This window comes from Candidatus Rokuibacteriota bacterium, from assembly GCA_030647435.1.
Lineage (GTDB): Bacteria > Methylomirabilota > Methylomirabilia > Rokubacteriales > CSP1-6 > AR37.
Genome location: JAUSJX010000032.1, coordinates 1 through 42,464 on the forward strand (window position 1 = coordinate 1; position 42,464 = coordinate 42,464).

Annotated in this window: 45 protein-coding genes; 14 read left to right on the top strand and 31 right to left on the bottom strand. The window is 68.0% G+C overall.

Annotated features, from left to right (window positions below; genetic code table 11):
- Window positions 1-992: metallopeptidase TldD-related protein (locus Q7W02_06290; protein MDO8475795.1), on the bottom strand; the 992-nt coding region annotated here is incomplete at its 3' end.
- Between the two features lie 162 nt (window positions 993-1,154).
- Window positions 1,155-1,955, bottom strand: coding sequence for a cobalamin-binding protein (locus Q7W02_06295; protein ID MDO8475796.1), 801 nt, complete (start codon window positions 1,953-1,955; stop codon window positions 1,155-1,157).
- 27 nt (window positions 1,956-1,982) lie between these two features.
- Here Q7W02_06295 and Q7W02_06300 point away from each other — a divergent pair, with 27 nt between their 5' ends.
- Both Q7W02_06300 and Q7W02_06305 read left to right on the top strand, forming a co-directional pair.
- Window positions 1,983-3,125, top strand: coding sequence for a glycosyl hydrolase (locus Q7W02_06300; GenBank protein ID MDO8475797.1), 1,143 nt, complete (start codon window positions 1,983-1,985; stop codon window positions 3,123-3,125).
- A complete protein-coding gene (locus Q7W02_06305; protein ID MDO8475798.1) occupies window positions 3,125-3,436 on the top strand; it encodes a MoaD/ThiS family protein in 312 nt (103 codons plus the stop codon). The genes Q7W02_06300 and Q7W02_06305 overlap by 1 nt, the downstream gene beginning before the upstream one ends.
- Before the next feature lie 327 nt (window positions 3,437-3,763).
- Here Q7W02_06305 and Q7W02_06310 read toward each other — a convergent pair whose 3' ends face one another.
- From Q7W02_06310 to Q7W02_06340, 7 genes are all read right to left on the bottom strand, one after another.
- On the bottom strand, window positions 3,764-5,098 hold the full coding sequence (locus Q7W02_06310) for an amidohydrolase (GenBank protein ID MDO8475799.1): 1,335 nt from the start codon (window positions 5,096-5,098) through the stop codon (window positions 3,764-3,766).
- Window positions 5,085-6,257 (bottom strand): glycine oxidase ThiO, encoded by a 1,173-nt coding sequence (gene thiO, locus Q7W02_06315; protein ID MDO8475800.1) that lies wholly within the window; start codon window positions 6,255-6,257, stop codon window positions 5,085-5,087. The genes Q7W02_06310 and thiO overlap by 14 nt, the downstream gene beginning before the upstream one ends.
- Window positions 6,257-6,886, bottom strand: a complete 630-nt coding sequence (thiE, locus tag Q7W02_06320; protein ID MDO8475801.1) for a thiamine phosphate synthase — start codon at window positions 6,884-6,886, stop codon at window positions 6,257-6,259. Before thiE ends, thiO begins: the two co-directional genes overlap by 1 nt.
- Entirely contained in the window at window positions 6,871-7,656 is a 786-nt protein-coding gene (locus Q7W02_06325) for a thiazole synthase (GenBank protein MDO8475802.1), read from the bottom strand. Before Q7W02_06325 ends, thiE begins: the two co-directional genes overlap by 16 nt.
- Before the next feature lie 147 nt (window positions 7,657-7,803).
- On the bottom strand, window positions 7,804-8,004 hold the full coding sequence (gene thiS / locus Q7W02_06330) for a sulfur carrier protein ThiS (protein MDO8475803.1): 201 nt from the start codon (window positions 8,002-8,004) through the stop codon (window positions 7,804-7,806).
- A 27-nt stretch (window positions 8,005-8,031) separates the two neighbouring features.
- The gene (locus Q7W02_06335; protein MDO8475804.1) at window positions 8,032-10,098 is read right to left on the bottom strand and encodes a thioredoxin domain-containing protein; all 2,067 of its coding nucleotides are present in this window, start codon (window positions 10,096-10,098) and stop codon (window positions 8,032-8,034) included.
- A gap of 16 nt (window positions 10,099-10,114) precedes the next feature.
- The gene (locus tag Q7W02_06340; protein ID MDO8475805.1) at window positions 10,115-11,128 is read right to left on the bottom strand and encodes an aminomethyltransferase family protein; all 1,014 of its coding nucleotides are present in this window, start codon (window positions 11,126-11,128) and stop codon (window positions 10,115-10,117) included.
- A 26-nt stretch (window positions 11,129-11,154) separates the two neighbouring features.
- On the opposite strand from Q7W02_06340, the gene Q7W02_06345 reads away from it, so the two are divergent.
- The 3 genes from Q7W02_06345 to mutT all read left to right on the top strand — a co-directional run bounded on the left by Q7W02_06345 (window position 11,155) and on the right by mutT (window position 13,100).
- Entirely contained in the window at window positions 11,155-11,820 is a 666-nt protein-coding gene (locus Q7W02_06345) for an A/G-specific adenine glycosylase (GenBank protein MDO8475806.1), read from the top strand.
- Complete coding sequence (locus tag Q7W02_06350; GenBank protein MDO8475807.1) at window positions 11,807-12,553, top strand: glucose 1-dehydrogenase; 747 nt, start codon at window positions 11,807-11,809, stop codon at window positions 12,551-12,553. Before Q7W02_06345 ends, Q7W02_06350 begins: the two co-directional genes overlap by 14 nt.
- A 160-nt stretch (window positions 12,554-12,713) precedes the next feature.
- Window positions 12,714-13,100 (top strand): 8-oxo-dGTP diphosphatase MutT, encoded by a 387-nt coding sequence (gene mutT / locus Q7W02_06355; GenBank protein ID MDO8475808.1) that lies wholly within the window; start codon window positions 12,714-12,716, stop codon window positions 13,098-13,100.
- On the opposite strand, the gene Q7W02_06360 is transcribed toward mutT, so the two are convergent.
- The 7 genes from Q7W02_06360 to Q7W02_06390 all read right to left on the bottom strand — a co-directional run bounded on the left by Q7W02_06360 (window position 13,087) and on the right by Q7W02_06390 (window position 18,306).
- Window positions 13,087-15,024 (bottom strand): TRAP transporter fused permease subunit, encoded by a 1,938-nt coding sequence (locus Q7W02_06360; protein MDO8475809.1) that lies wholly within the window; start codon window positions 15,022-15,024, stop codon window positions 13,087-13,089. The genes mutT and Q7W02_06360 overlap by 14 nt on opposite strands.
- A complete protein-coding gene (locus Q7W02_06365) occupies window positions 14,967-15,266 on the bottom strand; it encodes a hypothetical protein (GenBank protein ID MDO8475810.1) in 300 nt (99 codons plus the stop codon). Before Q7W02_06365 ends, Q7W02_06360 begins: the two co-directional genes overlap by 58 nt.
- Before the next feature lie 533 nt (window positions 15,267-15,799).
- Window positions 15,800-16,072: a hypothetical protein gene (locus Q7W02_06370; protein MDO8475811.1), complete on the bottom strand. Its 273-nt coding sequence runs from the start codon at window positions 16,070-16,072 to the stop codon at window positions 15,800-15,802.
- Window positions 16,073-16,735: 663 nt separating this feature from the next.
- Entirely contained in the window at window positions 16,736-17,167 is a 432-nt protein-coding gene (locus tag Q7W02_06375) for a hypothetical protein (protein ID MDO8475812.1), read from the bottom strand.
- The gene (locus Q7W02_06380; protein MDO8475813.1) at window positions 17,164-17,715 is read right to left on the bottom strand and encodes a hypothetical protein; all 552 of its coding nucleotides are present in this window, start codon (window positions 17,713-17,715) and stop codon (window positions 17,164-17,166) included. The genes Q7W02_06375 and Q7W02_06380 overlap by 4 nt, the downstream gene beginning before the upstream one ends.
- A gap of 33 nt (window positions 17,716-17,748) precedes the next feature.
- Entirely contained in the window at window positions 17,749-18,063 is a 315-nt protein-coding gene (locus Q7W02_06385; GenBank protein ID MDO8475814.1) for a hypothetical protein, read from the bottom strand.
- A gap of 42 nt (window positions 18,064-18,105) precedes the next feature.
- Window positions 18,106-18,306, bottom strand: a complete 201-nt coding sequence (locus Q7W02_06390) for a helix-turn-helix transcriptional regulator (GenBank protein MDO8475815.1) — start codon at window positions 18,304-18,306, stop codon at window positions 18,106-18,108.
- 417 nt (window positions 18,307-18,723) lie between these two features.
- Between Q7W02_06390 and Q7W02_06395 the strand changes: the two genes are divergently transcribed.
- The gene (locus Q7W02_06395) at window positions 18,724-19,095 is read left to right on the top strand and encodes a hypothetical protein (protein ID MDO8475816.1); all 372 of its coding nucleotides are present in this window, start codon (window positions 18,724-18,726) and stop codon (window positions 19,093-19,095) included.
- On the top strand, window positions 19,092-19,532 hold the full coding sequence (locus Q7W02_06400) for a hypothetical protein (GenBank protein MDO8475817.1): 441 nt from the start codon (window positions 19,092-19,094) through the stop codon (window positions 19,530-19,532). Before Q7W02_06395 ends, Q7W02_06400 begins: the two co-directional genes overlap by 4 nt.
- A 213-nt stretch (window positions 19,533-19,745) precedes the next feature.
- Here Q7W02_06400 and Q7W02_06405 read toward each other — a convergent pair whose 3' ends face one another.
- The 6 genes from Q7W02_06405 to Q7W02_06430 form a co-directional block, all read right to left on the bottom strand.
- Window positions 19,746-20,756, bottom strand: a complete 1,011-nt coding sequence (locus tag Q7W02_06405; GenBank protein ID MDO8475818.1) for a TAXI family TRAP transporter solute-binding subunit — start codon at window positions 20,754-20,756, stop codon at window positions 19,746-19,748.
- A 77-nt stretch (window positions 20,757-20,833) separates the two neighbouring features.
- The gene (locus tag Q7W02_06410) at window positions 20,834-21,571 is read right to left on the bottom strand and encodes an aspartate/glutamate racemase family protein (GenBank protein ID MDO8475819.1); all 738 of its coding nucleotides are present in this window, start codon (window positions 21,569-21,571) and stop codon (window positions 20,834-20,836) included.
- 27 nt (window positions 21,572-21,598) lie between these two features.
- Window positions 21,599-22,432 (bottom strand): tetratricopeptide repeat protein, encoded by an 834-nt coding sequence (locus Q7W02_06415; protein MDO8475820.1) that lies wholly within the window; start codon window positions 22,430-22,432, stop codon window positions 21,599-21,601.
- Window positions 22,432-23,391 (bottom strand): ferritin-like domain-containing protein, encoded by a 960-nt coding sequence (locus Q7W02_06420; protein ID MDO8475821.1) that lies wholly within the window; start codon window positions 23,389-23,391, stop codon window positions 22,432-22,434. Before Q7W02_06420 ends, Q7W02_06415 begins: the two co-directional genes overlap by 1 nt.
- A 58-nt stretch (window positions 23,392-23,449) precedes the next feature.
- Window positions 23,450-23,998 carry a peptide deformylase gene (gene def / locus Q7W02_06425; GenBank protein ID MDO8475822.1) on the bottom strand — a complete coding sequence of 183 codons (549 nt, stop codon included), beginning with the start codon at window positions 23,996-23,998 and terminating at the stop codon, window positions 23,450-23,452.
- Window positions 23,999-24,037: 39 nt separating this feature from the next.
- A complete protein-coding gene (locus tag Q7W02_06430; protein MDO8475823.1) occupies window positions 24,038-25,165 on the bottom strand; it encodes a response regulator in 1,128 nt (375 codons plus the stop codon).
- Between the two features lie 174 nt (window positions 25,166-25,339).
- Here Q7W02_06430 and Q7W02_06435 point away from each other — a divergent pair, with 174 nt between their 5' ends.
- From Q7W02_06435 to Q7W02_06445, 3 genes are read left to right on the top strand one after another with little or no spacing between them, the layout of a single operon-like run.
- Complete coding sequence (locus Q7W02_06435) at window positions 25,340-26,941, top strand: ATP-binding protein (protein MDO8475824.1); 1,602 nt, start codon at window positions 25,340-25,342, stop codon at window positions 26,939-26,941.
- Complete coding sequence (locus Q7W02_06440; protein ID MDO8475825.1) at window positions 26,938-27,312, top strand: response regulator; 375 nt, start codon at window positions 26,938-26,940, stop codon at window positions 27,310-27,312. The genes Q7W02_06435 and Q7W02_06440 overlap by 4 nt, the downstream gene beginning before the upstream one ends.
- Before the next feature lie 25 nt (window positions 27,313-27,337).
- Window positions 27,338-27,772: a desulfoferrodoxin family protein gene (locus Q7W02_06445; GenBank protein MDO8475826.1), complete on the top strand. Its 435-nt coding sequence runs from the start codon at window positions 27,338-27,340 to the stop codon at window positions 27,770-27,772.
- Between the two features lie 219 nt (window positions 27,773-27,991).
- Here Q7W02_06445 and Q7W02_06450 read toward each other — a convergent pair whose 3' ends face one another.
- Genes Q7W02_06450 through metH form a run of 6 tightly spaced genes read right to left on the bottom strand, consistent with a single transcriptional unit; the run spans window position 27,992 to window position 35,425 of the window.
- Entirely contained in the window at window positions 27,992-28,693 is a 702-nt protein-coding gene (locus tag Q7W02_06450) for a carboxypeptidase regulatory-like domain-containing protein (GenBank protein ID MDO8475827.1), read from the bottom strand.
- Between the two features lie 23 nt (window positions 28,694-28,716).
- Window positions 28,717-29,292, bottom strand: coding sequence for a TIGR00730 family Rossman fold protein (locus Q7W02_06455; protein ID MDO8475828.1), 576 nt, complete (start codon window positions 29,290-29,292; stop codon window positions 28,717-28,719).
- Window positions 29,289-30,407 carry a chromate efflux transporter gene (gene chrA / locus Q7W02_06460; protein ID MDO8475829.1) on the bottom strand — a complete coding sequence of 373 codons (1,119 nt, stop codon included), beginning with the start codon at window positions 30,405-30,407 and terminating at the stop codon, window positions 29,289-29,291. Before chrA ends, Q7W02_06455 begins: the two co-directional genes overlap by 4 nt.
- Window positions 30,404-31,351, bottom strand: coding sequence for a tRNA epoxyqueuosine(34) reductase QueG (gene queG, locus Q7W02_06465; protein ID MDO8475830.1), 948 nt, complete (start codon window positions 31,349-31,351; stop codon window positions 30,404-30,406). Before queG ends, chrA begins: the two co-directional genes overlap by 4 nt.
- Window positions 31,348-31,977: a methyltransferase domain-containing protein gene (locus tag Q7W02_06470; protein MDO8475831.1), complete on the bottom strand. Its 630-nt coding sequence runs from the start codon at window positions 31,975-31,977 to the stop codon at window positions 31,348-31,350. The genes queG and Q7W02_06470 overlap by 4 nt, the downstream gene beginning before the upstream one ends.
- A gap of 1 nt (window position 31,978) precedes the next feature.
- The gene (gene metH, locus Q7W02_06475) at window positions 31,979-35,425 is read right to left on the bottom strand and encodes a methionine synthase (GenBank protein MDO8475832.1); all 3,447 of its coding nucleotides are present in this window, start codon (window positions 35,423-35,425) and stop codon (window positions 31,979-31,981) included.
- A 105-nt stretch (window positions 35,426-35,530) separates the two neighbouring features.
- Here metH and Q7W02_06480 point away from each other — a divergent pair, with 105 nt between their 5' ends.
- From Q7W02_06480 to Q7W02_06490, 3 genes are all read left to right on the top strand, one after another.
- On the top strand, window positions 35,531-35,995 hold the full coding sequence (locus Q7W02_06480) for a hypothetical protein (GenBank protein ID MDO8475833.1): 465 nt from the start codon (window positions 35,531-35,533) through the stop codon (window positions 35,993-35,995).
- 334 nt (window positions 35,996-36,329) lie between these two features.
- Window positions 36,330-37,718, top strand: coding sequence for a radical SAM protein (locus tag Q7W02_06485; GenBank protein MDO8475834.1), 1,389 nt, complete (start codon window positions 36,330-36,332; stop codon window positions 37,716-37,718).
- A gap of 158 nt (window positions 37,719-37,876) precedes the next feature.
- Window positions 37,877-38,302, top strand: a complete 426-nt coding sequence (locus tag Q7W02_06490; protein MDO8475835.1) for a transposase — start codon at window positions 37,877-37,879, stop codon at window positions 38,300-38,302.
- Window positions 38,303-39,027: 725 nt separating this feature from the next.
- Here Q7W02_06490 and Q7W02_06495 read toward each other — a convergent pair.
- Both Q7W02_06495 and Q7W02_06500 read right to left on the bottom strand, forming a co-directional pair.
- On the bottom strand, window positions 39,028-39,210 hold the full coding sequence (locus Q7W02_06495) for a hypothetical protein (protein ID MDO8475836.1): 183 nt from the start codon (window positions 39,208-39,210) through the stop codon (window positions 39,028-39,030).
- A gap of 79 nt (window positions 39,211-39,289) precedes the next feature.
- Window positions 39,290-39,868, bottom strand: coding sequence for a YceI family protein (locus tag Q7W02_06500; GenBank protein ID MDO8475837.1), 579 nt, complete (start codon window positions 39,866-39,868; stop codon window positions 39,290-39,292).
- A 322-nt stretch (window positions 39,869-40,190) separates the two neighbouring features.
- Here Q7W02_06500 and Q7W02_06505 point away from each other — a divergent pair, with 322 nt between their 5' ends.
- Window positions 40,191-40,940, top strand: a complete 750-nt coding sequence (locus Q7W02_06505; protein ID MDO8475838.1) for an SDR family NAD(P)-dependent oxidoreductase — start codon at window positions 40,191-40,193, stop codon at window positions 40,938-40,940.
- 846 nt (window positions 40,941-41,786) lie between these two features.
- Here Q7W02_06505 and Q7W02_06510 read toward each other — a convergent pair.
- Entirely contained in the window at window positions 41,787-42,251 is a 465-nt protein-coding gene (locus Q7W02_06510; protein MDO8475839.1) for a hypothetical protein, read from the bottom strand.
- Window positions 42,252-42,464 lie beyond the last annotated feature (213 nt).

Below are 42,464 nucleotides of genomic sequence, written 5' to 3' on the forward strand. Positions count from 1 at the left end.
CCCTTCTCGATGAGGACGTTCCGCCGCGTCGGGATACCCTCGTCGTCCACGTTGAGCGAGCCGCGCCGGTTGGCGATGGTGCCGTCGTCGATCACGGTGACGAGATCTGAGGCGACCTTCTGGCCCATGCGCCCCGAGAAGGCCGAAGTCTGCTTGCGGTTGAAGTCGCCTTCGAGCCCATGCCCCACTGCCTCGTGGAGGAGGATCCCCGGCCAGCCCGGGCCGAGCACCACGGTCATCTCGCCCGCCGGCGCCTCGACAGCGTGGAGCTTGATCGTCGCCTGCCTGACCGCCTCGGAGGTGTAGCGGCGCCAGCGGTCCGCTTCCCCGCGGTCCGCTTCAAGGAAGAAATCAAACGCCACGCGCCCGCCGCCGCCGTAGGTGCCGATCTCGCGCTTGCCGTTCTCCTCGACGATCACGGTGACGTTCAGCCGCGTCAGCGGGCGCACGTCGCCCACCGTCCAGCCCGAGGGCGTCGCGATCAATACGACCACGTCCTCGCTGCCGAGACTCGCGATGACCTGCTTGACGCGCGGGTCGAAGGCGCGGGCCGCCGCGTCCATCTTGAGGAGCAGCGCGACCTTCCGGTCCAGCGCGGCGTTGACGGGAGGCTCGGCGAGCGTGTAGAGGTCGTGCGGGCGGCCCGGCCCGACGGCCACGGCGGTCGACGCGGAGGTCTGATCCGCGATTGCGCGCGCCTGCCGGGCGGCTTCTTCGAGGTTGGGAAGCGCGAGATCGTCGGTGTGGGCGTAGCCGGTGCGCTCGCCCGACTGGGCGCGGATGCCGGCGCCCTGGCTGACGTGGCGCGAAGCCTTCTTGACCGCGCCCTCTTCGAGGGTCAGCTCCTCGCTGACGCGGTACTCGAGGAAGAGGTCTGCGTGGTCGACGCGGCCGGCCAGGTGGGATCCCAAAAGCCGTTCGAGGGCCGAGGACGTGAGACCGAACCTGTCCTCGAAGAACCGCTCCGGCCGCGCGAGCTTATTAGTTGTCATGAGGGACGCGAAAGGTACTCATCCTAGCATCGGCCTCCAAGGGGCCTTCCATCTTTAATGACACCATTGCCACGTCACCAAATTCTCTATCAGGATGTGAACCGGAGCTACAGTTCCAGCTACTTAGGCCGTGGGAGCGAAGGCTACAGTTGAGGAGCTACACTAAGCCCCCAGCCCCTGCTGGATGATCTCGTGGATAAGCCTGAGCCCCGCCAGCACCGATGGCCCTGGAGATAGGATATCAGCCCCGTCCACCTCATGGATACGGCCTTCCTTGACGGCGCTCACCGCCTCCCACCCGGGGCGTTTCCGGATCGCCTCCAGGTCCACCGGCTTGCCGCACCATGAGGCGAGGATGATCTGGGGGTTCCGCCGGGCGACCTCGCCGGGATCCACCACCCGGTCCTTGGCCGAGACCTTGTCCCGCAGCTCGGGGAAGATGTCGCGCCCGCCGGCGATCTCGATGACCTCCGAAACCCACCTGATCCCCGCGATCAGCGGGTCGTGCCACTCCTCGAAGTAGACGCGCGGCCTGTCGGGCCACACGCTCGAGAACTCCCGCACCTGCCGGATCTCGTCGCGCATGTCCTGGACGAGATCGCGCGCGGGCTTCTCGAGCCCCAGGAGCCCGCCCACCATGATGATGGTGGCGAGGATCTCGTCCACCGAGCGCGGGTTGGAGCAGAAGACGGGCAGCCCGGCGCGGATCAGCTCGGCGCTGATGTCCGCCTGGAGATCCGAGAAGGCCAGCACGACGTCGGGCTCGAGCTCCAGGATCTTGTCGGCTCGGAAGCTCGTGAAGCCACCGATTTTCGGCTTCTCCCGCGCCTCGGGCGGCCTCTGCGCCGTGCCGGGCACGCCGACGACGCGCTCCCCTGCACCAAGCGCGTAGCAGATCTCCACGTGCTCGGAGGAGAGACACACGATGCGCTGAGGGAAGCCGGCCGACCCCTTGCCGTACATGGCAACTTACGATATCAAAGAAGGCCTATGGCTGGGTCCAAGCGTTCCAAGCGCCGCACACTGCTGATGGTCGGCACCCGCAAGGGCGCCTTCTTCTTCCACGGCGACCCGGCGCGCCGGACCTGGCGGCTCGACGGCCCGCACCTCCTCGGCTGCATCGTCCACCACCTGGTGCTGGATCCCCGCGACAGCCAAACGATGCTGATGGCCACCCGCACGGGTCATCTCGGGCCGGTGATCATGCGCTCGACCGACCGCGGCCGCACGTGGACGGAAGCATCGCTGCCGCCGGCCTTCGCCAAGGCGCCCGAGGGTCACACCGGGCGCGCCGTGGATCACACCTTCTGGCTCTCGCCGGGGCTTCCTTCTCAGCCGGGCGTCTGGTGGGCCGGCACCTCACCGCACGGGCTCTTCCGCTCCGAGGACGGCGGCGTCACGTGGAGCGGCATCGAGGGCTTCAACCGCAACTTGGTGGCGCGCATCGGCACGATCGGACAGGACACGCCGGACGGCGCGGTGACTCACTCGATTTTGGTGGACCCGCGCGACCCGAAGCATCTCTATGTCGGCCTCTCAGGGGGCGGCTCCTTCGAGAGCCTCGATGGCGGGGCGTCGTGGCGCGCGCTCAACAGCGGGGTCGCCGCCACCTTCCTGCCCGACAAAGACCCCGAGATCGGGCAGGACCCGCACATCATGGCCCTTCACCCGCTCAAGCCCGACCGGCTCTACCAGCAGAACCACTGCGGCATCTACCGCCTCGACCGGCCCGGAGACGTCTGGACGCGCATCGGCATGAACATGCCGAAGACGGTGGGCGATATCGGATTCCCGCTCGTGCTGCATCCCCGCGACCCCGACACGCTCTGGGTCATCCCCATGGACGGGACGACCGTCTGGCCGCGGACGAGCCCCGGCGGCAAGCCCGCCGTCTACCGCTCGCGGAACGCGGGCAAAAGCTGGGAGCGACAGGCCGCCGGCCTACCCACACGCGATGCCTGGCTCACTATCAAGCGCCAGGCCTTCGACGACGACGGCGGCGAGCCGCTCGGGCTCTACTTCGGGACCACGAGCGGCGAGATCTGGATGAGCACGGACGAAGGGAAGCGCTGGCGCTGTCTGGCCCGCCACCTGCCCGAGATCTACTCCGTCCAGGCGGCGGCGCTCGGCTGATGCGCGTCTTCATCGCCTCGCCCCTTTACTCTTACACGGGCGGGCGCGGCGAGGTCGAGGGCACGGGCGCCACGGTCGCCGAGATGCTTGCCGATCTGGACCGGCGCTTTCCCGGCATTCGCCGCCGGATCGTGGACGAGCAGGACCAGGTCCGCCAGCACATGCGGATCTACATCGGCACCGAGCCCGCCGCAACCCTCGACCAGCCGATCCCAGAGGACCAGGAGATCCACATCCTCCAGGCGCTCAGCGGCGGGCGGCGCCGGTCCCCTGAAGCGGCTTCTTCGGCGTCACTCGCCGCCTCACGATGAATCGTCGATCTCCGGCGGCCTGGACCTCGAACCGCGGCGGGGTTCCGCGGGGCCACGGGGCATATCCCGAGCCGCGCAGCCACCGGCCAATCTTCTCGTCGACCAGCTCGCGGCATTCGGCACCCCAAAACGAGTCCTTGGCGACGTTCAGCTCAACCGCCAAAACACCCCTACCCTCCTGCAGCTCCACCGTTACGGTGTGCCAATCCGGCTTGAAGTACCGGTCGCGGTCCTCCGCAGGTACCTTGAAGCCGTAGCCGGCGCCTGACCTCCGGTGGACTCCGTTATTCCAAGCCGTCCAGATCATGCTCGCCCCCTCAAGAGTCATTACTTCCCGCCGTCGAAGCGCTCCGTCTTGGCGATGCCGCGCTGGAAAGTCAGGTAGGCCTCCTTGGTCATGCGCGGCTTGAACTCGCGGATGATCTCCTTGGCCGCCTTGGCGTCGTCCCAGAGCATGTCCACGGCCATGAGGGCCAGCTGCTTCGCCGGCTCGATGTAGGCAAGCTTGGGATCCGCGATCGCGAAGTCGGCGCCGTGCCCGCTGCCGGAGGCGCCGCCCATGTATGGATGCAGCGTCGGCATCACGTGCGAGATGTCGCCCATGTCGGTGGAGCCGCTGCGGTGCCCCGTTTCGGTCACCTGGTCGGCGCCCAGGAGCGCCGCCGCATTGGCCTTGAAGTGCTGTGCCATCCCGGCGTGGTTGAAGAGCGGCAAATAGCCTGGCAGTGTCTCGATCTCGACCTGGGCGCCCAGCGCGAGCGCGCCGGCCTTGAGCGCGCGGTCCACGCGCACGTTGGCGTCCAGGATCGCCTCGACGGTCTTGCCCCGCACGTAGGTCTCGATGCGCACGTCGGCCGGGATGACGTTCACCTGGCTCCCGCCATGCGTGATGATCGGATGCACGCGGATCGAGTCCTCGTCCTTGAAGGTCTCGCGGATGGCGTTGATGGCGGCGAGGCCGATCTGGGCGGCGTAGAGCGCGTTGATTCCGAGGTGGGGCGCCCCGCCGGCGTGAGAGGCGCGGCCGATGTAGCGCACGGTCTTGACGATGCAGCCGTTGTTCGAGGCGGCGATGCCGGCCTTCTTGACCTCCTTCACCGGCGTCGTGTGGATCATCATGGCCATGTCCACGTCGTCGAAGTGGCCGAGGCGCAGCAGCTCCGGCTTGCCGCCCAGGAACTCGAGCTTCCCCGCCCTCGCCTGCTCGACACGCCACGCGACGTCGCCGTACTCCTCGGCAGGCACGGCGAAGAAGACGACGCGCCCCGCCAGATGCTCGAAGGCCTTGGCGCCCACCAGCCCCATCGCGGCTCCTAGGAGCCCGGCGATTTGCGCGTTGTGGCCGCAGGCATGGGCCGCGCCCGTCTGCGGATCAGCCACCGGGTGTCCTGCCACCACGAGCCCGTCCAGCTCGCCCAGCAGCGCGAAGGTCGGCCCGTCCGTCTTGCCGCGTGCCACGCCGCGCACGCCCGTGAGGGCAAGCCCGCCCTTGGGCTCGAGCCCGATCTCCCGCATGGTCTCCTCGACCAGCCGCGCGGTCTTGAACTCCTTGAAGCCCAGCTCCGGGTTCTTCCTGATCGTCTCGCCGACCTTGACGATCTTCTCGCTCTGACGGTCGATGGTCTCGCAGACGGCGCGCTTAATGTCATCACGGGTGGGCATGGGGGCTCCTGTCGAGTAGTGGGTCTGGCCCGTCGAGTAGTGGGTCTGGCCCGTCGAGTAGTCGGTCTGGAAGGAAGGGCTTGATCAAATCCGAGATGCCGCCGCCCAGGATCGCCTGCGTCATGAGCGCGGCGGTGGCCGGCGCCAGCAGGATGCCGTTGCGGTAGTGGCCACTCGCGACATACAACCCCTCGAGCCCTGGCCAGGGGCCCAGCACGGGCATATCGTCGGGCGTGCCGGGCCTGAAGCCGCACCAGGTGCGCGTGACGGGCCGGCGCCGCAGTTCCGGCACGACCGCGATGGCGCCATTGACCAGATGCGCCAGGCCTTCCGCGGTGATGGCGCGCTCGAAGCCGACGTGCTCCACCGTGGCGCCGATCAGCAGCTCGCCCGACGGGCGCGGCGTGAGATACCCCTGATGGCCGTGTACGGCGTGGCGGAGGAGCGGCGGGACGTTGCTGACCGCCATCATTTGGCCGCGCACGGGCGCGACAGGCAGATTGAGACCGAGAGTTGCGGCAAGCGGGCCCGACCAGGCGCCGGCCGCCAGCAGCACGCACTCGGCCCCGACACGCTCCCCCGCCGCCACCACGCCCGTGACCCGGCCGCCTTCGGCGGTGAGCTGCGTCACTTCGACGCCCGTGCGGATCTCGACTCCCCGGCCCGCGGCCGCGGTGGCATACGCCGTGACGAGGCGCTGGTTATTCACCCAGTGGTCGCCGCGCACGAAGAGCGCCGCGGGAATCTCCGGCGAAAGCCACGGCTCCATGTCGCGGAGCTCCGTGCCCTCGACGACCCGCATCCCCATCTCCTTGGCGAGCGGAAAGCGCGTCTGCTCCTGCGCTCCGACCAGCTCCTCGCGGCCGAAGATGGGGTAGAGCGTGCCCGTCGTCATGTGCTCGACGTCCACGCCCGTGACATCGCGGAGCTCGCGAGCGATGTCGGGGTAGCGCGCCCAGCTGTCCAGCGCAAGCTTCTGGAAAGGACCGGAGCGTTTGGTCTCGCCGACGGGAGCGAGCAGGCCGGCGGCGGCGCTCGAGGCCTCGGCGCCCGGCGTGGCGCGCTCGAAGAGCGTCACCCGACAGCCGGCTTTGGCTAGATCGTAGGCGGTCGCGCAGCCGATGATCCCGCCGCCGACGACGATGACGGATGGCGGCATCAGGCTCGTCCCAGCGCGTCGAGGAACGCCTTGACGGCATCGGCGGGGCGCGCCGTCGCCAAGATGGCCGCGATGACGGCGACGCCCGAGGCGCCGGCCCGGACTACCTCGGCCACGCGCGCGGGCGTGACTCCGCCCACGGCAAAGACTGGCAGGCGCACGGCGGAGGCGACGCGCTCGAGGGCTGACAGCCCCTGCGGCGGCCCGTACTCACGCTTGGAGGGCGTGTCGTACGCAGGCCCGAAGAGGAGAAAATCGGCGCCTTCAGGCTCTGCCGCGCGCGCCTCGGCCAGAGAGTGGACGGACGCGCCGATCAGGAAGCCGGGAGGGCTGATGGCGCGAAGCGCGGACACGGGGAGCGAGGTGCCCGCGCGCTGGACGCCGTCGGCGCCGACGCCGAGGGCCACGTCGGCGCGGTCATTGACGAGGAGCTTCGCCCCGTGGCGCCGGGTCGACTCTCGCAGCGCGCTCGCCATCGAAAGAAGATCCCGCGCGGCCAGGTCCTTCTCCCTCAGCTGAACGGCCTTGAGCCCTGCGCCAAGGCATGCCTCGACGGCCTCCTCCAGCGTTCCCGCCACCTGCGACCGATCGGTCACGAGGCAGAGCGAGAAGCCTAGCTGGTCGACCAATCCGGCACGCCCTCGATGGGAGAAGAGGCCGTGGCGTAGAGCTTCTTGCCGATGCGGCCCGCCTTGAAGGCGAGGCGCCCGGCCTCGATAGCCAGCTTCATGGCAGTGGCCATGGCGACGGTGTCCGTGGCGCCGGCGATGGCGGTGTTCATCAGCACGCCGTCGCAGCCGAGCTCCATGGCGATCGCGGCATCGGACGCGGTGCCGACGCCGGCGTCGATGATCACGGGGCACGTGACCGTCTCGAGGATGATCTTGATGTTGTACGGGTTGCGGATACCCAGGCCCGAGCCGATCGGCGCCCCGAGCGGCATCACCGCCGCCGCCCCCGCGTCCTCCAGCTTCTTGGCGAGGACGGGATCGTCGTTGGTGTACGGCAGCACGCTGAAGCCCTCGCGGGCCAGGATGCGCGTCGCCTCGAGCAGGCCCTCGACGTCGGGGAAGAGCGTTCGCGAGTCGCCGATGACCTCGACCTTGACGAGCGTTCCCAGTCCGGCCTCGCGGGCGAGGTAGCAGGTGCGCACCGCCTCGTCGGCGGTGTAGCAGCCGGCCGTGTTCGGCAGCAGCGTGTACTTCTTCGTATCGATGTAGTCGAGCAGCGACTCTCCCTGCCCCGGCAGGTTCACGCGCCTGACGGCAACCGTGACGATCTGGGCGCCAGAAGCCTCGATGGCTTCCCGCATGTTCTCGAACGACGGGTACTTGCCCGTCCCGACGATGAGTCGCGACTTGAACTCCTTGCCCCCGAGCCACAATGACGTGTCGTACATCTCCCTGCCTCCTTGCTGGTTTCGCTCTTACAACCAGGCCCCCTCACCCTACCCTCTCCCCCTCCGGGGGCGAGGGGGACAGGCCCCTGGGACGATAGTCCCCCTCTCCCCCTCTGGGGAGAGGGTAGGGTGAGGGGTCGTGCTTTGCTAGCCTCCGCCCATCGGGCGCACGATCTCGACCCGGTCTCCGTCCTTGAGATGCGTATCGGCGTACTGCGCCTTCGGCGTGATCTCGCGGTTGAGCGCGACGGCCGTGTACTCGCGCTTCACCTTCAAGTGCTCGAGCAGTCCATCGACGCTCACGCCCTCGGGCACTTCCATCGCCTCGCCGTTCACCAGTACACGCATGAATTCTGCACCTCGGCCCGATGTGAATTATACTCCAGCGTCGAGCTGGGCGACGAGCGCGGCTGGATCGGTCACGGGGAGCTGGCAGACGTAGCGCCGGCAGACATAGGCCGTGGGCTTGCCGTCCACGGCCCCGCGCTCGGCAAGGAGCGGCAGCCCCGCCTGGCCGGGCGAGCCCGCTGGAGCGCCGACAACCAGGCGATTCGGCATGTAGCGACGGAATGGCGTCTCAGCGAGCGGCCCCGGGCCGGAACCGTCGGGCCAGACGAGGGCGACTTCGGCCACGGGGCCCAGATGGAAGTCGAGCGCCGCCAGGTAGCGCCCGAAGCCTGACGGGTAGCGGGTCATGAGATCGGCCATGGGCCGGAGCGCCTTCAGCGCCAGCGCCTCGTAGCGCTCCTCGCCGAACACGATGGCCAGCCTGAGCAGCCACTCGATCGCCACCGAGGTGCCCGAGGGCACGGCATTGTCGAAGAGATTGCGGGGCCTCACGACCAGCGCTTCCTGATCCTCGCCCGTGTCGAAGAACATCTCCTCCCGCCCGTCCCAGAAGAGCGCCAGCGCCTGATCAGCCAGGCGCCGCGACTCGTCGAGCCACCGCCGGTCGAAAGTCGCCTCGTAGAGCGCGAGCAGACCCGCCCCGACCATGGCGTAGTCCTCGAGGTAGCCCTTGATCTTGGCCTGGCCGTCCTTCCAGGAGCGGAGCAGCCTGTCCCCGTCCTTCATGCGGGCGGTGACGAACTCGGCGTTCTTCACCGCCGCGGCGATGTAGTCGGCGCGGCCCAGCGCGCGGCCGGCCTCGGCGAACGCTGCCTGCGCCAAGCCATTCCACGAGGCCAGGACCTTGTCGTCGAGCCCGGGATGGACGCGCTTCTCTCTCGCGTCGTAGAGGCGCGTGCGCGCGACGGCGACCAGCCCGGCCAGCCGCTCGACCGGCATGCCCAGATCCTGCGCAACCCGCGACGGCTCGCGGGGGACGAAGAGAATGCTGTGCCCCTCGAAGTTGGGCTCCTCGTCGGCGCCCCAGTAGACGAGCGCCGCCTGGGCCATCTCGGCGTCGGGCAGCGCGGCGCGGATCTCGTCCTCGGACCAGACGAAGAACTTGCCCTCGACCCCTTCCGAGTCGGCGTCCTGCGCCGAAAAGAATCCGCCCGAGGCATGCGTCATCTCGCGCAGGATGTAGTCGAGCGTCTCCTCGCAGACGCGCCGGTACTCGGCGTCCCCCGTGGCGAGCCAGCCATGAAGATACAACGATGCAAGCTGGCCGTTGTCGTAGAGCATCTTCTCAAAGTGGGGCACGAGCCACTGCCCGTCCACCGAGTAGCGATGAAAGCCCCCGCCGAGCTGGTCGTACATCCCGCCCCGCGCCATCTTGGTCAGCGTGAGCCGCGCCATCTCCAGCGCGCGCGCATTGCCGGTCCGCTTCCAAAAGCGCAGGAGGAATTCCCAGTTCATGGGCTGGGGGAACTTGGGCGCCCGCCCCATGCCGCCTTCGCGGGCGTCGAACTCTCCCGAGAGCGCCTGGTAGGCCGAGAACAGGATCGTGTCCGTGAGTAAAGTGTTGGAGCTCCTCAGCCGCTCGCCCTGCCGCATCTGCTCGAGCAGCTGCTTGCCCGCCTCGACCACTTCGCCCCGCCGCCCGCGATAGGCCTCGGCCACGCCCTGAATCAACCGCGGGAAGGCGGGCATGCCGTGGCGGTCCACCGGCGGGAAGTAGGTGCCGCCGTAAAAGGGCACGCCCTCGGGCGTGAGGAAGACCGTCATGGGCCAACCGCCGTGGCCCGTCATGGACTGGACGGCCTGCATGTAGATCTGGTCCACGTCGGGCCGCTCTTCGCGGTCCACCTTGATGTTCACGAAGAGCCGGTTCATGAGCGCGGCGATCTCTTCGTTCTCGAAGGATTCGCGCTCCATGACGTGACACCAGTGGCAGGCCGAGTAGCCGACGGACAGCAGCAGGGGCTTGTCGTCCGCGCGCGCTCGCTCGAATGCCTCCGAGCTCCACGGGTACCAGTCGACCGGGTTGTGCCGGTGCTGGAGGAGGTACGGGCTCGTCTCCTGCGCGAGACGGTTGGTGTGCTTGTGCTCTGTCACGGGATCCCGGGGGGCGTCAGCCAGGCTTGACGAAGGGCAGTTCGGCCACACGCGCATTCACGAGATCGTCGCCGATCCTGACCGACAGCGCGCTCCCGGGCTCGAAATGCTCGCGGCGGACATAACCAAGCGCGACGGGCTTGCCGAGCGCCAGCGAGAGCACGGCCGAGGTGACGCGGCCGACTTCCGTGTCCACGGCGACGATCGGGTCGCCGTGCGACGGCACCCGCTCCCCCTCGAGCACCAGGCCCGATAGACCGCGGTTGATGTGGCCGCGGTACTTGACGCGCGCCACGGTCTCCTGGCCGATATAGCAGCCCTTCGTGTAGGACCAGAAGGCGTCGAGCCGCGTCTCGGGCAGGATGACACCCTCGTCCACATCCTGGCCGTACATCGGGATGCCGGCCTCGACCCGGAGCACCTCGGCCGCAGCGGCGCCAACGGGCACCGCCCCAGCTTCCCTCAGGGCTTTCGTCAAAATCGGGGCGTGCTCCGCGGCGGTCCAGCAGTGGAAGCCGGGCGTCACGGCATCGCTCCGCCGCGCGACGCGCACCGGCACACCGGCGATCGACATCTCGGCGTGGGCGTAGGACTCGAGGTCGACCTTGGCCCCCGTGACTCGCGCGAGCGTCTCCCCGGACTTCGGGCCCTGCACCGACAGGATGGCATACGCGTCGTCAGCGGCCTCGAAGCAGGCCTTCTCGGAGATCAAGAACTTGTCGATGGCCTGGAGAAACTTCTCCGTAGAACCGGCCGGCAGCTCGAGCAGGATGCGGTCTTCGAGGACGTACACCGTCAGGAGCGAGACGACCTTGCCGACGGCGTCGAGGAAGGCGGCCGGACATCCCTGCCCCGGCTGGAGCGCCTTGACGTCGTTCGACAGCATGCCCTGGAGAAACGCCACGCGGTCGCGCCCAGTGACCGTCACCTTGCCGAGCATCGAGCGGTCCATGAGGCCGACGCCTGTCATCACGGCACGGTGCTCGGCGACGGGATCATGGGCCTCGTGGAGCGGCGGTTCGTTTGGCACGGTTCCATTGTGACACAATGGCCGCCGTGACGCTTCCCGACGCCCGCGCGGGCCGCCGCTTCCAGCGGCGCCTCCTCGATTGGTACGCGCGCCACGGCCGCGACCTGCCGTGGCGCCGCACGCGCGAGCCGTACCGCGTCCTGGTCTCCGAGATCATGCTCCAGCAGACGCAGGTCGACCGCGTCATCCCGAAGTACCACGAGTTCCTCGCCCGCTATCCGACCTTCGAGGATCTGGCCCGGGCCCGCGCGCCCGAAGTCCGGAAGACGTGGCGGCCGCTCGGCTACTACCGCCGCGCGACTCATCTCCACGGTATAGCCCGCGAGACTGTGGCCCGCTACGACGGGCGGCTTCCCGACGACGGCGCGCGCCTCCGGCGCATGCGCGGGATCGGCCGCTACACGGCCGGGGCCATTCTCGCCTTCGCCCACAGCCAGGACGCCGCGCTCGTGGACACCAACGTGCGCCGCGTCCTCGGCAGGGTCTTCCTCGGGAGCCGAGGGATCAAGCGGCTGCGCGGCCAGAAGGCGATCTGGGACCTGGCTGAATCTCTCGTGCCGCCGGGGCGCGCCTACGACTACAATCAGGCCCTCATGGACTTCGGCGCCACGTGGTGCACGGCGCGCAAGCCCAAGTGTCCACGCTGTCCCATGAAGGCATTTTGCAGGAGTTACGACAATGGCAACGCTTGACGGCAAGGTCGCGATCGTCGCGGGCGGCGGCACGGGCATCGGCCGCGCCACCGCCATCCTCTTCGCCAGCGAGGGCGCGCGCGTGGTCGTCTTCGGCCGCAGGCCCGAGCCGCTGGCCGACGTGGTGGACACCATCGTCAAGGCCGGAGGGCAGGCTTCCGCCGTCAGCGGCGATGTCGCCAGCGAAACGGACGTCGAACGATTGGCGGCCGCGGCGACACGAGACCACGGCGGCGTGGACATTCTGGTCAACTCGGCGGCGGTGCGCCTGCGCTCCCCGCTCGTCGACATCAGCGCGGCCGACTTCGCCGAGGTCCTCCGCATCAACCTGGTCGGCGCCTTCGTGCTCACCAAGTCCGTCGTGGCCGCCATGCTCGCGCGCGGCGGCGGCAGCATCATCCACATCGGCTCGGCCCTCGGCACAGTGGCGGCGCCCGACTTCTCCCCGTATGTCGCCTCCAAGGGCGGACTCCACCAGTTCGCGCGCGCCGCCTCCGTCGAGCTCGTCCAGGACGAGATCCGCGTCAACGTCGTCGCCCCGGGCACCATCGACACCGCCATCGGCATGGGCGTGCCCGAGTTCCGCCGTCACCTCCTCAAGCACCGGATCCCGATCGGCCGCGCGGGTCACGTGGACGACATCGCCCAGGCCTGCCTCTACCTCGCCTCGGACGCCTCGCGCTACGTCACGGGCTCCATCCTCGCTGTCGACGGCGGCTGGACCGCGTCCTGATCCAACCACCCCCTCACCCTGCCCTCTCCCCCAGTGGGGGAGAGGGAAAGCTGAGGGCATGATCCATCCATCCCCCTCTCCCCCACTGGGGGAGAGGGCCGCAGTTCGAGCTGAGACGCTTGCGGCGAGGCGAGGGCTGAGAGGGTGAGGGGGAGATGTCGTGCCTGATCCGGTCGAGGTCGTCGCCGCCGTCATCGAACGCGACGGGCGGTACCTCATCACGCGCAGGCTCGAAGGCACCCACCTGGCCGGGCTCTGGGAGTTCCCCGGCGGCAAGATCCTGTCGGGGGAGAAGCCGGAGGACGCGCTCAGGCGGGAGTTAAAGGAGGAGCTGGGAGTCGAGGCGGCGGTGGGAGAGCTGATAGAGACAGTCGACTGGACCTACCCGGAGAAGCGCGTGCGGCTCCTTTTCTTCCGCTGCGCGCTCGCGGGAGAGCCCGCGCCACTCGAGGGTCAGGAGATGCGCTGGATCGCAGCTGCCGATCTCGGTTCGTTCCACTTCCCGGACGCCGACGCGACCCTGATCGCCCGCCTCAGCCGGCGGTGACGAGTCGCGGCCCCGCTTCGCGGGCCTTCCGGGTCGCCCACGCGGCGTAGGCCATGAGCACGACGTACAGCACCAAGCCTACGATCTGAAGCGAGAGTGTTCGTACGACCATCATCCCCGCCGCAAGCAGGCAGAGCCAGCGCAGCCAGGTGCCCAACCTGCCCCAGCCGTAGCCGATCACCCACGACGCCAGCGCGACAGCCGAGACCGCGGCGAAGCCAGACATGATCACGATCTGGGTCCACGAACCCCTGAGCAGAAGCTCCTCGTGATAGACGAAGGCGAAGGGCACCAGGAAGCCCGCGATGCCGAGCCGGAAGGCCTCGATGCCCGTAGCGAACATGTCGGCGCCGGCGATGTTCGCCGCGGCGAATGCCGTCACCGCGTCGGGCGGCGTCAGGTCGGAGAGCACCGCGTAGTAGAAGACGAAGAGGTGGGCAGCCAGCAGGCTCACGCCGAGGTTGCCCATCGCCGCCGCGCCCACCGTCACGGAGATCACGTAGGCCGCGGTTGTCGGGATGCCGGTGCCGAGGACGGACACCACGAGGAAGATCAGGATCATGGCGACGATCAGGATTCCGTGCGCGAACTGGACCACGACGCCACCGAAGGCCAGCGCGGCCCCAGTGCGAGTGAGCACGCCCACGATCATGCCCGAGCCCGCCAGCGCCACGGCGATGGTGGCCGCATTGAATGCCGCCCCGACCAGAGACTCCCAGCACTTGCGCGGCGTCATCCAGGTCTTCCGGTCGAGGAAGGACAGCACGAAGGTGACGATGATGGTGTAGAAGGCCGCGCCCGTCGGAGAGTAGCCCTTGGCGAGCAGGTAGACGATGAGCACGAAGGGGATGGCGAAATAGGCGTGGCGAAGCACAGGCCCCCACGAAGGCAGCTCGGAGCGCGGCACGGCCTTCATCCCCGAGCGCAGCGCCAGGAAGTGGACGATGGCGAAGAGACCGACGTAATAGAGGATGGCCGGGATGGCGGCTGCCTTGATGATCTCGAAGTACGAGATGCCCGTCACCTCGGCCATGATGAAGACGCCCGCGCCCATGACCGGCGGCATGATCTGCCCGCCCGTGCCGGCGATGGCCTCGATCGCCGCGGCGTTCTTCGGCGTGTAGCCGGCTTTCTTCATGAGCGGGATGGTGAAGGATCCCGTGGCGTAGACGTTCGCCACGGTCGAGCCCGAGATCGTCCCGAAGAGCGCCGAGCCGATGACGGCGATCTTGGCCGGTCCCCCGCGCGCCCAGCCCGCCAGCCTCACGGCCACGTCGATGATGAACTCGCCTACTCCAGCCTTCATCATCACCGAGGCGAAGAGGACATAGATGAAAAGGATATTCGCCGAGATGCCGGTGAGGAAGCCGTACATGCCCTCGTCACCCGCCAGGTAGGTGAACTCGACCATGCGCGGGAACGAGTAGCCCTTGAAGTGGAGGACCCCGGGGAACCACTGGCTCGTGCCCAGATAGACGAGCGAGACGCTGATGGTCAGCGCCATCCACGGCGAGAGCGAACGCCGGCAGGCTTCGATGACGAGGAGAGCCATCACGCAGCCAAGCACCACCTCGACCGGCTGGACACTCGATGCCCCCTCCCAGCGGTGGTTGAGCCGGTTGGCGTCCCAGATCAGGTAGGCGCTGGGAACGATGGAAGCGATCGCCCAAAGCCAGTCGAAGCCGCTGGGCCTGTCCTGAGGGGAGCGCTTGTTGAATCGGAAGACCAGGAAGACCAGCGGGACCAGGAACAACAAGTGGATCGAGCGCTGGAGCCGCGGCTCGAGCGTCCCGTAGCCCGCGGTGTAGAGGTGAAACAGGGCGGCCGAGGCGGCGTACGCCCCGGCCCCGACGTAAATCCATCCACCTAACTTCCTGATTTTCCTTCCTCCCGAGCGGCGAGGATAGCACCCCGACCCGCGAATGTGCCCGGAATTGTGCCCGTCAGCCGCTCGGAAGCCTCTCGGAGGTCCGCATCGTTGACGATCGCGTAGCGGCGATACACGGCCTCGGTCCGGTGGCCCGTGATCTTCATGGCGACCGAGCGCGGCACCGCGGCGCGCTCGAGGTTCCGGACAGCCGTGCGGCGGAAGTCGTGCGGGATCCGGCCCGGGACGCCGGCGCGCCGGCACGCCGTGTGCCGACCTTGCGGAGCTTCGTGCGCCACTCGCCCAGGTGGCCGGCGTCCGTCAGGTGCGGGAAGAGCCACGGGATCACGCGGCCGAGCCGGCGCTCGGCGCTCCGGACTCACTCGAGCTGCGCGGCGAGCAGCGCTCGGAGCTCCGGCGTGAGATAGACCACGCGGCCGTCGTCGTTCTTCGTCGTGCCCGGATCCAGGCGGAGCGTACCCGCCTCGAGGTCGAGCTGGCGGCGCTCGAGGGGTCAGCACTTCGCTCGACACGCGCCAGCCGTACGTGTAGGCGATGGTCACCACGGCCTTGAGATCGTCGCGCAGGAGCCGCCTGACGGCCTCGAACTGCTCCCGCTCAAAGAAGCCCTGCCGCGGCGCCGCCTCCTTGAGGCACGAGAACGCGGGCACGCGCGCGAGCTTGTTGTGCCGATAGGCGAGCCGGAGCATCTTGCCCAGGACGCCGGCTCGCGGTTGATCGTGCTATTGGCGGCGCGCTCCGCCTGGCGCTGCGCAACATAGGCGGTCACGTCGGCGCCCGAGATCGAGACGAGGCGGCAACCCCGGAAGAATCAGTCCAGGTGCGCGAAGCGGCGGGCCGCCTCCCGTGTACCGCGCTCCCCCGTCGTCTCGTAGTGTCGGCGGAGATCCGCCGTGGCCTCCTCGTAGCGCACGCGGTCGGCGCGCGGGAGCATCGGCTGGCCGATCGCCACGCGCCCCTCGCGCTCCTTGAGAACGCGCGCGGCCGCCTGCTCCTTGTCCATGCCCGTGCTCTCACGGACGGGTCGGCCGTTGGCGTAGTACTTGATCCAGTAGACGCGGCCGCGCTCGTAGAGAGAACCCATCATTCCCTCCTCTCTCGACTATTGCTCTTGTGCCTCGAGGAACTCCGGTAGCCTGACTCCCCGGTCAAAAGCAGCGCCGCTGATCTCGCGAGAGTTCGTGTGCCATCGGCCCTCAGCTGGCCAGGCTCTCAGTCGCTGGATGATCAGTCCATTCCTCGTCTGGATCTCGATCCGAAATCTCCTGACCGGCTCCCTGCCGGTTGGAGGATCTGGAAAGCTCTCACGGAGGGCCCCGGATACCGCGAGGTAGTCCATACCGCTCCCACCGCTTACCGTGCCGACTTGAATTGGCGCTTCGACGAGCCGATCACGCCCGTCGCGGACCTCGTGGACTCGAATGACCACATCGTGGGCTGGGTAGGCGCCCGCGTGGCGAATATAGAACACCAGTCGGCCGTCGCGTCGGAGGGGCTCGAAGTAGCGATGCTGTCGCCGCCTGTCATCCATGCCTTTACCGTGTCGATCTGCACGTCCTGCTGGCGGAGCGTCATCCAGCCAGCGACGGCTGCGAAGACGGCCGCGGAGGCACTGCATATCCCCGTGAGAAGGAGCCAAAATCCGGGCGCTCTCAAGGTCGCCACTATGTCCTCCCAATTCATCAGCGCACCGCGAGCCCGGCCAGCGGGCGGAGCCGAATGGTCTTTCGTGCGAAGTTCGCGACGATCATGAAGAGTGCCGGCCCTTGTCTGTCTCCGGCCGGTGCTGTTGTTCCTGAGCCTTGCGGTAGGGTCTCCAAAACCACTCACAAAGCCAGAACCCTAATCCAAAGAATACGAACGACGTAAGGAGCGCCGCGAGGAAAGCCCACGCTGAACCGTTGCCGTATCGGACCGCGAGGGACATCAGCACCCAAAAGGGCAGGCCCGACGCGGCAATAGACGCCCAGCCCCCCACTTGACGCCAGAGCGGCAGCACGGATTTCATGAGCATCGTGTTCCGCTCGGCTTCTGTCGGTGGGCGCTGAGTAAGGAAGTCAGCCTGCCCCTGCTTGTACCCCTCCCTGTAGGCGAGCTTGGCGACGACGATCGAGACGGCAACGGTCACCATGAGGGCGAGGAGCACGCCGCCGTCGCTCATGAAGAAGCCGTCGTTCATGGTTCGCCCAGCCCCTCGAGCTGCCGGCGGAGCCAGGCCTCGGCGGGCCGCTCCACCTTCCGGGCGCGCGCGACACGACGGGCCGCGCGATCGGCGACGGCACACGCCAGCGCGAGATCGGCGTCGCCCGCCTGCGCGCGCAGGCCTGCAAGCGAGATCACATCCTGTGACAGTCCGTGACCCCGGAACTCCACGTTGACCGCCTCGGCGCGCGCGAGATAGGCCCCGAGCGCCGCCCCATGCGGCCCGACGTGCACAGCATCGGTCACGCGGCCGTCCTGGCTCAGGACGACATCGTAGCCTGGCCCCTGTCGGTCTTGCAGATACAGGACCGCAAGGAACGTCTTGCCTTTCCCTTCGACGAATCGGACGTACTTGAGCAGCCCGCCGCGGAGCGTCGATCCGGGTTCGTCCTCAGGCAGAAAGATCGGCTGCTCGCTCCCCGAGTGCTGCCGGAAGCCATGCAGACGGCGCGGCAGGCGGAGTAGCCAGGGCGGCTCGACGGGCCGGAGCTCGAAGGCCGCAGGTGGTATCCTCGTGCTGTTCATCGCGCGCGATCCTCCACGGGTTCGGGTGGTCTCTCACTCCCTGAACGGGAAGCCCTCGATCGTCATGCCTGTGCCGACTGTGCCGGTACGCCTCGCGAAGCCGTACTTGAGCAGAAGCTGGCGGATCCCTTCGACCATCTTGGTGGCGGCCTCGGCCCACGTGGCCATCGCTTCGGCGCCACCCTGAGTCATGAGGACGTGGGCGGGATCGACGCAATAGGCCGCGAGCGCTTCGAAGTCCACCATGGCGACGGTCGCGCTCTCAACCGCTTGGAGCCCCAGCCGCCGCCACTCCGCGAAATTGGCGTTGAGGTCGTCTCTCGCCTTGTTGTAGTCCGCCTCGTCCATGATCCCTCCAAGAGCGCGGCCTGGAGCCGCGCGGGGGCGCTTCTACTTCAGGAGCTCGGCCACCGTGACCCCCAGGGCCTTGGCGATCCGCTGCAGAACCTCGAGCGAGGGGTTCTTCCTCACGCCCATCTCGAGCTGCGCGACATAGCCTGGCGCGATCCACTCGGCCGCCCGCAGCACGCGCGGCAGGGCGCCCGAGGTCATGAGGTGGCGGATCTTGGCGCGGAGCTCGGCTTGGGTCATAGTCCATACTGTCGGCTTGGAGAGCGGGCGGCGGCTGGCGTCCAGACACTCCACTGAAAAAGGAACGCAGAGGTTGCCGCCCACTACATCTGGCCCAAGGAGGTACCCCACCAGGCCACATATAGGACCCCGTCCTTGAGGATGCGCTTGGGGTCTGGCCGTCCGCTGGCGCCCAAGGTACCATCAGGCTGCAGGTACTGATGCGCCGTGGCAACCTCTGTCCCGCTGGCATCCTGATACTGGACGAGCTGACTTCGGGTACAGTAGGGGACGGGCGCGCGCAGAGAGCTCGGGTGGCGGTCGCTGACGACTCGTCGGCCGAGCTCACCGGCGGTGGCGCGGCCATCATAGTCGCCTTCGTTGAACATCTCGCGTAGCTCGCGAGGGCTCACGTAACGCGGGAGAGGAGCAGGGCACATGGGAGAGATCGAGCTAGGTCTTCGGCGACTGGCTACTCGGTATCTGGCCGGGGAGGTCCAGCTTGCCGTGGTGCACGCTTGGATCGCCGCCGAGGCCTGGAACATCGACGCGCGTGCCGACGCCGGCGTAGCCCAGCTTTACCATGACGTCGAGCTTCTCCTCGCGGAGCACGGCCACGGCGACTGGACTGAAGATGAGCTCAAGGATCGCCTGGCACCTATCGCTAGATATATGGCTCTGATCGAGATGCCAGGCTTCGTTCAACTGACGACCCCCAATAACGTGGGCCGTCGCGTGTTACAGCTCGCCCCGGCCAACCCCACCCGGATTCCCTCGCTCGGATCGCTGACGCCGGCCCTGGCTTCGTGAAGCTGCGACTGCTGCTCGCTCACTTCGCCGAGGTACAGAGCAGTATGCTCTATGCGCTGGGTATGGGCTGGACTCAAACCGGGCCAGCTCCCTCGCCCTTCGCGATCTGCGGCGTTATCGAGGTGACCTGGGAAGAGACGAACAGGGCTCACACGCTCGAGATATCGATTCTCGATGCCGACGGGCAGCCGTTCATGGTCCCTACTCCCATGGGCGAGCAACCGTTTCGTCTCCAGGCTCAGTTCGACGTCGGTCGGCCCCCCGGGTCGCGCGCGGGGTCCCCCTTCGTGATGCCCCTGGCGATGAACGTTCAGCCGTTGGCTTTTCGTGCGGGTCAAGACTACGTGGTACGGGGCACGATCAACGGGGATCTGATGGACGAAGTCCCATTCTTGGTCCGCGCGCAGCCGCCCGCACCGCCGCCACAAATCGCGTAGGCTTCCGCTCTTCACGCTTTCTCTGTTGTGCCCAGGAATGCGCCCACGACCAGCTAGAACCGGCCCCACGATACCCCACGCCACCCAAGAGGGCAAACGAAAACCCCTCGGCAAGCTGCTGACTTGCCGAGGAGCTCTATTTTCAGGTCAGGCGGCGTACGTCCCGGCCCCCCATCCGACGATGCCGCGGAGCGTGCGCAACGGTGAAGCCTGCTACTTGAGCCAGCCCTTCTCTTTGTAGTACTTCTCCGCGCCGGGGTGGAGCGCCACGCCGAGGTAGAGGTAGCCCTTGGACGGGTCGTAGTCGGCGAGGCTGCCGTGGATCTTCCGCACCCGGTCCACGTTGTCGTTCAGCGTCTTGGTGATCAGGTACGCCGTGTCGTTGGGCATCTTGGCGTTGACGGTGATCGTCGTGCCCATGGTCGCCGTCGCCACAGGCTCGTTGCCGTTGGCGGCCTTGGGATACGTCCCGGGCGGAATCGTGCCCGCGCCCATGCCGAACTTGCTGAGGTGGTCGACCAGCGGCTTGGAGAAGGCGAGCAGCTTCAAGTCGCGCCCGACCGAGGCCTCCGTGATGGACGCGCCCGGCAGCGCGAGGAAGGTGAAGGTCCCGTCCACGTTCCGGTCCTTGAAGGCGCCGGCCTGTTCGCTGTACGAGCCGCGGAAGAACTTGGCGCCCGCCGCCTCCCAGCTCTTGTAGCAGTCATCGATCTTGCCTGGAGCACAGAGGCCGTAGAACTCCATCACCTTCTCGAAGACCCAGACGTCCGAGGAGCCTGGCTTGGAGATGGCGACCCGGATGGGCTTCTTGCCCTTGACGATCTCTTCCATGGACATCTTGGCGTACGGCGAATCGGCCGCGACGTAGAAGTGGAAGGTGTTGAGGCTCATGTTGCCGGCGAGCGCGCGGAGGCTCGGGTTCTTCTGCCCGGGGTACGGGTCCTCTCCACGCAGCGCGGCGCCGAGGAGCGGCGGCAGCCCCATGCCGAGCTCGGCGTCGCCCTTCTCGACCAGCAGCGGGTTCTGCGTGCCGCCGCCGGGGATGACCTTGATGTTGAGCCCGGCCTTCTCGCGGAGGAGCTCGGCCATGCCTCCCGAGATGGCATACCAGCCGCCCCCGACGGCGCCGGCCGTCCAGGTCATGGACTGCTGGGCCGGGGCGCCGGCCGCGAAGGCGGCGACCAAGGCCGTGGTGAGCACTGCTATCAACGCGCGCTTCGACATACTCGTGACCTCCTCAGGAGGGGATACTGCGTCAATATCCATGCTGCTGTCGCGGCCGTCAAGCACGAGTTCGGTCCTCAGGAGCCTGCCGCAGGTCGGGGCGGCAGCCCCTGGCTCACGGCGTCGTGGACCATCCGGACGAGGGTCGTGATGTCGAAGACCGGCAGACCCGTGGCCGCCTGAATGTCCGCGCGGTACGGCGGCATGTTGGTGCACTCGAGCACGATGGCGCCGATCTCGGGGTGGGCCTTGAGCATGCGCCGGACCACCGTCAAGTGCTCCTGCCGGGCCGCCTCGACGTCGAGCTCCAGCTGATCGTCGAGCATCACGCGGGTGAACTCCTTCTCCGTCTCCATGCCGGCCACCACAGTCGGGATGTCCTTGCCGATCCCGGCGCCGGTGAAGTGCTCGGGACGAAGCGAGGACGCGTCGACGGTCATGATGCCCACGGCCTTGCCCGGTGGCAGCATCCGGTGAACGAGGGGCACGAGCATGAGGCTCGACGTGAAGACGGGGATGGAGACCGACGCCGCCACCTCGGCCTGGAACTTGGCGAGGAAGCCGCAGTTGGTGGTGACGGCGCGGACCCCCTCGCGCTCGAGGGCGCGGGCGCCCTCGATGAACGCCGGGAGCAGCGCCTGCTGGCCGTGGCGCACGACCCGGTCGGGCGACGCGCCGGTCACGCGGTGGTAGAGGACGGGAAAGTCGAAGGTCGCGGCATTGCCCATGTCGCCCGGGATCCTCGGGAACTGCGTGTCCAGCATGAGGATGCCGACGGAGAAGCCGAAGAAGTTCTGCCCGCCTTTGACCCTCACGCTGGGACCCTCATACAACCTTCCAAGTTAGTTCAACTGGGCGAGCTTCTGGCGCGCCTTCCGCAGATGGCCTTTCACGGCCTCGTGGTCCGCGGCGTTGGGAAACTCGGTCAGGTAACGCTCCCAGTCCACGAGCCCGCGCCGGATCTCGCCCAACTTGGTCCACGCGAGACCGCGGTCGCGCCACTCTTCCGCCGCCTTGGGATCGAGCACGAGAAGCCTGTCGATGACGCCGACGACGCGGTCCCAAGCCTCGCGCTGCCAGTAGATGCCCTTGAGGTTGGCGAGCATGCGCGCGAGGAATTGTCGCCGGGTCACGGCCGCAAAGTTCTCAGGCTTGAGCGCCACCTGGCGCCCCAGGGCGCGCCCCACCAGCTTCTCGCACGCCTCAGGCGTCAGCAGCGCGCCCGCGTTGAAGGGGTCGAGAAGGATCTGCGAGTCGCCGAGCCGCGCCCCCGCGATGAAATGGCCCGGCAGCCCTATGCCTTCGACGGCGAGCCCGAGGCGCTTGCCGACTTCCATCAGCACGAGGCTCAGCGTGATCGGGTTGCCCTGCCGCCGGTCGAGGACGTCGTTGAGGAAGCTGTTGCGAGGGTCGTAGTAGTCCGCGCGGTTGCCCGCGAATCCCTGCTCCACGAAGAGGTACTCGCGCAGCCGGTGGAGCCGCCCGACGGGATCGGCCGAGCGGCGCTCCCCATCAACGCCGCGCGCGAGCGCGTCCAGCCGCTCCAGATACGCGTCCACGTCCAGCGCGGGGTACTCCCAGCGGGCGATGGCCAGCGCCGCCCTCGCCAGATCGACGCGGCCGTCGGGCCTCCCTGTGAGCTCGGCGAACTCGCGAAGCGGCGGCTCGGCGATCATCAGCAGCCAGGAGCGTGGTGGATGCCGGCGGTCTTGAGCGCCGCCTGCTGGAGCTCTTCCGCCAGCGACAGCGTGCGCGCGGCCGCCCGGCGGGCCTGCTCCTGCGCGTCGGGCGTGGCGGCAAAGCGGAGCAGGAGCGAGCGGCCCAGCTGGTGGTGGAAGTACTCATCGGGCTCGATGACATCGCGGTAAAGGGTTGCTGTCGCCTTGTCCCCCGCCTGCTCGCAGAACTCGATGAACTGGCGGTTCTTCACGACGGCGATGGCCTCGCGGGTGAACTGCCCTGCTGCCACGCGCTCGACCGTCGTCGTCAGCGTGTCGAGATACTGGAAGAGCGGGCCGTAGCCCTTGGCGACGGGGTTGAAGCCGCGGGCGTCGAAGCCCAGCTCGCGCAGGCGGTCGGCGATCATGCGGTAGTGCTTGGCCTCGTCGCCTGCCTGGCGCGCGAAGGCCATCTTCACCTCGACGTCGTCCGTGGTCACGAGCCAGCGCGAGGCGATCTCGGTCGCCTCGATCTCGTTCTTGAGCGCGACCTTGAGGAGGTTCAGCACCGTCAGGTCGCCCGCGACTTCGGGCTTGAGCGTGGATCCGGGATCCAGCCGCTTCAGGATCGTCTGGTTCCGTCCATCCAGATCGTTGACGAACTCTTCGGCCGTCATGCCGCTACGCCGGTCTTGAGCCACGCCGGTCTTCAGAAGGTCCGGGAGCTCCTGGGTCAACGTTTCCTTCGTGACGACGCGCGTGCACCGGGCGTGGAGCGGCTGCGTATCGCGGGCAAGGACGTGGGTCGTGAAGCCCAGCACCGACGGGCGCAGCGCCGCGCCGTCGAGCGCGGCGAAGAAGCGCTCGTAGTCCCAGCCCCCGGTTGTCAGGTCGAGGATGACCAGGTCCGGGGCGTCGGCGAGCGCTGCCGTCAGCTCCTCCGGGGTTCGGGCGAAAGCAAGCGGGGTACCGACCATGCGGGCCGTTTCCTTGATGCGCGCGACGAAGAACAGATCCTTGACGACCGCGACAGCCTTAATTGTCCTGCTCCTGGACGCCCAGCCAGTGCTTGTTCCACTCGGCGAGATGGGTCAGCGTCGAGAGGTCACGCATGCGGTCCAGGTAGACCATGCCGTGGAGGTGGTCGGCCTCGTGCTGGATGACCCGCGCGAAGAACTCCTTCGCCTCGCCCTCGATGCGGCGTCCCTCGCGGTCATAGGCGTCGAGCCGCGTCGCGGTGTACCGCGGCACCATCCCGCGCATGTCGGGCACGGAGAGGCAGCCTTCCCAACCGTCCTCCATCTCCTCGGTCAGCGGCGTCAGCACCGGGTTGATAATGACGGTCAGCGGGATGGCGGGCGCCTCCGGATAGCGCGGGTTCTCGTTGACCTCGATCACGCAGATCTGCTTGAGGACGTGCACCTGCGGGGCGGCGAGGCCGGCGCCGTTGTACTCGCGCATGGTCTCGACCATGTCGTCAATGAGGCGCTGGACCTCCGGAGAGCCGATCTCGCCGACAGGCACCGGCAGCGCCTTCTGCCTCAGCACCGGGTGGCCCAAACGGGCAACTTTCAGGATGGCCATGTCATGGATTCTCTGACACTGAAGTGTAGCACGGCCCCGCTAGGCTGTCGGAAGGCCCTGGGGCCGGAGACCCTGGACGTCGAAGGCGGAGACCGGCTTGGCGAACCCCTTGAGCACGAGCTCGCCCACCGGCTCGGCCGTGACGAGTCCTTCGACGATGGACAGGATTGTCCGCGACACGAGGATCTGGCCGGGCTTGGCCTCCGAGCAGAGCCGCGCCGCCAGGTTCGACACGGAGCCGATGGCGCCGTAGTCCCAGCGCCCCTCGAAGCCGATGGCGCCGAGCGTCGCGATACCGTTGGCGATGCCCACGCCGAAGTGGAGATCGTAGCCGCGCTCCCGCCACCCGGGCACCAGCGCCTCCACGCGCCCGCGCATCGCGACAGCCATACGGATGGCCCGCTCGGTCGCGTCCGGCACCTCCACTGGGTCGTTGAAGAAGACCATCAGCCCGTCGCCCGCGAAGTGCTCGAGCGTGCCCTCGCGTTCCATGATGAGCCGCCCCATCTCGTTGTGATACTCGTGGAGGACGCTCATGACGTCCTCGGGCGGAGCCGTCTCGGCGAAGGCGGTGAAGCCGCGGAGGTCCACGAAGACCACCGTGATCTCCCGCCGGTGGCTCTTGAGCGGGTCCTCGGCACCGCCGGTCATGATCAGCTCGGCGAGCTGGGGCGAGAAAAAGCGCGTGAGCCTGCCCAGGCGCTCGAGCTGGGCCACCTGCGCCTGGACGCGCTGCTCGAGGTTGGCGTTGAGGTCAGCGAGCTCGGCGGCCTGCGCCTGGACCGTGCCGTAGAGGTCCTTGATCCTCAGCAGCGAGCGCACCCGCGCGACCAGCTCGGCCATGTTGACCGGCTTGGTCAGGAAGTCGTCGGCCCCCGCCTCGAGGCCCTTGATACGCTCGCGGGCCGGGTCGAGCGCCGTCACCATCACCACGGGCAGGATGCCGTACTCGGGATTCGCGCGGATCCGCCGGCAGACCTCGTAGCCGTCCATGCCTGGCATCATGACGTCGAGCAGCACCAGGTCCGGGCGCTCCGCCTCCACCTGTTCGAGCCCCTCCTGGCCGGACGCCGCGGTCACGGTGGCGTATCCTTTCGCCGAAAGGAGATCGACGAGCATCTTCACGTTGTGCGGGGTGTCGTCGACGATGAGGATCTTCGGAGGCATTGAAGCGAGGCTAAGCCCCGGCCGCCTCGCGTGTCAAGCGCCGCGCCGCGCGCCGCCGTCCTTGACTCCCCTGCCCGCGGTTGCTAGCATGCCGTTGCGTTGCCCTCCATGCCCCTTCACGAGGCCGGACTTGCCGGCGACTCAGCCGCATCCGCCCCGGCTGTCGCACCGGGGTTGAGTGAGCGTGCGGCTCGCCTGCTCCTCTCCCACACGCCCCTTGGCCTGCTCGTACGCGCGGTCGCGCGGCTGCGCTTGTCGGTCCATTTCAAGCTCCTGGCCGCCTTCATGCTGGTCGCGGTCCTCGTGGCGGTCATGGGCGCGATGAGCCTTGAGATCATCACCGCCATGTCGAGGCAGAGCGAGGCGATGCACCACGCCCACCACCGGGTCACCGCGTCCCGGCAGGCCCAGCACGCGCTCGCCATGCAGATGAGCTACACGGCCATGGCCCTGCTTCTCCGCGACGAGGCGACCATCGGGAGCATCCTGCGCGAGAACAACCGGCTGAACAGCGGGCTGGCCGAGATCGAGAACGCGGCGCCCCCCGAGGAGCTCGAGATCATCCAGCGCATCCGGACGGCCCAGGGCGATGTCATGGCCACGGTCGCCGACGTCGCCAACCTTGTCCGCGACGGCAAGATCGACGAGGCGATGCGCCTCCAGCTGAAAGAGGGCTATCCGCTCTTCCAGCAGGTCGAGGGCCTCGTCGAGCAGGTCGTGCGGATCGAGGAGGACAACATGGCCCGCCAGCGCGAGGCGACCGCCCGCGCGAACCATCACGCTTTCTACCTGATGGGCGGCTTCGTCCTCGCCTCGCTCCTGCTCGCGCTGCTCCTGGGCTTCGTCATCTCGTGGTCGTTCATCCTGCCGGTGCGCGCGGCCCAGGGCTTCCTCGGCCGCATCGCCAAGGGCGACTTCAGCACGACCGTCACCGTCGACAATCGGGACGAGTTCGGGGCGCTGGCGGCGCGCATGAACAACATGAGCGCCGAGCTCCACCGGCTCTACGAGGAGGAGCGCGAGGCTGCCCGCCAGCTCGAGGCCCTCAACAGCCAGCTCGCCCGGGCGAGCCAGGCCAAGTCCGAGTTCCTGGCGAACATGAGCCACGAGCTCCGCACGCCGATGAACGCCATCCTCGGCTTCACCGAGATGATCCTCGACGACATCTACGGCGACGTGCCCCCGGAGGTGCGCGGCCCCATCCAGGATGTCCGCACCTGCGGGCAGCAACTGCTCCGCCTGATCAACGACGTCCTCGACCTCTCCAAGATCGAGGCCGGCCGGATGGAGCTCTCCTTGACCGACTACTCCGTGCAGGAGGTCGTGGAGACCGCGCGGACGTCGCTCCGCTCGCTCGCCGCCGAGAAGGGTCTCGACTTCACGGCGGTGGTGCAGGCCGATATCCCGCTCGCCTACGGCGACGGCAAGCGCATCACCCAGTGCCTGACTAACCTCGTGGGCAACGCGCTCAAATTCACCAAGCAGGGCGGCGTGACGATCCGCGCCCGCCTCGACGGCGAGCGGGTGGTCTACAGCGTCACCGACACCGGCATCGGCATCCCCAGCGACCAGCTCGACCACATCTTCGGCGAGTTCCGCCAGGTGGACTCGAGCATCAGCCGGGAGTTCGGCGGCACCGGGCTGGGGTTGAGCATCACCAAGACGTTCGTCGAACTCCACGGAGGCCGCATCTGGGTCGAGAGCGAGCCGGGGCGCGGCTCGACGTTCCACTTCGCGATTCCCCTGCGGATCGCAGAAGCTACGGAGGCCGCATGAGCCAGAAGAAGATCCTGCTCGTCGAAGACAACGCGTTCAACCGGAAGATCGTCCACGACCTGCTCGCCCGCCAGCCCTACGACCTCATGGAGGCCCACGACGGCGAGGCGGGCGTCGAGGCGGCGCGCCGGGAGAAGCCGAACCTGATCATCATGGATGTCCAGTTGCCGAAGTTGTCGGGCCTCGACGCGACCCGGCAGATCCGGGCCGAGCCCGAGACCTCCAAGATTCCGATCATCATCGTCACCTCGTTCGCGCTCAGCGGCGACGACAAGAAGGCCATGGAGGCCGGCGCCTCGGCGTACCTCGCCAAGCCGTACAGCCCGCGGCAGCTGCTGGAGGCCATCCGGAAGTGGGTGGGCGACGCGTGAGCACCGACACAAGGAGGCAGGAGCCATGAGCACGACCAGCCGATGGATAGCAGTGTGGGCCGCCGTCACCGCGGCCGCCGTCCTCGCCGCCCCGCAGGCCAGGGCCGGGCAGGAGGAGCAGTTCACCCCGGAGTACAAGGCGGTGCGGAGCGCGCCCGATCCCAAGCACACGCCGAAGATCGTGGCGCCGGACACCGTAAAGCGCGGGCAGTGGTTCGACGTCACCGTCAGCGTGGGCTCGGCCAGCGACCACCCGTCGCTCGGGGAGCACTTCGTGCGCTACATCGCGCTCTACATCAACGGCTCGGAGATCTCCCGGGCGTACCTGCACCCGGTCTTCTCCTTCCCCAAGGTCACCTTCACGATCGCCCTCGACGAGGGCGGCGTGCTCAAGGCCCTCGAGGAGCCCACCCACTCGGCAGCGTGGGAATCCTCAAAGCCGATCAAGGTCACGCCCTGAGTACTGGGCCAAGTTGCGAGCTAGACGAGGCCCGAGGGAGCCAGCGGCGCGAGGCGTACGTGGCAGTTCGAGCTGAGGGGCGCAGCCCCGAGGCGAGGGCTGAGACGGTTGTACGTTGAGCGTCGCTGGCGACCGAGAACGTTGCTGTTCGAGCTGAGCGGTCATGCCGCGAGGCGAGGGCTGAGTAGATCTGGCGAAGCAAATTGGCCCAGTACTGGGCTACTTCTTCCCCATCTCCACAGTGACGCCGGTGATGTCCTTGTCGCCGACCGTCACCTCGCGGGTGACCGTGCCGAGCAGCTCCTGCCAGACCTTGAGCGTGTACTTGCCAGGCGGCACGTTGTCGAGCGCGAACTCGCCGTGGGAACCCGTCACGGCGTAGAAGGGGTGCTCCGCGACCACCACGTACGCCCGCATCCAGGTGTGAAGGTCGCAGTCGATCCTCACAGTCTCGGGCTTCTTGAACATCATCGGGATCGTCCGCCCTTTCGGCTGGGTCCGGTTGAACGTCGGGTTCTCCGTGCTGACGCTGTGAAGGTTGTGGAGGAGCCGGTCGGTGTTGAGGAACTCGACCGTACCCCCAACCGGCACGATCACGACCCTCGGCACGTAGAGACACTGCTGCTGGTCCATCTGGACGGGCTTGGACGACGGCTCCCACTTGGCCGCCGGCGGAGGCTGGATCGACACGACCGCCCAGCGGAGGCCCCGGTTCGACCCGACGATCAGCTCGTCGCTCTCATGGCTCTTGCCGCACACGTACTGGTCAATGTTGATGGGGATCTGCCTCCGATCGGGCGCGGGCCCCGCATTGAGGACGACACCGCTGATCGACGCGGCCCGGGCGGCGCCGGGGAGGAGCAGACAGCCCGTCAGTGCGATTGCGACGATCCACATCAGCCGGCCGGCGGGGCCTTTCATGAGCGATCTCCCTGTGAGAAGGACTACCGGGTCCACTTGAGCCCGTACCGGTGCGGCTCGTAGCCTTCAAGGTACCGGAGCAGCGCGTCCACGTCAGGAGCAGGATACCAGAGGTCGAGAAACTCCGGCTTGATGAAGCCCTCGTCTATCCCCCGCTGGAACTGTGACCACAGCGGGTCGAAGAAGCCGTCGAGGTCCAGCACGGCGACCGGCTTTCCGTGGTAACCCAGTTGCTTGAGAGTGAGCGCCTCCAGCACCTCCTCCATCGTGCCGAGCCCTCCGGGCAGTGCCACGAAGGCATCCCCCCGCTCGTCCATGATCGCCTTCCGGTCTCTCAACCCGTCCGTGACGACAAGCTCCCTGACCTGCGTCTCTCCCACGCCCAGGTCGAGCAGCGCGCGCGGGATGACCCCGGTGACATGGCCGCCGTGGCCGAGCACCGCGCGCGCCAGCGCGCCCATGAGCCCGACGCCCCCGCCGCCGTAGACGAGCCGCCACTTCCGCTTCGCGAGCTTCTCACCGAGCTCCTCAGCGGCGGCGAAGTATTTCGGATCCACCGCGTCGCTCGAGCCGCAGAACACCGTGACGGAGCCGATCACCCAGCCAGGCTCCAGAGCCAGCCGACCGCGCCCGCCCCCAGCACCAGCCACACCGTGTCGACCTTGAAGCGCCACAGGATACCGACCGACGCCATCCCAACGATGGCCGTGAACGGCGAGACCACCGCGCTCCGCGCCAGCGGGATCGTCGCCGCCACGATGGCGCCGACCACCGAGGCGTTCACACCGGCCAGGAAGTTCCTCATCCACGACAGGTGCTTGAAGCGGTTCATGAGCGGCACGGCGACCAGGACCACGGCGAAGGCCGGCGCGAAGACGCCGAGCGCCGCCACGATGGAGCCGAGCAGGCCTCCCGCCTGGTAGCCGACGAAGACCGAGAGGTTGACGATGGGGCCGGGCGTCATCTGACCGAGGGCCAGCCCGTCGAGGAAGACGCGGTCCGACATCCAGCCGAAGCGCTGGACGGCTTCGCCGCGCACTACCGGGATGATGACGTAGCCGCCGCCGTAGACGAGCGCGCCCATCTTGATCCAGAGCCAGGCCAGGCGCGCGTAGACCTCGGGCGCAGCCGTCATCAGCGCGGGCATGGCCCACGCCCGGGCTGTGGCGCCCCCTGCGGCGAGCCGTCGGAGGACGGCGGCCGCCGCGCCGCACAGGATCAGCGTGAGCGCCGTGTCGAAGCGGAGCCACGCCGTCAGTACGAAGCCCACCGCGTACAGCAGCGCCATATCCACCCGCGCCACCGCGGAGCGCCCGAGACGCCAGGCCGAGAAGAGGATGACCGCGACGACGGCGGGCGCGATGCCGGCGAAGACCGGGCCAAGCGCCGGCAGAGCACCCCAGCGCTCGTAGAGGAGCGTGAAGGCCAGCATCACGCAGAAGCCGGGCAAGATGAAGGCCGCGCCGCCGATGAGCGCCCCGGGCAGCCCGCCGCGGGCATGGCAGATCAGCACGCCCAGTTGGGTCGAGGCCGGACCAGGCAGCATCTGGCACAGCGCCAGCCCGTCGAGAAACTCCTGCTTGGAGAGCCAGCGCCGGCGCTCGACCACCTCGGTTTCCATGATGGCGATGTGGACGAGCGGCCCGCCGAAGCCGGCGAAGCCCAAGCGCAGGAAGAGACGGACCAGGGCGCCGAGGGAGCGCGAGCCGCTCACGCGGAAGGGCCGCCGGCCCGCGCGGCATTGTCGCGGGCTATCGCGGCATTGCGGCGGAGCCCCGCGGGCTTGGAGCGCAGCAGCGCCGTGCCGGCAAAGCGCGCGCGGAGCTCCTCGTCGCTCATGACGGCGATGCGCTCGGCGCCCGGATACGGCACCGACGGCAGGAAGGCGCCCTCGCGAGTCACGGGCGACTTCCGGTTCCACGGGCAGACGTCCTGGCAGACGTCGCAGCCGAACTCCCACGAGCCGATGTCGGCGTGGACTCCGGAGTCGAGGGCGCCGCGGTGCTCGATCGTGAGATACGAAATGCAGCGCCGCGCATCGAGGACATACGGCGCGACGAACGCCCCAGTCGGGCAGGCGTCGAGGCAGGCGCGGCAGGTGCCGCACCGGTCTGGCAGCGGCTCGTCGAAGTCGAGCGCGGCCGTCGTCAGCAGCACGCCGATCAGGAACCATGAGCCCAGGTCCTGGTGGAGCAGCATGGTATTCTTGCCGACCCAGCCCAGCCCCGCCCGCGCGGCGAGATCACGCTCGAGGACGGGGCCCGTGTCGACGTATCCCTTACTGACGGCGCCGCAGGCCTCCGCCAGGTGCGCGCCGAGCGCGGCAAGCCGGGGCGTCATCACGTCGTGGTAGTCGCGCCCCCACGCGTAGCGCGCCACGGGCGTCCACGACGGATCGGGCGCGGGCTCGCCCTGGTAGTAGTTGAGCGCCACGCAGACGACCGAGCGGGCGCCGGGCAGGACGCGCGCGGGCTCCAGGCGCTCGCCCAGGCGGCGCTCGAGGTAGCCCATCGTGCCGGCATAGCCGGCCTCGAGCCAGCGCCGAAGCGCGTCGCCGTGCTCCGGCGCCGAGACAGGCCCTATCGCGACGCGATCGAAGCCCAGATCGAGCGCGCGCGTCCTCACCAGCTCGGTCAGCGTGACGGCAGCGAGCGTCACGACCTGCGGGCCTTGACGATCAGATGCGCGCGCGTCAGGGTGCGGCCGCCCTCTTCGAGGAACGCGACGTAGCGGAACCAGCGCCCGTCCACCCGCCACTTGTCCTCGAGCCCGACGGCCGCGGCGAGCCCTTCCTCGACCGAGGCTAAGCGCGTCACCTCGCGCTCGACTTCGATCACCTCCGGGGCGAAACCGTGGAAGCGGAGCGCCCGCTCGATCCGCGCCTCGTCATAGGCGAAGCGCGAGACCTTGCCGGTTTCCTTCCACTGCTCGACGTGGAACGCCACCATCGCGAGGCACTGCCCCGGCGCCAGCGCCCGACCCGCGCGCTCGATGATGGCGTCGGAAGCGCAGAGATACGCCGTCACCAGGTCGGGCTGCCAGCGGTCGTACTCCTCCCGCTCGACGTCCGCCTCGTGGAACTCGACATTGGACAGGCGCGCGGCCCCGGCAAGCCGCCGGGCGTCCCGGATCGCGGCGGGGTCGCGGTCGAGGCCGCTTACGTGCTTGACTCGGGGGGCGAGCCACAGCGTGAGGCTCCCGGCCCCGCAGCCGACATCGAGCACGCGATGTGCCTCGAGCCCCTCGGCGGCGAGCACCGCCAAGAACCGCGGCGAGAGGGACACGCTACTCCGCCTTGAAGTACTTGGCTTCCGGGTGGTGGAAGACGAGCGCCGAGACGGACGCTTCCGGGTCCATCATGAAACCCTCCGTCAGGGCGAGCCCGATCTGCGCCGGCTCCAGCAGGTCGAAGAGGATGCGCTGGTCCGCGAGGTTCGGGCAGGCCGGGTAGCCGAAGGAGACGCGAAGACCGCGGTAGTGCGCCTTGAGCTTGTCCTCGAGCGCCATGCCGGGCGGATCGGGGAAGCCCCACTGCGTGCGCAGGCGCGCGTGGAGCATCTCCGCCAGCGCCTCGGCGAGCTCGATGGCGAGTGCCTGGATGGCGTGGGAGCGCAGGTACTCTCCCTCCTCCTTCCAGCGCTCGGCGAGCTGCCTCACCCCTGCTCCGCACGTCACCGTGAAGAGCGCGACGTAGTCCGGCTCGCCCGAGGCGGCGTCGCGCACGTAGTCGGAGAGGCACAGCCGGTCGCCCCCGCGCTGGCGCGGGAAGTGGAAGCGCGCGGCCTCCCACCCGTCGCGGTAGAGCATGAGGTCGTCGCCCGCAGAGCGCGCCTCGAAGAACCGGTAGAGCGCGTTGGCCTCGATCCATCCGTGCGCGGCGGCCTCGCGCTCGAGCCTCTCGATCACCGCGTTGATCTCGACGGTCGTGGGATCGCCCGCCGCCAGCAGGCGCGCCACGGACCCCTTCACGCCCAGGTGCTTGCCCAGCAGCATCTGGAGGTTGAGGTACGGGTAGAGGTGGGCGAGAGGCACGCGCCGCAGCACGTGGAGATCGAGGTCGGGCGGCTTCGGCACCGGAACCGTTCGCGACACGGCCGAGCGCGTCGCCACGGGCGCCGCCTGCGCGGGCGCCGCCTCCGCCGCCGCCGCCACGCCCGCGCGCAGCGCTTCCTGCTCAGCCCGCAGCCGCTCGAGAGCCGCCTCGCGGGTGGTCGCGCCGAAGAGCCGGTTGGCGAGGTCGAGACCGTCCATGGCGTCCTTGGCGTAGAGGGTCGGCCCGCCGTACTCGACCGCAATCCGCGTGGCGGTGAACCTGCGCGTCAGCGCCGCGCCGCCGACGAAGAGGGGGATCTCGATCCCCGCCGCGCGAAGGTCCTGCGCGGTCGTCACCATCTGCTGGGCGGACTTGACGAGCAGCCCCGACAGCCCGATGGCGTCCGGCTTGTGCTGGTGGTAGGCCGCGATCAGCTCCTCGGGCGGAATCTTGATGCCGAGGTTGATGATGCGGTAGCCGTTGTTCTTCAGCACGATCTCGACCAGGTTCTTGCCGATGTCGTGGACGTCGCCCTTGACCGTCGCCAGCACGAGCGTCGCGCGCGTCGCGCTCTCGTCTTTCTCCATGAAGCCCTCGAGGTAGGCGACGGCCGCCTTCATGGCCTCGGCCGACTGGAGCACCTCGGCCACGATCAGCTGGTTGTCGTTGAAGAGCCGGCCCACTTCCTCCATGCCCTTCATGAGAGGCCCGTTGACGATCGCGAGCGCGCCGGCCTCCTTGAGCTTCAGGGCCAGATCCTCGAGGAGCCCCTCCTTGGAGCCTTCCACGATGTAGCGCCCCAGCCGCTCGTCGAGAGGCAGCGCGACCGCCGATTTCGCCTCCTTCTTCCTCCCGCGGAAATGGGCGGCGAAGGCCGCGACGGGGTCCGTGCCGCGCCAGTAGATCAGGTCTTCCGCCAGCGTGCGCTCTTCCTCGGGGATGGAGGGGTAGCGCTCGAGCCGCTCGCTGTTGACGATGGCGTAGTCGAGCCCTGCCTTGGTGCAGTGGTAGAGGAAGACGGCGTTCAGCACCTCGCGCCCCGCCGGCGGGAGGCCGAAGGAGACGTTCGAGATGCCGAGGATCGTCTTGCACGCGGGGAAGCGCGCCTTGATGGCACGGATGCCCTCGATCGTCTCGACGGCGGAGCCGATGTAGTTCGCGTCACCCGTGCCGACGGGGAACACCAGCGCGTCGAAGATGAGGTCGCGCTCGGCCAGCCCGTACTGCTCCGTCAGGAGCGCGTGGGAGCGCTCGGCGACCGCCAGCTTCCGGGCGCGCGTGACGGCCATGCCCTGCTGCTTGTCCTCGTCGATGCAGCCGACCACCACGGCGCCGCCATATGTCTTAAGGAGCGGCACGACCCGGTCGAAGCGCTCGAGACCATCCTCGAGGTTGATCGAGTTGACGATGGCCTTGCCCTGGCAGGCCTTGAGGGCGCTTTCGATGACGGCCGCGTCGGTGGAGTCGATCATGAGCGGGACCTTGACCATGCGCGTCACGCGGGCCATGAAGCGGTCCACGTCGGCCAGCTCGTCGCGATCCGGGTTGGCCAGGCAGACGTCGACCACCTGCGCCCCGCCCTTGACCTGGGCTCGGCCGACCTCGGCCGCCTCCTCGAACTTGTCCGCGACGATCAGCTCCTTGAACTTCCGCGAGCCGATGACATTGGTCCGCTCGCCCACCAACAGAGGGCGGTTGTCGTCGGCTGGGTAGACCGCCTCGATGCCGCTGACCGCGGCGGCGCGCATCGCCGCCGGGCGCCGTGGCGGGCGCCCATCGGCGATGCGCGCCAGCGCCGCGATATGCGCCGGGGTCGTCCCGCAGCAGCCGCCGATCGCGTTGACCCAGCCCTCCTCGACGAAGCGCCGCATCTTGAGTGCCAGGCTCTCGGGCGTCTCCTCGTAGTGGCCGCGCTCGTCCGGCAGCCCCGCGTTGGGATACGCGGTGACGAAGCACGTCGCCATCTCGGCGAGCGAGCGCAGGTGGTCCGTCATGAACTCGGGCCCCGTCGCGCAGTTGAGCCCGATCGAGAAGAGGCCCAGGTGCTCGAGGGAGGCGTAAAGCGCGTCCACCCCCTGCCCCGCCAGCATCGTGCCCATGGGCTCGATGGTGCCGCTGACCATGAGGGGCAGCGTGCGCCCCGCCTCGGCCATGGCGCGCTTCACGCCGATGGCGGCCGCCTTGACGTTCAGCGTGTCCTGGCAAGTCTCGAGGAGGAGCGCGTCCACACCGCCTTCGATCAGCGCCCGCGCCTGGCGGTAGTAGGCGTCGAGTACTTCGTCGAAGGTCACGCCGCCCGTCACGGTGATGGTGCGGGTCCCCGGACCCATGGCGCCGAGGACAAAGCGCGGTCGCTCGTGGGTAGTCCGGCTGTCGGCGGCCTCTCTCGCTAGCCGTGCCCCCGCCAGCGTGATCTCGTGACAGCGCTCGGCCAGCCCATATTCGGCGAGCACATAGGGGGCACAGCCGAAGGAATTGGGCGAGATGAGATCGGCGCCGGCGTCGAGGTAGGCCTCGTGGATCGCGCGGATGACATCGGGGCGCGTGAGGTTGAGGTGCTCGTTGCACCCTTCGAGCTGCGCCCCGCCGAAGTCCTGGGCGGAGAGATCCCGCGCCTGGATCATGGTGCCCATGGCGCCGTCCATGAGCAGGATGCGGCGCTCGAAAGCCTGGGCGAGCTTCGATCCGGCGCCGCTCATGCGCTCATTCTAGCGCAGGGACGCCGAAAGCCGCAGGGGCGCGGAGAGCTCTCAGCCTGTCACGGCGCCCTCGGAGGCGTTCCAGGCTGTATCGTTTTTGGGGCATTGGCGCGCTTCGCCGGCGGGGTTACGGCTGCGGCCGACCGGGCCGACGGCGCCGGCCTGCCCGAGTTCATCGCGCGGGAGTTTCGCGAGTTCCTGACCTGCGGGGTGCTGGCCCCGCACGCGCACTGGCGGCCGGAGGTCGTCGCCTATCGCCGTGTGGAGAGTGATGAGGCAACAGGTCCGAGCGCGGCAGCGGGGAGGGCCGGGCCGGGACGCTGGGGCGGCAAGCGGCCCCGCTACTGGACATGGGCCGCGCTGATGCGCCGGGCCTTCGACTTGGACGTCCTGCGCTGCCCGCGCTGCGCCGGGGGGATGCAGCTCATTGCCACGATCGACGATCCGGCCTTCATCCAGCTGATCCTCGCCCATCTCGAACTCCCGGGTGCGCGAGACGGCCCACCGCCCCCGGCCGCCGTGTCTGCGGCGCGAGCTGAGCAGCGGGCACTCCCCTACGTGACGAGGTAGGCCGTGCCACGGGCCCGAGCAGCCGCGGATCTCTGCCCTGCGGCTGCCTGGGGCCCAGGTGGAGAACTCCCGCCCCCTGCGTCGAGGCTCCGGTTTGACCTTCCCGGCGCGCTCTCGCAGCATCGGCGGGACATGGGGGGTATTTATCCGCGTTGTGCCAAGGCGATGACTGAGAATAGGCTTTATGTCATCGACGCTCCGCGCCGGGCTTTCTCGCTCGGGCGCGGTCCATTTGGTATAATCACCTCGGCTTCACGAGCGGATGTGAGCCGCTGCTCCTGAGCATTCCCCTGCGACTCCAATTCGATAGGCTTAGACTAAAACAATGTGCCCGATGCGGCTGTATCTCATCAACCCCGTCAATCCCTTGGCGCTGTCTGAAGTGAGGCAGAGGTGGTTCAAGCGATTTCGCATCTGGAAGCCGCTGGGCCTACTGACGGTGGCAACGCTGACACCGGCCGACTGGCAGATCACCGTCTTCGATGAAAACCAGGGGATCAGGGACTATGCCGCAATGCCGCGGCCGGACCTAGTGGGCATCACCGCATGCACCTCGCAGGCCAGCCGGGCGTATGAGTTGGCGCGGCAGTTTCGCGCGATGGGAGTGCGCGTGGTGATGGGCGGCATCCACGCGAGCATGCGCCCCCAGGAGGCGATGAAACACGTGGATTGCGTGGTGGCCGGCGAGGCCGAGGGAGTCTGGGCGCAGGTGTTGGCAGATGCGCGCCGCGGCGATCTCAAGAGCCTCTACGAGGCAGAGCCTGTCGGATTGGAGGCTGTTCCTCCCGCACGGCACGATCTGCTGCCCAGGGGCTATGCCTTCGGGGCGATCCAGACGACACGCGGGTGCCCGCTGAATTGCAGCTTCTGCAGCGTCACGGTGTTCAACGGGGCGCGATACCGCAACCGGCCTATCAGCAATGTGATCGAGGAAATGCGTTCGATTCGTGAGAAGTACGTGCTGGTGGTGGACGACAACCTCATCGGCACCAGCGCCGCCCACATCGTGCGCGCCAAGGAACTGTTCCGGGCGATGATCCAGGCGAAGCTGCACAAGAGATGGATCGCGCAGGTAACGATCAACATGGGCGGTGATGAGGAATTGCTGAGCCTGGCAGCCAAGGCCGGGTGCATCGGGGTATTCATTGGCTTTGAGTCGCCGACGGTGGAGGGGCTGGCGGAGCTGGGAAAGAAATACAACATCGTCAAAGGACGGGACATGCGAGCCTCCGTGCAGCGCATCCAACGGCATGGAATCCTCGTGGCGGGCTCGTTCATCATCGGCCTGGACAGTGACGAGTGCGGCATCGGTCGGCGGATCGCCGACGCGGCCAGTGGCTATGGCGTGGACATCCTCACTGCCCTGTTTCTCACGCCGTTGCCGGGTACGCGAGTGTGGGACAAGATGCAAACCGAAGGCCGGATCAGCACCAATGCCTTTCCGCAGGATTGGCAGTATTACACGCTGACGTTTCCGGTGGCGGACTACAAGCAACTCTCGCGGGAGCAGATCGTCCGGGAGATGGACTGCTGCGACCGAAGGTTCTACTCGCCCGGGCGGATCGGGCGGCGGCTGTGGGCCAGCTTCTGGCGCGGGCGACACCCGGTCGTGTCGCTGGTGAGCAATCTCTCCTATCGCCGGAGCCTGCGGGCCAATCACAGGGCCTATCACCAGTTCACCCTGGCGCAGGAGCAAGATCGTCATCGCGTGGCTATGCACTGACGTGCACGGCGTCGCGACAGCGCTCACCGCCGGCTAGGGCTGCGCACCGCCATTGCCCCGCCAGTTTTTCGTGACCTGCCCCCAGGTGAGGCATCAGCTTCGTGAAGTGAGGTGCCGAAATGAAAGAACGTGGTTAGACCCGTATAAGTCGCCTTCTGGTGCCGAAGGCCCGGCAGGCCTACGTCCGGGCCGCCCTGCGCCGGGCGTATCAGGCGGCCGGCGCGGCGGCGGCACGCCGGCAGCTGACGGCGCTCGCGACCTGGCTGGAGCGCAACGGCCACGCCGACGCCGCGGCGCGTGTGCGCGAAGGGCTGGAGGACACGCTCACGGTGCTGAAGCTGGGGCTGCCGCCGACGCGGCGCCGCTTCTTCGCCACGACGAACTGCATCGAGAATCTCATCGGGACGCTGCGCCACGTCACGCGGAACATCACGCGCTGGCGCGACGGTGACATGCGACGGCGGTGGCTCGGGCTCGGCCTGCTGCGCGCCGCCGAGCGCTTCCGGCGCATCAAGCGGCATCACGAGCTCGGCGCGCTCGTGACCGCGCTCGAGGCCGCCACGGCCGCGGCACGTGCCGCATGAGTCATCGTGGTCGCCGTCGGCCAGGACGCGAGGGCCACAATCGGCTCAGGATCGATCTTCCCGCGGGGGCCGCGATGTCGGTATCCCCCGCACTGCGGTGACCTGAGGGTATGATGCCCTGCCGCCGCGCTCAGCCAAGTTCAACAGCGAGCGGGACAACTCCTACATCGCACCCCACGCGACCACAGCCTTGATGCGCTTGTCGACCGCTGCAACCTTCGGCGCATAGAAGCCGCCCATACTCCTCCCGAGAATCCCCACCGGTTTATATCTATCTCCGGTCGCCTTTCCAAGTAGTCGACGACTGCATAGATCGATCGGTCGAAGTCGGAGCGCCAGAGCATCTTATCCGGGATTTCCGATATGGACCTATTTTCTCCTCCCTCTGACGCTGCTGAGTGAGCCGCGCGCCCTCCAACCAAGCATGTCGCCCAGTCAGAATAGATGACCGGGGGGTTCTCGAGCTTCCTGCCCTGCTGACCCCGCGTGCTCCGGGGCGCGCCACCTGTGCCCACCCCACCGCAGAGACACCCCCGCCGGGATCGATCCGCTCCTCGTCTCACTCCCTCTGTGTCCCGTCCGCTCGATCAGGTCGGATGCCACGTGAGTCGCTCGATGCGCCCGAGGATCTGCCCTAAGAGGCGCCGTGTCAAATGGCTTTGGGCCAGCTGGAGGGTCAAGGACCGCGCGCGCCGGATGAGGCGCCCGCCAGTCTTGAAGAGCCGCTACTGGAGGCTCGTGAGGGACCAGTTCTGGATGGAGACGGGCAGGACGAGCCGACGCAGCAGATTGCCGAGGTTGTAGGCGATAACCCCGAGCAGCAGGCGGACCTCGTTGGCCCGAAGACCAGTATCGGAGGCTCGGATGGACCTCACGACGTTGTCGGTGACCGAAATGGCAGCGCTCATCCGGGCGTGCGCCGCGCAGGCCCAGCTCCGGGGACAGCGGACATGATCAACCCCGGTTCTTTGGGCGTCTGAGCTAGCCTCAGGACGCCCGGGCGCGGAACGTGAAGGTCACGTGGACGGCGTTGCCGATGGGGTTCAAGAACGACGAGTAGTTGATGCCGTAGTCGCGGCGGTTGAGCTGGAACTCACCGGTGGCCACCAGCGCGCTCTCGGAGAACCGGACGTCCACCGGCACCACGATCTCCCGCGTCACCCCGTGCAGCGTGAGCTGGCCGGTCACCGTGGCTCGGCGCCCCATCACCTCCACCCGCTGGCTCTCGAAGGTCATCGTGGGGAAGCGCGCCACGTCGAGAAAATCCGCACTGCGCAGATGCTTGTCCCGCATGCCGATGCCCGTGTCGATGGAGGCGGACTCGATCGTCAGAGTGATCATGGCCGTCGCGGGGTCCTTGGGATCCAGCGTCACCTCGCCCGTCAAGCGCGAGAACTTCCCGTCCGCATCCATCAGCCGCGACGTCGCCTTGAAGCCCACGTCGCTGGCCTCGGGCTGGATGCGGAAGCGCGCGGGCTCGGCCTCGGCGGCGCCGGCTGCCAGAAGGACTCCCGCCACGGCGGCAAGCGACATCGTTTTGAAGACGGCGGACGCCCTGACACACATGCATCCAGCTTACATTGTTTCCATGGGAGGCACCGGTTTTTGCGCCCGGGACGGCCATTCAGCGAGAAATGCCCGGCGGTGAGCGCGACGGCGGCATGACGGCGCGCCGCATCGCTCCGCCCATCGGCGCTTCCTCCCCGGGAGTGATCGAGTGCGATGCTGGTGCACCAGCCGCTATGTTCGTCCAGCCGGACTGAATCCGGCCCCCGAAAAACGAGACCGGTGCCCGCGGCGACGCCAGGAATGATGTAGGATCGGTGGCGCAAGCGCCGACCCTGACGGCGCCCAGATGCGAGAAGACGAGGTTGCGGGAGGAGAACACATGCGGCTCTCAGGCACGGTGGCGCTCGTCACGGGCGCCCAGCAGGGTATCGGTCGCGCGATTGCCGTCGCGCTGGCGCGCGAGGGCGCCGATGTCGGCATCAACTTCTTGGACGACCCGGCGGGAGCCGAAGGCGTGGCCGGCGAGGTCCGCGGTCTCGGCCGTCGCGCGGTCGTCGTCCGGGCCGACGTCGCGCACGTTGCGGAGGTTGAGGCCATGGTGATCACGGTCGTCGGCGCTCTGGGCCCGCCGGACATCCTCGTCAACAATGCCGGCGTCTTCCCCCGCGTACGCTTTCTCGAGATGACGGAGCGCGACTGGGACCAGGTCCTCAGCGTCAACCTGAAGGGCAGCTTTCTCTGCGCCCAGGCAGTCGCGCGGGCCATGATCGCCGCCGACCGCCCGGGCGCCATCGTCAATATCTCCTCGTCCGCGATCCGCGGCGACCCCCTCGGGGTGCATTACTCTGCCAGCAAGGCCGGCGTGGTCGGTCTCACACGGGCGATGGCACTGGCACTGGCGCCCCATCGGATCCGGGTCAATGCCATTGCCCCTGGGCTGACCGACACCCGGCAGCCGCGCTACGGCAACACGGAGGAGCAGCTCGCCGTCCGCGCTCGCGAGATCCCTCTCGGCCGGATGGCGCAGCCGGAGGAGATCGCCAGCGTCGCGGTGTTTCTCGCGACGACCGAGGCGTGCTGGATCACCGGCGAGATGATCCACATCAACGGCGGTGCGTACATGGCGTAGACCCTGCGAAGGCGGGAGCGGTATCCCTGTCACCGTGGAGCGGGGAGGCCGCTGGGGAACCTGGTGAAAGAATGGTGGGCAGGGACGGGATTGAACCGCCGACACCAGGGTTTTCAGACCCGTTCGTGCGCATAGGACGGACAAACGCTGTTCCCTCGGCTCCCTCGCCGCGCGATGCGGGTGATCCCGGAGATGAGTTCTTCCTCATCCTCGACGGAACTGTGAGCGTCGACGTGTCGGTAGGACGGCCAGTGCTCCTGCGGCCCGGGGAGTTCTTCGGCGAGATGAGTTTGCTGGATGGAGAGCCCCGCTCGGCCACAGTCGTCACGGATACACCGGTCCGCCTCCTTGGGGTCAACCGCGGGAACTTCTCGGTCCTTCGCAGGGAAGTGCCGGAACTAACCCAGATCTTGTTGGTCACCCTCTCGCGGCGCGTGCGGCAAGCCGACGCGCGTGCGGACCGTATGGGCGGCGCGTCAGTCAGGTTATGAGGGGTGGCTCCCTACGTACGCAGCAGAGCAAGCACCCATGTGATCTATCGGCGACTATCGTAGTCAGCCTTGCCCCCAGGTGCGGCTGGAGACTTCTTGGATCGCCGCCCTAGCGCACGGCAGCGCCGATAGAGCTAGGCCGCGACTTAGCGACCGCCACAAATCCCGCGCTCACGGAATCGAGAAACCCCAGAGTCCCACGTGGTTGAAACACTTCGTACGCTCACCGCAGCAGCGACTCATTCTCCTCGACTCAGGTCTCGCCGAGCTGCGCGTGTTGCGCTGGAGACGACGGCGCCGCGCGTAAACAGCTAGCGAAGGGCTGTGCGAACCTTGAGGCCTGCCGTCGCGGCGGTCACTGCTGGTAGCCGTACAGCCGCCAGACTCCCTGCTCGCGCCGAGCCACCTCTGGCTCGTGCTTCCAAGACAGGACGGGCATCCACGTGCCAAGCCCAAGTAGCCGTCCCGAGACTTCACCCGTGGAGTAGACCCACGCTTGTTCTCCCGCTGTCCGCACTTCGTCAATATGCACCTGCGCCCGGACCGTGTCGTAGAGCGCAAACATCACGCGAAGCTGCTCACCAATGGCCGCTTTCGTGAGGGAGTCAGTTCGATACTGATTAGAGATGTGGCTCAGCACGCCTGCCCGGTCCATGGCTTGGAAGCGTTCAATCGCGACCGTAAGTGCCTGCTGAAGTTCAAGGACTACGTTGCGCGAAGCGGGACCTCCAGGTAGAGCCTTTCCAGGATCCTGCGCCTCGGCGGCGAGCGGCGCGGCGAGGAGGCCGGTCAGAGCGATGATGAAGGCGCGACGGTCCATCACTGGATCACCTCATCCGCCCGGAGCAGCAGCGATTGCGGAATGGTTAGGCCCAGGGCCTTAGCGGTCTTGAGTAGGGTCGAGGACTGGCGCAAAGCTCCGTAGGCTCCCCTTGGCTGTGTCCGCCGTTTCCAGCTTCGTGCCCGTGTAGGTTCGCCGTAAGCCGTTTCCAGCCCCCGCCACCTCAAACCCGGCGTGCCGATTTCCGGCACC

Excerpts from the sequence above, each read along its gene's own strand:
- Q7W02_06295 (MDO8475796.1), bottom strand. The coding sequence starts at position 1,955 with ATGTACGGCAAGGGGTCGGCCGGCTTCCCTCAGCGCATCGTGTGTCTC.
- Q7W02_06300 (MDO8475797.1), top strand. The coding sequence starts at position 1,983 with ATGGCTGGGTCCAAGCGTTCCAAGCGCCGCACACTGCTGATGGTCGGC.
- Q7W02_06305 (MDO8475798.1), top strand. The coding sequence starts at position 3,125 with ATGCGCGTCTTCATCGCCTCGCCCCTTTACTCTTACACGGGCGGGCGC.
- Q7W02_06310 (MDO8475799.1), bottom strand. The coding sequence starts at position 5,098 with ATGCCCACCCGTGATGACATTAAGCGCGCCGTCTGCGAGACCATCGAC.
- thiO (MDO8475800.1), bottom strand. The coding sequence starts at position 6,257 with ATGCCGCCATCCGTCATCGTCGTCGGCGGCGGGATCATCGGCTGCGCG.
- Q7W02_06325 (MDO8475802.1), bottom strand. The coding sequence starts at position 7,656 with ATGTACGACACGTCATTGTGGCTCGGGGGCAAGGAGTTCAAGTCGCGA.
- thiS (MDO8475803.1), bottom strand. The coding sequence starts at position 8,004 with ATGCGTGTACTGGTGAACGGCGAGGCGATGGAAGTGCCCGAGGGCGTG.
- Q7W02_06350 (MDO8475807.1), top strand. The coding sequence starts at position 11,807 with ATGGCAACGCTTGACGGCAAGGTCGCGATCGTCGCGGGCGGCGGCACG.
- Q7W02_06370 (MDO8475811.1), bottom strand. The coding sequence starts at position 16,072 with ATGGGTTCTCTCTACGAGCGCGGCCGCGTCTACTGGATCAAGTACTAC.
- Q7W02_06375 (MDO8475812.1), bottom strand. The coding sequence starts at position 17,167 with ATGAACGACGGCTTCTTCATGAGCGACGGCGGCGTGCTCCTCGCCCTC.
- Q7W02_06380 (MDO8475813.1), bottom strand. The coding sequence starts at position 17,715 with ATGAACAGCACGAGGATACCACCTGCGGCCTTCGAGCTCCGGCCCGTC.
- Q7W02_06385 (MDO8475814.1), bottom strand. The coding sequence starts at position 18,063 with ATGGACGAGGCGGACTACAACAAGGCGAGAGACGACCTCAACGCCAAT.
- Q7W02_06390 (MDO8475815.1), bottom strand. The coding sequence starts at position 18,306 with ATGACCCAAGCCGAGCTCCGCGCCAAGATCCGCCACCTCATGACCTCG.
- Q7W02_06395 (MDO8475816.1), top strand. The coding sequence starts at position 18,724 with ATGGGAGAGATCGAGCTAGGTCTTCGGCGACTGGCTACTCGGTATCTG.
- Q7W02_06405 (MDO8475818.1), bottom strand. The coding sequence starts at position 20,756 with ATGTCGAAGCGCGCGTTGATAGCAGTGCTCACCACGGCCTTGGTCGCC.
- Q7W02_06415 (MDO8475820.1), bottom strand. The coding sequence starts at position 22,432 with ATGATCGCCGAGCCGCCGCTTCGCGAGTTCGCCGAGCTCACAGGGAGG.
- Q7W02_06420 (MDO8475821.1), bottom strand. The coding sequence starts at position 23,391 with ATGGTCGGTACCCCGCTTGCTTTCGCCCGAACCCCGGAGGAGCTGACG.
- def (MDO8475822.1), bottom strand. The coding sequence starts at position 23,998 with ATGGCCATCCTGAAAGTTGCCCGTTTGGGCCACCCGGTGCTGAGGCAG.
- Q7W02_06430 (MDO8475823.1), bottom strand. The coding sequence starts at position 25,165 with ATGCCTCCGAAGATCCTCATCGTCGACGACACCCCGCACAACGTGAAG.
- Q7W02_06440 (MDO8475825.1), top strand. The coding sequence starts at position 26,938 with ATGAGCCAGAAGAAGATCCTGCTCGTCGAAGACAACGCGTTCAACCGG.
- Q7W02_06445 (MDO8475826.1), top strand. The coding sequence starts at position 27,338 with ATGAGCACGACCAGCCGATGGATAGCAGTGTGGGCCGCCGTCACCGCG.
- Q7W02_06450 (MDO8475827.1), bottom strand. The coding sequence starts at position 28,693 with ATGAAAGGCCCCGCCGGCCGGCTGATGTGGATCGTCGCAATCGCACTG.
- metH (MDO8475832.1), bottom strand. The coding sequence starts at position 35,425 with ATGAGCGGCGCCGGATCGAAGCTCGCCCAGGCTTTCGAGCGCCGCATC.
- Q7W02_06485 (MDO8475834.1), top strand. The coding sequence starts at position 36,330 with ATGCGGCTGTATCTCATCAACCCCGTCAATCCCTTGGCGCTGTCTGAA.
- Q7W02_06495 (MDO8475836.1), bottom strand. The coding sequence starts at position 39,210 with ATGAGCGCTGCCATTTCGGTCACCGACAACGTCGTGAGGTCCATCCGA.
- Q7W02_06500 (MDO8475837.1), bottom strand. The coding sequence starts at position 39,868 with ATGTGTGTCAGGGCGTCCGCCGTCTTCAAAACGATGTCGCTTGCCGCC.
- Q7W02_06505 (MDO8475838.1), top strand. The coding sequence starts at position 40,191 with ATGCGGCTCTCAGGCACGGTGGCGCTCGTCACGGGCGCCCAGCAGGGT.
- Q7W02_06510 (MDO8475839.1), bottom strand. The coding sequence starts at position 42,251 with ATGGACCGTCGCGCCTTCATCATCGCTCTGACCGGCCTCCTCGCCGCG.